General features: G+C 54.9%; 51 protein-coding genes, 4 tRNA genes, 2 rRNA genes and 1 pseudogene (1 of these 58 cut by a window edge). 57 read left to right on the top strand and 1 reads right to left on the bottom strand.

The genetic code is table 11. From position 1 onward, the window contains the following. The first annotated feature begins 220 nt into the window (after positions 1–220). The 52 genes and pseudogenes from ACLH0J_RS06245 to ACLH0J_RS05990 all read left to right on the top strand — a co-directional run bounded on the left by ACLH0J_RS06245 (position 221) and on the right by ACLH0J_RS05990 (position 40311). Positions 221–3112, top strand: a 23S ribosomal RNA gene (locus tag ACLH0J_RS06245). Positions 3113–3263: 151 nt separating this feature from the next. Beyond that, positions 3264–3379: ribosomal RNA gene (gene rrf, locus ACLH0J_RS06240) — 5S ribosomal RNA — on the top strand. Positions 3380–3547: 168 nt separating this feature from the next. Further along, positions 3548–4507 (top strand): bifunctional biotin--[acetyl-CoA-carboxylase] ligase/biotin operon repressor BirA, encoded by a 960-nt coding sequence (gene birA, locus ACLH0J_RS06235; RefSeq protein WP_411391257.1) that lies wholly within the window; start codon positions 3548–3550, stop codon positions 4505–4507. After that, a complete protein-coding gene (locus tag ACLH0J_RS06230) occupies positions 4497–5246 on the top strand; it encodes a pantothenate kinase (RefSeq protein WP_411391256.1) in 750 nt (249 codons plus the stop codon). The genes birA and ACLH0J_RS06230 overlap by 11 nt, the downstream gene beginning before the upstream one ends. Before the next feature lie 7 nt (positions 5247–5253). Beyond that, a complete protein-coding gene (locus ACLH0J_RS06225) occupies positions 5254–5700 on the top strand; it encodes a hypothetical protein (RefSeq protein WP_411391255.1) in 447 nt (148 codons plus the stop codon). A gap of 142 nt (positions 5701–5842) precedes the next feature. Beyond that, positions 5843–5927: transfer RNA gene (locus tag ACLH0J_RS06220), tRNA-Tyr, on the top strand. Positions 5928–5951: 24 nt separating this feature from the next. Continuing rightward, a tRNA-Gly gene (locus tag ACLH0J_RS06215) sits at positions 5952–6025 on the top strand. Positions 6026–6051: 26 nt separating this feature from the next. Further along, positions 6052–6127, top strand: a tRNA-Thr gene (locus ACLH0J_RS06210). Between the two features lie 161 nt (positions 6128–6288). After that, a tRNA-Trp gene (locus ACLH0J_RS06205) sits at positions 6289–6364 on the top strand. 45 nt (positions 6365–6409) lie between these two features. Beyond that, positions 6410–6778 carry a preprotein translocase subunit SecE gene (gene secE / locus ACLH0J_RS06200; RefSeq protein ID WP_003194658.1) on the top strand — a complete coding sequence of 123 codons (369 nt, stop codon included), beginning with the start codon at positions 6410–6412 and terminating at the stop codon, positions 6776–6778. A gap of 9 nt (positions 6779–6787) precedes the next feature. Then, complete coding sequence (gene nusG / locus ACLH0J_RS06195; protein WP_003176436.1) at positions 6788–7321, top strand: transcription termination/antitermination protein NusG; 534 nt, start codon at positions 6788–6790, stop codon at positions 7319–7321. Positions 7322–7437: 116 nt separating this feature from the next. Beyond that, complete coding sequence (rplK, locus tag ACLH0J_RS06190; RefSeq protein WP_003176435.1) at positions 7438–7869, top strand: 50S ribosomal protein L11; 432 nt, start codon at positions 7438–7440, stop codon at positions 7867–7869. Next, entirely contained in the window at positions 7869–8564 is a 696-nt protein-coding gene (gene rplA / locus ACLH0J_RS06185; RefSeq protein WP_032884532.1) for a 50S ribosomal protein L1, read from the top strand. The genes rplK and rplA overlap by 1 nt, the downstream gene beginning before the upstream one ends. Positions 8565–8763: 199 nt before the next feature. Beyond that, on the top strand, positions 8764–9264 hold the full coding sequence (gene rplJ, locus ACLH0J_RS06180; RefSeq protein WP_010174464.1) for a 50S ribosomal protein L10: 501 nt from the start codon (positions 8764–8766) through the stop codon (positions 9262–9264). A gap of 78 nt (positions 9265–9342) precedes the next feature. After that, on the top strand, positions 9343–9708 hold the full coding sequence (rplL, locus tag ACLH0J_RS06175; RefSeq protein WP_010566858.1) for a 50S ribosomal protein L7/L12: 366 nt from the start codon (positions 9343–9345) through the stop codon (positions 9706–9708). Positions 9709–9927: 219 nt separating this feature from the next. Next, positions 9928–14001: a DNA-directed RNA polymerase subunit beta gene (rpoB, locus tag ACLH0J_RS06170; protein WP_017848798.1), complete on the top strand. Its 4074-nt coding sequence runs from the start codon at positions 9928–9930 to the stop codon at positions 13999–14001. 64 nt (positions 14002–14065) lie between these two features. Beyond that, positions 14066–18265: a DNA-directed RNA polymerase subunit beta' gene (gene rpoC / locus ACLH0J_RS06165; protein ID WP_017848799.1), complete on the top strand. Its 4200-nt coding sequence runs from the start codon at positions 14066–14068 to the stop codon at positions 18263–18265. Between the two features lie 217 nt (positions 18266–18482). Further along, a complete protein-coding gene (gene rpsL / locus ACLH0J_RS06160; protein WP_002555494.1) occupies positions 18483–18854 on the top strand; it encodes a 30S ribosomal protein S12 in 372 nt (123 codons plus the stop codon). Positions 18855–18972: 118 nt separating this feature from the next. Then, positions 18973–19443, top strand: a complete 471-nt coding sequence (rpsG, locus tag ACLH0J_RS06155) for a 30S ribosomal protein S7 (protein ID WP_002555493.1) — start codon at positions 18973–18975, stop codon at positions 19441–19443. A gap of 30 nt (positions 19444–19473) precedes the next feature. Continuing rightward, positions 19474–21579, top strand: coding sequence for an elongation factor G (gene fusA, locus ACLH0J_RS06150; RefSeq protein WP_411391254.1), 2106 nt, complete (start codon positions 19474–19476; stop codon positions 21577–21579). 30 nt (positions 21580–21609) lie between these two features. Beyond that, positions 21610–22803, top strand: coding sequence for an elongation factor Tu (tuf, locus tag ACLH0J_RS06145; protein WP_411391253.1), 1194 nt, complete (start codon positions 21610–21612; stop codon positions 22801–22803). A 157-nt stretch (positions 22804–22960) separates the two neighbouring features. Continuing rightward, complete coding sequence (gene rpsJ / locus ACLH0J_RS06140; protein ID WP_003186070.1) at positions 22961–23272, top strand: 30S ribosomal protein S10; 312 nt, start codon at positions 22961–22963, stop codon at positions 23270–23272. Between the two features lie 81 nt (positions 23273–23353). Further along, a complete protein-coding gene (gene rplC, locus ACLH0J_RS06135) occupies positions 23354–23989 on the top strand; it encodes a 50S ribosomal protein L3 (protein ID WP_007253310.1) in 636 nt (211 codons plus the stop codon). A gap of 12 nt (positions 23990–24001) precedes the next feature. After that, positions 24002–24604, top strand: coding sequence for a 50S ribosomal protein L4 (gene rplD, locus ACLH0J_RS06130; RefSeq protein WP_411391252.1), 603 nt, complete (start codon positions 24002–24004; stop codon positions 24602–24604). Beyond that, the gene (rplW, locus tag ACLH0J_RS06125; protein ID WP_002555488.1) at positions 24601–24900 is read left to right on the top strand and encodes a 50S ribosomal protein L23; all 300 of its coding nucleotides are present in this window, start codon (positions 24601–24603) and stop codon (positions 24898–24900) included. Before rplD ends, rplW begins: the two co-directional genes overlap by 4 nt. Positions 24901–24914: 14 nt before the next feature. Beyond that, positions 24915–25739 (top strand): 50S ribosomal protein L2, encoded by an 825-nt coding sequence (gene rplB, locus ACLH0J_RS06120; RefSeq protein WP_003210080.1) that lies wholly within the window; start codon positions 24915–24917, stop codon positions 25737–25739. A 16-nt stretch (positions 25740–25755) separates the two neighbouring features. Beyond that, positions 25756–26031, top strand: a complete 276-nt coding sequence (rpsS, locus tag ACLH0J_RS06115) for a 30S ribosomal protein S19 (protein WP_002555486.1) — start codon at positions 25756–25758, stop codon at positions 26029–26031. A gap of 11 nt (positions 26032–26042) precedes the next feature. After that, positions 26043–26375, top strand: coding sequence for a 50S ribosomal protein L22 (rplV, locus tag ACLH0J_RS06110; protein WP_003103908.1), 333 nt, complete (start codon positions 26043–26045; stop codon positions 26373–26375). 13 nt (positions 26376–26388) lie between these two features. Then, on the top strand, positions 26389–27075 hold the full coding sequence (rpsC, locus tag ACLH0J_RS06105) for a 30S ribosomal protein S3 (RefSeq protein ID WP_003176422.1): 687 nt from the start codon (positions 26389–26391) through the stop codon (positions 27073–27075). Positions 27076–27087: 12 nt separating this feature from the next. After that, complete coding sequence (gene rplP / locus ACLH0J_RS06100; RefSeq protein ID WP_003232424.1) at positions 27088–27501, top strand: 50S ribosomal protein L16; 414 nt, start codon at positions 27088–27090, stop codon at positions 27499–27501. Then, positions 27501–27692 carry a 50S ribosomal protein L29 gene (gene rpmC / locus ACLH0J_RS06095; protein ID WP_002555481.1) on the top strand — a complete coding sequence of 64 codons (192 nt, stop codon included), beginning with the start codon at positions 27501–27503 and terminating at the stop codon, positions 27690–27692. Before rplP ends, rpmC begins: the two co-directional genes overlap by 1 nt. Positions 27693–27694: 2 nt before the next feature. Continuing rightward, positions 27695–27961, top strand: a complete 267-nt coding sequence (rpsQ, locus tag ACLH0J_RS06090) for a 30S ribosomal protein S17 (RefSeq protein ID WP_003176419.1) — start codon at positions 27695–27697, stop codon at positions 27959–27961. Positions 27962–27984: 23 nt separating this feature from the next. Continuing rightward, on the top strand, positions 27985–28353 hold the full coding sequence (gene rplN / locus ACLH0J_RS06085) for a 50S ribosomal protein L14 (RefSeq protein ID WP_002555479.1): 369 nt from the start codon (positions 27985–27987) through the stop codon (positions 28351–28353). An 11-nt stretch (positions 28354–28364) separates the two neighbouring features. Next, positions 28365–28679 carry a 50S ribosomal protein L24 gene (gene rplX, locus ACLH0J_RS06080; RefSeq protein ID WP_007896770.1) on the top strand — a complete coding sequence of 105 codons (315 nt, stop codon included), beginning with the start codon at positions 28365–28367 and terminating at the stop codon, positions 28677–28679. Positions 28680–28701: 22 nt separating this feature from the next. Then, positions 28702–29241, top strand: coding sequence for a 50S ribosomal protein L5 (gene rplE / locus ACLH0J_RS06075; RefSeq protein WP_003194642.1), 540 nt, complete (start codon positions 28702–28704; stop codon positions 29239–29241). 13 nt (positions 29242–29254) lie between these two features. Next, positions 29255–29560: a 30S ribosomal protein S14 gene (gene rpsN / locus ACLH0J_RS06070; RefSeq protein ID WP_003176414.1), complete on the top strand. Its 306-nt coding sequence runs from the start codon at positions 29255–29257 to the stop codon at positions 29558–29560. A gap of 207 nt (positions 29561–29767) precedes the next feature. Beyond that, positions 29768–30160, top strand: a complete 393-nt coding sequence (rpsH, locus tag ACLH0J_RS06065) for a 30S ribosomal protein S8 (protein ID WP_010566853.1) — start codon at positions 29768–29770, stop codon at positions 30158–30160. 12 nt (positions 30161–30172) lie between these two features. Then, positions 30173–30706, top strand: a complete 534-nt coding sequence (gene rplF, locus ACLH0J_RS06060; RefSeq protein ID WP_003176412.1) for a 50S ribosomal protein L6 — start codon at positions 30173–30175, stop codon at positions 30704–30706. A gap of 10 nt (positions 30707–30716) precedes the next feature. Then, on the top strand, positions 30717–31067 hold the full coding sequence (gene rplR / locus ACLH0J_RS06055; RefSeq protein ID WP_003186037.1) for a 50S ribosomal protein L18: 351 nt from the start codon (positions 30717–30719) through the stop codon (positions 31065–31067). Between the two features lie 3 nt (positions 31068–31070). Beyond that, entirely contained in the window at positions 31071–31571 is a 501-nt protein-coding gene (gene rpsE / locus ACLH0J_RS06050) for a 30S ribosomal protein S5 (protein ID WP_003186035.1), read from the top strand. 2 nt (positions 31572–31573) lie between these two features. Beyond that, positions 31574–31750, top strand: a complete 177-nt coding sequence (gene rpmD / locus ACLH0J_RS06045; protein ID WP_003176408.1) for a 50S ribosomal protein L30 — start codon at positions 31574–31576, stop codon at positions 31748–31750. A 3-nt stretch (positions 31751–31753) separates the two neighbouring features. Further along, positions 31754–32191 carry a 50S ribosomal protein L15 gene (rplO, locus tag ACLH0J_RS06040; RefSeq protein ID WP_003176407.1) on the top strand — a complete coding sequence of 146 codons (438 nt, stop codon included), beginning with the start codon at positions 31754–31756 and terminating at the stop codon, positions 32189–32191. Then, positions 32192–33520, top strand: coding sequence for a preprotein translocase subunit SecY (gene secY, locus ACLH0J_RS06035; RefSeq protein WP_003194637.1), 1329 nt, complete (start codon positions 32192–32194; stop codon positions 33518–33520). A gap of 27 nt (positions 33521–33547) precedes the next feature. Then, positions 33548–33664: a 50S ribosomal protein L36 gene (gene rpmJ / locus ACLH0J_RS06030; RefSeq protein ID WP_002555468.1), complete on the top strand. Its 117-nt coding sequence runs from the start codon at positions 33548–33550 to the stop codon at positions 33662–33664. A gap of 129 nt (positions 33665–33793) precedes the next feature. Next, complete coding sequence (rpsM, locus tag ACLH0J_RS06025; protein WP_003194635.1) at positions 33794–34150, top strand: 30S ribosomal protein S13; 357 nt, start codon at positions 33794–33796, stop codon at positions 34148–34150. A gap of 30 nt (positions 34151–34180) precedes the next feature. Continuing rightward, positions 34181–34570 carry a 30S ribosomal protein S11 gene (rpsK, locus tag ACLH0J_RS06020; RefSeq protein WP_002555466.1) on the top strand — a complete coding sequence of 130 codons (390 nt, stop codon included), beginning with the start codon at positions 34181–34183 and terminating at the stop codon, positions 34568–34570. An 18-nt stretch (positions 34571–34588) separates the two neighbouring features. Next, on the top strand, positions 34589–35209 hold the full coding sequence (rpsD, locus tag ACLH0J_RS06015) for a 30S ribosomal protein S4 (protein WP_003176404.1): 621 nt from the start codon (positions 34589–34591) through the stop codon (positions 35207–35209). 22 nt (positions 35210–35231) lie between these two features. Beyond that, positions 35232–36233 (top strand): DNA-directed RNA polymerase subunit alpha, encoded by a 1002-nt coding sequence (locus ACLH0J_RS06010; RefSeq protein ID WP_003176403.1) that lies wholly within the window; start codon positions 35232–35234, stop codon positions 36231–36233. A gap of 41 nt (positions 36234–36274) precedes the next feature. After that, positions 36275–36661 carry a 50S ribosomal protein L17 gene (rplQ, locus tag ACLH0J_RS06005; RefSeq protein ID WP_003176402.1) on the top strand — a complete coding sequence of 129 codons (387 nt, stop codon included), beginning with the start codon at positions 36275–36277 and terminating at the stop codon, positions 36659–36661. A 245-nt stretch (positions 36662–36906) separates the two neighbouring features. Then, positions 36907–38355 (top strand): catalase, encoded by a 1449-nt coding sequence (locus ACLH0J_RS06000; RefSeq protein WP_411391251.1) that lies wholly within the window; start codon positions 36907–36909, stop codon positions 38353–38355. Positions 38356–38510: 155 nt separating this feature from the next. Further along, entirely contained in the window at positions 38511–38975 is a 465-nt protein-coding gene (gene bfr / locus ACLH0J_RS05995; RefSeq protein WP_017848805.1) for a bacterioferritin, read from the top strand. 150 nt (positions 38976–39125) lie between these two features. Continuing rightward, positions 39126–40311 (top strand): annotated as a pseudogene (locus ACLH0J_RS05990) (ISL3 family transposase). A gap of 26 nt (positions 40312–40337) precedes the next feature. Here the strand turns inward: ACLH0J_RS05990 and uvrA are convergent. After that, the gene (gene uvrA, locus ACLH0J_RS05985) at positions 40338–43172 is read right to left on the bottom strand and encodes an excinuclease ABC subunit UvrA (RefSeq protein ID WP_411391250.1); all 2835 of its coding nucleotides are present in this window, start codon (positions 43170–43172) and stop codon (positions 40338–40340) included. 178 nt (positions 43173–43350) lie between these two features. Here uvrA and ACLH0J_RS05980 point away from each other — a divergent pair, with 178 nt between their 5' ends. From ACLH0J_RS05980 to ACLH0J_RS05960, 5 genes are all read left to right on the top strand, one after another. After that, on the top strand, positions 43351–44745 hold the full coding sequence (locus ACLH0J_RS05980; protein ID WP_411391249.1) for an MFS transporter: 1395 nt from the start codon (positions 43351–43353) through the stop codon (positions 44743–44745). Between the two features lie 9 nt (positions 44746–44754). Beyond that, entirely contained in the window at positions 44755–45270 is a 516-nt protein-coding gene (locus tag ACLH0J_RS05975) for a single-stranded DNA-binding protein (protein WP_078835309.1), read from the top strand. 141 nt (positions 45271–45411) lie between these two features. Beyond that, positions 45412–46626: a site-specific integrase gene (locus ACLH0J_RS05970; RefSeq protein ID WP_169866329.1), complete on the top strand. Its 1215-nt coding sequence runs from the start codon at positions 45412–45414 to the stop codon at positions 46624–46626. Then, the gene (locus ACLH0J_RS05965) at positions 46616–48133 is read left to right on the top strand and encodes a site-specific integrase (RefSeq protein WP_254989507.1); all 1518 of its coding nucleotides are present in this window, start codon (positions 46616–46618) and stop codon (positions 48131–48133) included. The genes ACLH0J_RS05970 and ACLH0J_RS05965 overlap by 11 nt, the downstream gene beginning before the upstream one ends. After that, positions 48126–49182: the 5' portion of an integrase gene (locus ACLH0J_RS05960; RefSeq protein ID WP_254989506.1), read on the top strand. It continues 947 nt past the right edge of the window; only the first 1057 of its 2004 coding nucleotides appear in the window; its start codon is at positions 48126–48128; the stop codon falls past the right edge of the window. The genes ACLH0J_RS05965 and ACLH0J_RS05960 overlap by 8 nt, the downstream gene beginning before the upstream one ends.

Genomic DNA, 49182 nt, shown 5'->3' with positions numbered 1-49182 from the left:
GAAATGAGCATTCCATCGTGATGATGGTGAATGTTGATTTCTAGTCTTTGATTAGATCGTTCTTTAAAAATTTGGGTATGTGATAGAAAGATAGACTGAACGTTACTTTCACTGGTAACGGATCAGGCTAAGGTAAAATTTGTGAGTTCTCTTAATTGAGAGTATCGAATTTTCGGCGAATGTCGTCTTCACAGTATAACCAGATTGCTTGGGGTTATATGGTCAAGTGAAGAAGCGCATACGGTGGATGCCTTGGCAGTCAGAGGCGATGAAAGACGTGGTAGCCTGCGAAAAGCTTCGGGGAGTCGGCAAACAGACTTTGATCCGGAGATGTCTGAATGGGGGAACCCAGCCATCATAAGATGGTTACCTTACACTGAATACATAGGTGTAAGGGGCGAACCAGGGGAACTGAAACATCTAAGTACCCTGAGGAAAAGAAATCAACCGAGATTCCCTTAGTAGTGGCGAGCGAACGGGGACTAGCCCTTAACTGGCTTTGAGATTAGCGGAACGCTCTGGAAAGTGCGGCCATAGTGGGTGATAGCCCTGTACGCGAAAATCTCTTAGTCATGAAATCGAGTAGGACGGAGCACGAGAAACTTTGTCTGAATATGGGGGGACCATCCTCCAAGGCTAAATACTACTGACTGACCGATAGTGAACTAGTACCGTGAGGGAAAGGCGAAAAGAACCCCGGAGAGGGGAGTGAAATAGATCCTGAAACCGTATGCGTACAAGCAGTGGGAGCAGACTTTGTTCTGTGACTGCGTACCTTTTGTATAATGGGTCAGCGACTTATTTTCAGTGGCGAGCTTAACCGAATAGGGGAGGCGTAGCGAAAGCGAGTCTTAATAGGGCGTCTAGTCGCTGGGAATAGACCCGAAACCGGGCGATCTATCCATGGGCAGGTTGAAGGTTGGGTAACACTAACTGGAGGACCGAACCGACTACCGTTGAAAAGTTAGCGGATGACCTGTGGATCGGAGTGAAAGGCTAATCAAGCTCGGAGATAGCTGGTTCTCCTCGAAAGCTATTTAGGTAGCGCCTCATGTATCACTGTAGGGGGTAGAGCACTGTTTCGGCTAGGGGGTCATCCCGACTTACCAAACCGATGCAAACTCCGAATACCTACAAGTGCCGAGCATGGGAGACACACGGCGGGTGCTAACGTCCGTCGTGAAAAGGGAAACAACCCAGACCGTCAGCTAAGGTCCCAAAGTTATGGTTAAGTGGGAAACGATGTGGGAAGGCTTAGACAGCTAGGAGGTTGGCTTAGAAGCAGCCACCCTTTAAAGAAAGCGTAATAGCTCACTAGTCGAGTCGGCCTGCGCGGAAGATGTAACGGGGCTCAAACCATACACCGAAGCTACGGGTATCACTTAGGTGATGCGGTAGAGGAGCGTTCTGTAAGCCTGTGAAGGTGAGTTGAGAAGCTTGCTGGAGGTATCAGAAGTGCGAATGCTGACATGAGTAACGATAATGGGTGTGAAAAACACCCACGCCGAAAGACCAAGGTTTCCTGCGCAACGTTAATCGACGCAGGGTTAGTCGGTCCCTAAGGCGAGGCTGAAAAGCGTAGTCGATGGAAAACAGGTTAATATTCCTGTACTTCTGGTTATTGCGATGGAGGGACGGAGAAGGCTAGGCCAGCTTGGCGTTGGTTGTCCAAGTTTAAGGTGGTAGGCTGAGATCTTAGGTAAATCCGGGATCTTAAGGCCGAGAGCTGATGACGAGTTATCTTTTAGATGACGAAGTGGTTGATGCCATGCTTCCAAGAAAAGCTTCTAAGCTTCAGGTAACCAGGAACCGTACCCCAAACCGACACAGGTGGTTGGGTAGAGAATACCAAGGCGCTTGAGAGAACTCGGGTGAAGGAACTAGGCAAAATGGCACCGTAACTTCGGGAGAAGGTGCGCCGGTGAGGGTGAAGGACTTGCTCCGTAAGCCCATGCCGGTCGAAGATACCAGGCCGCTGCGACTGTTTATTAAAAACACAGCACTCTGCAAACACGAAAGTGGACGTATAGGGTGTGACGCCTGCCCGGTGCCGGAAGGTTAATTGATGGGGTTAGCTAACGCGAAGCTCTTGATCGAAGCCCCGGTAAACGGCGGCCGTAACTATAACGGTCCTAAGGTAGCGAAATTCCTTGTCGGGTAAGTTCCGACCTGCACGAATGGCGTAACGATGGCGGCGCTGTCTCCACCCGAGACTCAGTGAAATTGAAATCGCTGTGAAGATGCAGTGTATCCGCGGCTAGACGGAAAGACCCCGTGAACCTTTACTATAGCTTTGCACTGGACTTTGAATTTGCTTGTGTAGGATAGGTGGGAGGCTTTGAAGCGTGGACGCCAGTTCGCGTGGAGCCAACCTTGAAATACCACCCTGGCAACTTTGAGGTTCTAACTCAGGTCCGTTATCCGGATCGAGGACAGTGTATGGTGGGTAGTTTGACTGGGGCGGTCTCCTCCTAAAGAGTAACGGAGGAGTACGAAGGTGCGCTCAGACCGGTCGGAAATCGGTCGTAGAGTATAAAGGCAAAAGCGCGCTTGACTGCGAGACAGACACGTCGAGCAGGTACGAAAGTAGGTCTTAGTGATCCGGTGGTTCTGTATGGAAGGGCCATCGCTCAACGGATAAAAGGTACTCCGGGGATAACAGGCTGATACCGCCCAAGAGTTCATATCGACGGCGGTGTTTGGCACCTCGATGTCGGCTCATCACATCCTGGGGCTGAAGCCGGTCCCAAGGGTATGGCTGTTCGCCATTTAAAGTGGTACGCGAGCTGGGTTTAGAACGTCGTGAGACAGTTCGGTCCCTATCTGCCGTGGACGTTTGAGATTTGAGAGGGGCTGCTCCTAGTACGAGAGGACCGGAGTGGACGAACCTCTGGTGTTCCGGTTGTCACGCCAGTGGCATTGCCGGGTAGCTATGTTCGGAATAGATAACCGCTGAAAGCATCTAAGCGGGAAACTAGCCTCAAGATGAGATCTCACTGGGACCTTGAGTCCCCTGAAGGGCCGTCGAAGACTACGACGTTGATAGGTTGGGTGTGTAAGCGCTGTGAGGCGTTGAGCTAACCAATACTAATTGCCCGTGAGGCTTGACCATATAACACCCAAGCAATTTGCGTCGAAAGGCCAGATTGCGGTGTGTGAAGACGAAATGAACCGAAAGTTCGAATCTCACAAAACACCGATTGCTATCACGTACCCAATTTGCTGAAGCGAGGCCATCAGGTCACGAGTCAGTACCCGAATTTCTTGACGACCATAGAGCATTGGAACCACCTGATCCCATCCCGAACTCAGTAGTGAAACGATGCATCGCCGATGGTAGTGTGGGGTTTCCCCATGTGAGAGTAGGTCATTGTCAAGATTAAATTCCGAAACCCCTGTTTGCTTACGCAGACAGGGGTTTTGTTTTGGGCGTTCGGAAAGTACGAAGAGGCTCATCGCGGCGGCCTTCAGTGCTAAGGCCCGGCCTTTCTATGCAATGACCCTTCGCATGGCTATCATGCGTGCCTCATTGTGAGGCGATGCTTGCATGCTGACGTTGTTAAAACTTCTGAAAGATGGTCGATTCCACTCTGGGGAAGCGCTAGGCGCCGCCCTGGGCGTCAGTCGCAGTGCTGTATGGAAGCAGCTTCAGCACCTTGAGGCTGAGTTAAACCTGCCCATCCACAAAGTGCGTGGCAGGGGGTACCAGTTGGCATCGCCGCTGGTGTTCTTAAATGCTGAAGACATTGCGCTGAAGGCGCCTTCTCTGGCATGGCCTGTTCACATATCTGATTCCATTGACTCCACCAATGCTGAAGCTTTGCGCCTTGTCGATGCGGGGGGGGCGGCACCATTCCTCGTGCTCGCCGAGCAACAGAGCGCCGGGAGAGGTCGACGGGGGCGCAAGTGGGTCAGTCCGTTCGCTCAGAATGTGTATTACAGTCTCGTGCTGCGCATCGAGGGTGGTCTGCGGCAGCTAGAGGGGCTGAGTCTGGTTGTGGGGCTTGCGGTCATGCAGGCCTTACGCGAGTCGGGTGTGCAGGGGGCTGCCTTGAAATGGCCAAATGACGTCCTGGTGGGACAGAAAAAAATTGCCGGTATCCTGCTGGAGTTGGTCGGCGATCCTGCTGATATCTGTCACGTTGTGCTCGGGATCGGCATCAACGTAAATATGCAGAAAGTCGCGGCAATCGATCAGCAGTGGACGTCAGTGCAGCTTGAAACGGGCTCTCCCGTAGATCGTAATCTAGTGGTGGCGCGCCTGGGGCTGCAGTTGCAACGTTACTTGGAGCGACACGCTGCCTCCGGCTTTGCGGCGCTTCAGGAGGAGTGGGAGCAGAATCACTTATGGCAGGGCAGGGCGGTGTCCCTCATTGCTGGAGTCAATCAGGTTGACGGGGTGGTTCTGGGTGTCGACCGCCAGGGTGCGTTGCGTTTGAGCGTCGATGGTGTTGAAAAAATATATAGCGGTGGTGAGCTAAGCCTGAGGTTGCGTGATGATTCTTGAGCTCGACTGTGGGAATAGCTTTATCAAGTGGCGCGTACTTGAGTCGGATCAGGCGAAAGCTTGCGCCGAAGGTGTTGTGGGTTCGGATCTCGCATTGATTGAAAGCCTGGCAGCGCTACCAGGCCTGTCGTTGGCACGTTGCCGGTTGGTGAGTGTTCGGGCTTCAGAGGAGACTAATAAGCTGGTCGAGGCTTTGCGTGGAGCTTTCGGTGTTACCGTCTCCTGTGCTGTCTCCGCGCGTGAGATGGCTGGAGTGCGCAATGGCTACGAAGACTTCGAGCGTCTTGGTCTTGATCGCTGGTTGGCGATGCTGGGTGGCTTCAAGCTGGCTTCGGGCGCGTGCCTGGTACTCGATTTTGGTACCGCGGCCACCGCCGATTTCATCGCGGCGGACGGCCAGCACTTGGGAGGCTTCATTTGCCCCGGCATGCCGTTGATGCGCAACCAGTTGCGAACGCATACTCGCAAGATACGCTATGACGACGCGGCGGCTGAGCGTGCCCTGGAGCGGCTCTCCCCCGGTCGCACGACCGCGGAGGCTGTCGAGCGTGGTTGTACACTGATGCTTAGGGGGTTCGTGTTGACCCAACTCGAGTTGGCCCGAAGCTTCTGGGGCGATGATTTCACCGTATTCCTCACGGGAGGGGATGCTGATCTGGTCTCGGATGGCGTGCCGCAGGCGCGGTTGGTCCCGGACCTGGTTTTCGTTGGTCTGGCCATGGCGTGTCCATTGTCCTGAGGTGTTTATGCGTTGGCTGTTTTTACTTTTACTCGTTCTCAATGCCTTCTATTACGTTTGGCATCAGCAAGAGGCGCCGTTGCGCGCCAAGGATGTCACGCCTCTGAGTCTGTATCGTGGCCCTCAGCAGGATATTCGGCTGCTAAGCGAGTCCTCGGATTCGGTCTCCCGGCGTGATCGAGCAAAAGCGTCCGAGGCTCAGAATACGTGCTTATACATCGGCGGATTTGCCGACCAGCGCCAGGCACAGTCGCTTGAGCAGCGCCTCACAAGCCTGGATATAAAGGTCAAGGTTCAACTGTTGAGCACACCTGAGGCGTCCGGTTACTGGCTTCGTGTGGCTCCTGAGAGTCGGCGCCTGGCTGAGGATCTGCCGTTTGAAAACCTTGCTAAGGAATTCAATGAGTTAAAACATAAAATAATGCTGTGCGAAGGCATTGCAACTCTCGAATAGTTTGCATAGAATGGCGCCCGCTTCGCAGTGAAGATCTTTAAGGTCTACAGTGTGAAACGAAGGTCAACGCAGCTAACCTCATATTTTTAATGAGAAAATGCTTGACAGAAGGTCGGCGTGATGTAGAATGCCGGCTCGCTTAGGAGGGGTTCCCGAGCGGCCAAAGGGATCAGACTGTAAATCTGACGTCTACGACTTCGAAGGTTCGAATCCTTCCCCCTCCACCATTTTTAGCGTGAGCTGCAAGCTCCGCGGGTATAGTTTAGTGGTAGAACCTCAGCCTTCCAAGCTGATGATGCGGGTTCGATTCCCGCTACCCGCTCCAAGTTTGCAGGTTGTGCAGTGTATTTTGCTCTTGTAGCTCAGTTGGTAGAGCACACCCTTGGTAAGGGTGAGGTCAGCGGTTCAAATCCGCTCAAGAGCTCCATATAACAAGGCAGATATGAAAATATCTGCCTTTGTTTTAACGGCTATCTCGGCTTGATTCTGTTGTGGCGGGCGTTTTCGCCGGTTGGTTTCAAGTCTCTAGGGGTTGGCTGTTGTAAAGTCTTTTTCAGGTCTGCATAATGGTCGGCCTGATTTTGTTTTAGGTCAGTAGCTCAATTGGCAGAGCGACGGTCTCCAAAACCGTAGGTTGGGGGTTCGATTCCCTCCTGACCTGCCAGATTCACGTGGTGTATCTGGCTTTCTTTTCACAGGATCTTCATAGATGACTCCTAAGGCTGAAGCTCAAAGCTCTCGTTTCGATCTGGTCAAGTGGCTCGCTGTAGTCGCATTGGTGGTCGTAGGCGTTGTTGGCAATCAGTACTATTCTGCTTCGCCGATCCTGTACCGCGTACTCGCTTTGCTCGCCCTCGCTGCTGTAGCTGCCTTTGTAGGTCTGCAGACTGCCAAAGGCAAGTCTTTCGCGGTTCTGGTAAAGGAAGCTCGCACCGAAATTCGTAAAGTCGTTTGGCCGACTCGCCAAGAAACCACGCAGACCACGTTGATTGTTGTGGCTGTTGTTCTGGTTATGGCGTTGCTGTTGTGGGGGCTTGATTCCCTGCTCGGCTGGCTTGTTTCCTTGATTGTTGGCTAAGGGTGTCCCGTGGCTAAGCGTTGGTACGTTGTGCATGCTTACTCGGGTTACGAGAAGCATGTTATGCGCTCTTTGCTGGAGCGCGTAAAGCTGGCAGGCATGGAAGATGGCTTCGGCGAAATTCTGGTTCCCACTGAAGAAGTGGTTGAAATGCGGAATGGGCAGAAGCGCAAGAGTGAACGCAAGTTCTTCCCAGGCTACGTGCTGGTTCAGATGGATATGAATGAAGGTACTTGGCACTTGGTCAAGGATACCCCTCGTGTCATGGGCTTCATTGGCGGTACTGCCGATAAGCCTGCTCCGATCACCGACAAAGAAGCAGAAGCGATTCTGCGTCGTGTTGCTGACGGTAGCGACAAGCCTAAGCCGAAGACGTTGTTCGAGCCAGGTGAGGTTGTTCGTGTTACCGATGGTCCGTTTGCTGATTTCAACGGCACCGTCGAAGAAGTTAACTACGAAAAGAGTCGGATCCAAGTGGCAGTGCTCATTTTCGGACGCTCTACTCCGGTAGAGTTGGAGTTCAGTCAGGTCGAAAAGGTCTAGCTGAGCAAGCATCCCAACCCCGCAGCTTAGGCTGTGGGGTTTTGTCGTCACTGGGATAAACGCGCAAGTAACCGGGGAGCCTTTCGAGGCGTTCGAACCCGTAATTGGAGTGCCTCATGGCCAAGAAGATTACCGCTTACATCAAGCTGCAAGTGAAGGCCGCTCAGGCCAACCCTAGCCCACCCGTCGGTCCAGCTCTGGGTCAGCACGGCGTGAACATCATGGAATTCTGCAAGGCCTTCAACGCCCGTACTCAGGGTCTTGAGCCAGGTTTGCCGACTCCAGTGATCATCACTGTATACAGCGACCGTAGCTTCACCTTCGAAACCAAGTCGACCCCGGCTTCGGTTCTGTTGAAGAAAGCTGCTGGTCTGACTAGCGGTTCCGCTCGTCCTAACACCGTTAAGGTTGGCACCGTGACTCGTGCTCAGCTGGAAGAAATCGCGAAAACCAAAAACGCGGATCTGACTGCAGCTGATATGGATGCAGCCGTGCGTACCATCGCCGGTTCTGCTCGTAGCATGGGCCTTAACGTGGAGGGTGTGTAATGGCTAAGCTGACCAAGCGCCAAAAGGCTATCGCCGGCAAAATCGAAGCAGGCAAGGCCTACAGCTTTGTAGACGCTGCTGCCCTGCTGACCGAGCTGTCGACTGTCAAGTTCAGCGAGTCGGTTGACGTTGCTGTGAACCTGGGTGTTGACCCGCGTAAATCCGACCAGGTCGTTCGTAGCGCTACTGTGCTGCCACATGGTACTGGCAAGACTGTACGTGTTGCTGTCTTCACCCAAGGTCCAGCAGCTGAAGCTGCTCTGGCCGCCGGCGCTGATCGCGTTGGCATGGACGACCTAGCTGCCGAAATGAAAGGCGGCGACCTGAACTATGACGTGGTTATTGCTTCCCCGGATGCAATGCGCGTTGTAGGTCAGTTGGGTCAGATCCTTGGTCCACGTGGCCTGATGCCTAACCCAAAAGTCGGCACCGTAACTCCAGACGTCGCTACCGCGGTTAAAAACGCCAAGGCTGGTCAGGTTCGTTATCGCACCGATAAAAACGGCATCATTCACACTTCCGTTGGCAAAGTCGGCTTCGATGCCGTCAAGCTGAAGGAAAACGTTGAAGCCCTGATCGCTGATCTGAAGCGTATCAAACCAGCTTCCTCGAAAGGCATCTACGTCAAGCGCGTTACCCTGAGCACCACTATGGGCCCAGGTCTGGTCATCGACCAAGGCTCGCTGGACGTATAAGACACAAGTTGGCGCGAGCGATCGCGCCAATTGAAAAAATTGGGGTCCCTGCCTGGCGGGGGCTATCCAAGACCGTAGGCGACGCAAGTCTTAAACCTCAAGCCTACGCAGATGGTGCTCCCGGTTCCTTACCGAATCAGACACCAAAACGACATCCGGCTTCGGCCAGATGAAACGGTAACAAGCAGGAGTTAAACCCGTGGCAATTAATCTCGAAGACAAGAAGGCCATCGTCGCTGAAGTCAACGAGGCTGCCAAAGCTGCTCTGTCCGCTGTCGTGGCTGATGCCCGTGGTGTGACAGTAGGCGCTATGACCGGACTCCGTAAAGAGGCTCGTGAAGCTGGCGTATACGTACGTGTTGTACGTAACACCCTGCTCAAGCGCGCTGTTGCTGACACTGAATACAGTGTTCTCAACGACGTGTTCACCGGCCCGACTCTGATCGCGTTCTCCAAAGAGCATCCAGGCGCTGCTGCCCGTTTGTTCAAAGAATTCGCCAAGAGTCAGGATAAGTTCGAGATCAAGGCAGCTGCGTTCGAGGGCAAGTTCCTCGCAGCTAACCAAATCGACGTACTGGCAACACTGCCGACCCGTAACGAAGCTATTTCGCAGTTGATGAGCGTGATTCAAGGCGCCACCAGCAAGCTGGCTCGTACTCTGGCTGCAGTTCGCGAGCAAAAAGAAGCTGCCGCAGCCTAAGGCTGAGCATCTTCTCTCGCGTATTTTTGTTTATTTCGATGGCCGCGTAGGCCGTCCCCCAATTCAGGAAATACAGTAATGTCTATCTCCCAAGAAGATATCCTCAACGCCGTAGCTGAAATGTCGGTTCTGCAGGTTGTTGAGCTGATCAAAGCTTTCGAAGAAAAATTCGGCGTTTCTGCTGCCGCTGCTTCTGCTGGCCCAGCTGTTGCTGCTGTTGCTGCTGAAGAGCAAACCGAATTCAACGTCATGCTGCTGGAAGCTGGCGAGAAGAAAGTAAACGTGATCAAGGCAGTTCGTGAACTGACCGGTCTGGGCCTGAAAGAAGCCAAGGCTGTAGTTGACGGCGCTCCAGCCCAGGTTCTGGAAGCTGTGTCGAAAGACGCTGCTGACAAAGCCAAAGCTGTTCTGGAAGAAGCAGGCGCTAAAGTCGAGCTGAAGTAAGCATCGACCTTGCGTCTCCAGCCCAAGCGTTAAGCTGAAGGCTGATGGCTGGTGGCTCTTGCCACCGGCCTTTTTCCGTTCTTGGCTGCCGACTCGGTCGCCGCCATTAACGTGCTGTAGCCACCCGGTGCGGTGGTGCAAACCAAGGGGTTTGCAAGATTTTCTGGCTGCTCCCGTCGGGAGGGCCAAACAAGCAGGTGACCAAGCTGGGGAACGCTGATGGCTTACTCATATACTGAGAAAAAACGTATCCGCAAGGACTTTAGCAAGTTGCCGGACGTCATGGATGTCCCGTACCTTCTGGCTATCCAGCTGGATTCGTATCGTGAATTCTTGCAGGCGGGAGCGACCAAAGATCAGTTCCGCGACGTGGGCCTGCATGCGGCCTTCAAATCCGTTTTCCCGATCATCAGCTACTCTGGCAATGCTGCGCTGGAGTACGTCGGTTATCGCCTGGGCGAACCGGCATTTGATGTCAAAGAATGCGTGTTGCGCGGTGTTACGTACGCCGTACCTTTGCGGGTAAAAGTCCGTCTGATCATTTTCGACAAAGAATCGTCGAACAAAGCGATCAAGGACATCAAAGAGCAAGAAGTCTACATGGGCGAAATCCCATTGATGACTGAAAACGGTACCTTCGTTATCAACGGTACCGAGCGTGTTATCGTTTCCCAGCTGCACCGTTCCCCGGGCGTGTTCTTCGACCACGACCGCGGCAAGACGCACAGCTCCGGCAAGCTCCTGTACTCCGCGCGGATCATTCCGTACCGTGGTTCGTGGTTGGACTTCGAGTTCGACCCGAAAGACTGCGTGTTCGTGCGTATCGACCGTCGTCGCAAGCTGCCGGCCTCGGTACTGTTGCGCGCGCTCGGCTATACCACTGAGCAAGTGCTTGATGCTTTCTACACCACCAACGTGTTCAGCCTGAAGGATGAAACCCTCAGCCTGGAGCTTATTGCTTCGCGTCTGCGTGGTGAAATTGCTGTCCTGGATATCCAGGACGAAAATGGCAAGGTCATCGTTGAAGCCGGCCGCCGTATCACTGCGCGCCACATCAACCAGATCGAAAAAGCCGGTATCAAGTCGCTGGAAGTGCCTCTGGACTACGTCCTGGGCCGCACTACCGCCAAGGTCATCGTTCACCCGGCCACAGGCGAAATCCTGGCTGAGTGCAACACCGAGCTGAACACCGAGATCCTGGCAAAAATCGCCAAGGCTCAGGTTGTTCGCATCGAGACCTTGTACACCAACGATATCGACTGCGGTCCGTTCGTCTCCGACACCCTGAAGATCGACTCCACCAGCAACCAATTGGAAGCGCTGGTCGAGATCTATCGCATGATGCGTCCTGGCGAGCCACCGACCAAAGACGCTGCCGAAACCCTGTTCAACAACCTGTTCTTCAGCCCTGAGCGCTATGACCTGTCTGCGGTCGGCCGGATGAAGTTCAACCGTCGTATCGGTCGTACCGAGATCGAAGGCTCGGGCGTGCTGTGCAAGGAAGATATCGTTGCGGTCCTGAAGACTCTGGTCGACATCCGTAACGGCAAAGGCATCGTCGATGACATCGACCACCTGGGTAACCGTCGTGTTCGCTGCGTAGGCGAAATGGCCGAGAACCAGTTCCGCGTTGGCCTGGTACGTGTTGAGCGTGCGGTCAAAGAGCGTCTGTCGATGGCTGAAAGCGAAGGCCTGATGCCGCAAGACCTGATCAACGCCAAGCCAGTGGCTGCGGCGGTGAAAGAGTTCTTCGGTTCCAGCCAGCTTTCGCAGTTCATGGACCAGAACAACCCGCTCTCCGAGATCACCCACAAGCGCCGTGTATCTGCACTGGGCCCGGGCGGTCTGACTCGTGAGCGTGCTGGCTTCGAAGTCCGTGACGTACACCCGACGCACTACGGTCGTGTTTGCCCGATCGAAACGCCGGAAGGTCCGAACATCGGTCTGATCAACTCCCTGGCCGCCTATGCGCGCACCAACCAGTACGGCTTCCTTGAGAGCCCGTACCGTGTGGTGAAAGACGCTCTGGTCACCGACGAGATCGTATTCCTGTCCGCCATCGAAGAAGCCGATCACGTGATCGCTCAGGCTTCGGCCACGATGAACGAGAAGAAAGTCTTGGTCGACGAGCTGGTAGCTGTTCGTCACTTGAACGAGTTCACCGTCAAGGCGCCGGAAGACGTCACCTTGATGGACGTATCGCCGAAGCAGGTAGTTTCGGTCGCGGCGTCGCTGATCCCGTTCCTGGAACACGATGACGCCAACCGTGCGTTGATGGGTTCCAACATGCAGCGTCAAGCTGTACCGACCCTGCGTGCTGACAAGCCGCTGGTAGGTACCGGCATGGAGCGTAACGTAGCCCGTGACTCCGGCGTTTGCGTCGTGGCTCGTCGTGGCGGCGTGATCGACTCCGTTGATGCCAGCCGTATCGTGGTACGTGTTGCTGATGACGAAGTTGAAACTGGCGAAGCCGGTGTCGACATCTACAACCTGACCAAATACACCCGCTCGAACCAGAACACCTGCATCAACCAGCGTCCGCTGGTGCGTAAGGGTGATCGCGTTCAGCGCAGCGACATCATGGCTGACGGCCCGTCCACCGACATGGGTGAACTGGCGCTGGGCCAGAACATGCGTATCGCGTTCATGGCGTGGAACGGCTTCAACTTCGAAGACTCCATCTGCCTGTCCGAGCGTGTGGTTCAAGAAGACCGCTTCACCACGATCCACATCCAGGAACTGACCTGTGTGGCGCGTGATACCAAGCTTGGGCCAGAGGAAATCACTGCAGATATCCCGAACGTGGGTGAAGCTGCACTGAACAAGCTGGACGAAGCCGGTATCGTTTACGTAGGTGCTGAAGTTGGTGCAGGCGACATCCTGGTCGGTAAGGTCACTCCGAAAGGCGAGACCCAACTGACTCCGGAAGAGAAGCTGTTGCGTGCCATCTTCGGTGAAAAAGCCAGCGACGTTAAAGACACCTCCCTGCGCGTACCGACCGGTACCAAAGGCACTGTCATCGACGTACAGGTCTTCACCCGCGACGGCGTTGAGCGTGATGCTCGTGCACTGTCCATCGAGAAGACCCAGCTCGACGAGATCCGCAAGGACCTGAACGAAGAGTTCCGTATCGTTGAAGGCGCGACCTTCGAACGTCTGCGTTCCGCTCTGGTAGGCCACAAGGCCGAAGGCGGTGCGGGCCTGAAGAAAGGTCAGGACATCACCGACGAAGTACTCGACGGTCTTGAGCACGGCCAGTGGTTCAAACTGCGCATGGCTGAAGACGCTCTGAACGAGCAGCTCGAGAAGGCCCAGGCCTACATCGTCGATCGCCGCCGTCTGCTGGACGACAAGTTCGAAGACAAGAAGCGCAAACTGCAGCAGGGCGATGACCTGGCTCCAGGCGTGCTGAAAATCGTCAAGGTTTACCTGGCAATCCGTCGCCGCATCCAACCGGGCGACAAGATGGCTGGTCGTCACGGTAACAAGGGTGTGGTCTCCGTGATCATGCCGGTCGAAGACATGCCGCACGATGCCAATGGCACCCCGGTCGACGTCGTCCTCAACCCGTTGGGCGTACCTTCGCGTATGAACGTTGGTCAGATCCTCGAAACCCACCTGGGCCTCGCGGCCAAAGGTCTGGGTGAGAAGATCAACCGTATGATCGAAGAGCAGCGCAAGGTTGCTGACCTGCGCAAGTTCCTGCACGAGATCTACAACGAGATCGGCGGCCGCAAAGAAGAGCTGGATACCTTCTCCGACCAGGAAATCCTGGATCTGGCGAAGAACCTGCGCGGCGGCGTTCCAATGGCTACCCCGGTGTTCGACGGTGCCAAGGAAAGCGAAATCAAGGCCATGCTGAAACTGGCAGACCTGCCCGAAAGCGGCCAGATGCAGCTGTTCGACGGCCGCACCGGCAACAAGTTCGAGCGCCCGGTTACTGTTGGCTACATGTACATGCTGAAGCTGAACCACTTGGTAGACGACAAGATGCACGCTCGTTCTACCGGTTCGTACAGCCTGGTTACCCAGCAGCCGCTGGGTGGTAAGGCTCAGTTCGGTGGTCAGCGTTTCGGGGAGATGGAGGTCTGGGCACTGGAAGCATACGGTGCTGCTTACACTCTGCAAGAAATGCTCACAGTGAAGTCGGACGATGTGAACGGTCGGACCAAGATGTACAAAAACATCGTGGACGGCGATCACCGTATGGAGCCGGGCATGCCCGAGTCCTTCAACGTGTTGATCAAAGAAATTCGTTCCCTCGGCATCGATATCGATCTGGAAACCGAATAACACGTGACGCGAATCGAGAGCGGGGCTATTTGGCCCGCTCTCTGCTCCGCCAGGAGGAAAGGCCTTGAAAGACCTACTGAATTTGCTGAAAAACCAGGGTCAAGTCGAAGAGTTCGACGCCATCCGTATTGGACTGGCATCGCCTGAGATGATCCGTTCGTGGTCGTTCGGTGAAGTTAAAAAGCCGGAAACCATCAACTACCGTACGTTCAAACCCGAGCGTGACGGCCTGTTCTGCGCCAAGATCTTTGGCCCGGTAAAGGATTACGAGTGCCTGTGCGGTAAGTACAAGCGCTTGAAGCACCGTGGTGTGATCTGCGAGAAGTGCGGCGTTGAAGTTGCACTGGCCAAGGTTCGTCGTGAGCGCATGGCACACATCGAACTGGCTTCGCCGGTTGCTCACATCTGGTTCCTGAAATCGCTGCCGTCCCGTATCGGCTTGCTGATGGACATGACCCTGCGTGATATCGAGCGCGTTCTCTACTTCGAGAGCTATGTCGTTATCGATCCAGGCATGACCACCCTTGAAAAAGGTCAGCTGCTGAACGACGAACAGTACTTCGAAGCGCTGGAAGAGTTCGGCGACGATTTCGATGCCCGCATGGGTGCCGAAGCTGTCCGTGAACTGCTGCACGCTATCGACCTGGAACACGAGATTGGCCGTCTGCGTGAAGAAATTCCGCAAACCAACTCCGAAACCAAAATCAAGAAGCTGTCCAAGCGTCTGAAGTTGATGGAAGCCTTCCAGGGTTCCGGCAACTTGCCAGAGTGGATGGTGCTGACCGTTCTGCCGGTTCTGCCGCCAGACCTGCGTCCGCTGGTACCGTTGGACGGTGGTCGTTTCGCGACGTCCGACCTCAACGACCTGTACCGCCGCGTGATCAACCGTAACAACCGCTTGAAGCGCCTGCTCGATCTGTCCGCTCCGGACATCATCGTGCGCAACGAAAAGCGTATGTTGCAAGAAGCCGTCGATGCCCTGCTCGACAACGGTCGTCGTGGCCGCGCTATCACCGGTTCGAACAAGCGTCCTCTGAAATCCTTGGCTGACATGATCAAGGGTAAGCAAGGTCGTTTCCGTCAGAACTTGCTCGGTAAGCGTGTTGACTACTCCGGTCGTTCGGTAATTACCGTAGGCCCGACCCTGCGTCTGCACCAGTGCGGTCTGCCTAAGAAGATGGCCCTTGAGCTGTTCAAGCCGTTCATCTTCGGCAAGCTGGAAATGCGCGGTCTCGCGACCACGATCAAAGCGGCCAAGAAAATGGTCGAGCGCGAACTGCCAGAGGTTTGGGACGTTCTTGCTGAAGTGATCCGCGAACACCCGGTTCTCCTCAACCGTGCACCGACCCTTCACCGTCTGGGTATCCAGGCGTTTGAACCGGTACTGATCGAAGGTAAGGCTATCCAGCTACACCCTCTGGTCTGTGCTGCGTACAACGCCGACTTCGACGGCGACCAAATGGCCGTGCACGTACCGCTGACACTGGAAGCCCAGTTGGAAGCGCGTGCGTTGATGATGTCGACCAACAACATCCTGTCGCCAGCCAACGGTGAGCCAATCATCGTTCCGTCGCAGGACGTTGTATTGGGTCTGTACTACATGACCCGTGAAGCGATCAACGCCAAGGGCGAAGGTCGTGTGTTCGCTGACCTGCAGGAAGTTGACCGTGTGTTCCGTGCCGGCGAAGCCGCACTGCACGCCAAGGTCAAAGTGCGGATTCACGAAACCGTGAACGACCGTGACGGCGGCAGCGTGAGCAATGTCCGTATCGTCGACACCACTGTCGGCCGTGCGCTGTTGTATCAGGTTGTGCCAAAAGGTTTGTCTTACGACGTCGTCAACCTGCCGATGAAGAAAAAGGCGATCTCCAAGCTGATCAACCAGTGCTACCGCGTGGTTGGTCTGAAAGAGACCGTGATCTTCGCTGACCAGTTGATGTACACCGGTTTTGCCTATTCGACCATTTCCGGCGTTTCCATCGGTGTTAACGACTTCGTTATCCCGGATGAAAAAGCCCGCATCATCAGTGCTGCCACCGATGAAGTGAAAGAGATCGAAAGCCAGTACGCCTCCGGCCTTGTAACCCAGGGCGAGAAGTACAACAAGGTGATCGACCTTTGGTCCAAGGCCAACGACGAAGTGTCGAAGGCGATGATGGCTAACCTCTCGAAAGAGAAGGTTATCGACCGTCATGGCGTAGAAGTCGATCAAGAGTCTTTCAACTCGATGTACATGATGGCCGACTCGGGCGCACGGGGTTCTGCTGCGCAGATCCGTCAGCTCGCCGGTATGCGTGGCCTGATGGCCAAGCCGGACGGTTCCATCATCGAAACGCCGATTACTGCGAACTTCCGTGAAGGTTTGAGCGTACTTCAGTACTTCATCTCTACTCACGGTGCTCGTAAAGGTCTGGCGGATACCGCGTTGAAAACCGCCAACTCCGGTTACCTGACTCGTCGTCTGGTAGACGTTGCACAAGATCTGGTTGTAACCGAGATCGATTGCGGCACCGAGCACGGTCTGCTGATGACACCGCACATTGAAGGCGGTGACGTTGTAGAGCCGCTGGGTGAGCGCGTATTGGGCCGTGTTATTGCCCGTGACGTATTCAAGCCAGGTACCGAGGAAATTATCGTTCCTGCTGGCACCCTGGTTGACGAGAAGTGGGTCGAGTTCATCGAACTCAACAGCATCGACGAAGTGATCGTTCGTTCGCCGATCAGCTGCGAAACCCGCTTCGGCATTTGCGCCAAGTGCTATGGCCGTGACTTGGCTCGTGGTCACCAGGTGAACATCGGTGAAGCGGTCGGCGTTATCGCTGCCCAGTCCATCGGTGAGCCGGGTACCCAACTGACCATGCGTACATTCCACATCGGTGGTGCGGCAAGCCGGACCTCCGCAGCCGACAGTGTTCAGGTGAAGAATGGCGGTACCGTCCGCCTGCACAACCTGAAGCACGTTGAACGAGTGGATGGTTGCCTGGTTGCGGTGTCCCGCTCCGGTGAGCTCGCAATCGCTGATGACTACGGTCGTGAGCGTGAGCGCTACAAGCTGCCGTATGGTGCTGTGATTTCGGTTAAAGAAGGTGACAAGGTCGACGCTGGCGCAATCGTGGCCAAGTGGGATCCACACACTCACCCAATCGTTACCGAAATGAAAGGTACCGTGACCTACGTGGGCATGGAAGAAGGCATCACGATCAAGCGTCAGACTGACGAATTGACCGGTATGACCAACATTGAAGTCCTCGACGCGAAAGATCGTCCAGCTGCCGGTAAAGACATTCGTCCTGCCGTGAAGATGGTCGATGACAACGGCAAGGACCTGTTGCTGCCAGGCACTGACGTAATCGCTCAGTACTTCCTGCCAGCCAACGCCTTGGTCGGTGTAGCGGATGGTGCGAAGATCGCGATCGGTGACGTTATCGCGCGTATCCCGCAAGAGACTTCGAAGACACGTGACATCACCGGTGGTCTGCCGCGTGTTGCCGACTTGTTCGAAGCTCGTCGTCCGAAAGAAGCCTCGATCCTGGCTGAAGTCAGCGGCACCATCGCGTTCGGTAAAGAGACCAAGGGCAAGCGCCGCCTGGTCATTACCCCGAACGACGGTAGCGATCCGTATGAAGAGCTGATTCCGAAGTGGCGTCACCTGAACGTGTTCGAAGGCGAACAGGTAAACCGCGGCGAAGTTATCTCCGACGGTCCGAGCGATCCACACGACATCCTGCGTCTGCTGGGTGTGAGTGCGCTGGCCAAGTACATCGTTAACGAGATCCAGGACGTTTACCGTCTGCAAGGCGTGAAGATCAACGATAAGCACATCGAGACCATCCTGCGTCAGATGCTGCGTAAAGTCGAAATCGCTGAATCCGGCGATTCTAGTTTCATCAAGGGCGACCAGATGGAACTGACTCACGTACTGGTAGAAAACGAACGTCTGGCAGCCGACGAGAAATTTGTTTCCAAGTTCACTCGTGTACTGCTGGGTATCACCAAGGCGTCGTTGTCCACTGAGTCGTTCATCTCGGCGGCCTCCTTCCAGGAGACCACTCGCGTACTGACCGAAGCAGCGGTAACCGGTAAGCGCGATTATCTGCGCGGCCTGAAAGAAAACGTGGTTGTGGGTCGTCTGATCCCAGCCGGTACCGGTTTGGCTTACCACAGCGAGCGCAAGCGCCGCCGTGATGCTGACAAACCGTTGCGCGTAAGCGCCAGTGAAGTGGAAGCTGCACTGACCGAAGCGCTGAACTCAAGCGGTAACTGAGTTCTGCGATAAATAAGTCTGGGCCCTGGCAGCCCCCATTCGTCGGATCGAGGCAGTTTTGCCCCGGTTCGTTGAGAGGGGATGTCGGGGCCTTGCCTTGACTGGGGGCAAGATCCTCTTTAGACTCTTGTACCCCTAAATTTGGCGGGAATTCGTTCCTGCCATTTTGCTTTTCTTGCAAGACAATAGCGTCGCAAGACAACAGTGGAGCTAGTAGATGGCAACTATCAACCAGCTGGTACGTCAGCCGCGTAAGCGTATCGTCGAGAAATCCGACGTGCCTGCGCTGCAGAACTGCCCGCAACGTCGTGGCGTATGCACTCGCGTGTATACCACTACGCCGAAAAAACCTAACTCGGCACTGCGTAAAGTATGCCGTGTGCGTCTGACCAACGGTTTCGAGGTTTCCTCGTACATCGGCGGTGAAGGCCACAACCTGCAAGAGCACAGCGTGGTACTGATCCGCGGCGGTCGTGTAAAAGACTTGCCAGGTGTTCGTTATCACACCGTACGCGGCTCCTTGGATACTTCCGGTGTTAAAGGTCGGAACCAGGGTCGTTCGAAGTACGGTACCAAGAAGCCTAAGTAGTAGCGGCTTTTTGTAAAACTGAATCATCTTATTTTCTGAGTCGATAAGAGTAAGGTCGGAGGCGTCCCGAAAGGGCACCGATTCCGAGCGAACCTGAAGACCGTTTGAGGGCTTATCCATGCCAAGAAGACGCGTAGCAGCCAAGCGCGAAGTGCTTGACGATCCAAAATACGGAAGCCAAATCCTGGCCAAGTTCATGAACCACGTGATGGAAAGCGGCAAGAAAGCCGTTGCCGAGCGTATCGTTTATGGCGCGCTGGAAAAGGTTAAAGAACGCAAGAACAGCGACCCCCTGGAAATCTTCGAGAAAGCTCTCGACGCCATCGCTCCGCTGGTCGAAGTGAAGTCGCGCCGTGTAGGCGGTGCTACTTACCAGGTTCCGGTTGAAGTTCGTCCGTCCCGTCGTAACGCCCTGGCAATGCGCTGGTTGGTAGACTTCGCCCGTAAGCGTGGCGAGAAGTCTATGGCTCTGCGTTTGGCTGGCGAACTGTTGGACGCTGCTGAAGGTAAAGGCGCTGCTGTTAAGAAGCGTGAAGACGTGCACCGTATGGCTGAAGCTAACAAGGCTTTCTCGCACTACCGCTTCTAAATCCAGCGTCACTCAATTTGCGAGGGCTTTATGGCTCGTACTACACCGATTAATCGCTACCGTAACATTGGTATCGTTGCTCACGTGGATGCTGGTAAAACCACGACCACCGAGCGCGTCCTTTTTTACACCGGCAAAAGTCACAAGATGGGCGAGGTGCATGACGGCGCCGCGACCACAGACTGGATGGTTCAGGAGCAGGAGCGTGGTATTACCATTACTTCTGCTGCTATTACCGCCTTCTGGAAAGGTTCCGAGAAGCAGTACAAAGACGAGCACCGCTTCAACGTTATCGATACCCCAGGTCACGTAGACTTCACTATTGAAGTTGAGCGTTCCCTGCGCGTACTCGACGGCGCTGTCGTTGTGTTCTGCGGTACCTCGGGTGTTGAGCCTCAGTCGGAAACCGTATGGCGTCAAGCCAACAAATACGGCGTTCCACGTCTTGTTTACGTAAACAAGATGGACCGTGCTGGTGCCAACTTCCTGCGCGTGATCGGCCAGATCAAGCAGCGTCTGGGTCACACTCCGGTGCCAATTCAATTGGCAATCGGTTCCGAAGATAACTTCCAGGGCCAGATCGATCTGATCGCCATGGAAGCCGTCTACTGGAATGATGCCGACAAAGGTATGGTTCCTGTTCGTAAGCCTATCCCTGCTGAACTGCAGGAACTGGCTGACGAGTGGCGCAACAACATGGTTGAGGCTGCTGCCGAAGCCAGCGAAGAGCTGATGAACAAGTACCTCGAAGGTGAAGAGCTCACCAACGTGGAAATCAAGGCCGCTCTGCGTCAGCGTACTATCGCTGGTGAAATCGTCTTGGCTGTTTGTGGTTCTTCCTTCAAGAACAAGGGTGTTCCCCTGGTTCTCGACGCCGTTATCGACTACCTGCCTGCTCCAACCGACATTCCTGCTATCAAGGGTACCAACCCTGATAACGAGGAAGAAGAGATGGAGCGTCACGCCGATGATAGCGAGCCGTTCTCGGCTCTGGCGTTCAAGATCGCAACCGACCCATTCGTGGGTACCTTGACTTTTGTCCGTGTTTACTCGGGCGTGTTGGCTTCCGGTGACGGTGTGGTCAACTCGGTTAAGGGTAAGAAAGAGCGCGTGGGTCGTATGGTGCAAATGCACGCAAACGCCCGTGAAGAGATCAAGGAAGTGCGCGCTGGTGACATCGCGGCCCTGATCGGCATGAAGGACGTCACCACTGGTGAGACTTTGTGCGACGCTGCTAAGCCAATCATCCTGGTTCGCATGGACTTCCCGGAGCCGGTTATTTCGGTTGCCGTAGAGCCTAAGACCAAGGATGACCAGGAAAAAATGGGTATCGCTCTGGGCAAACTTGCCCAGGAAGATCCATCTTTCCGCGTCAAGACTGATGAAGAGACTGGTCAAACGATCATCTCCGGCATGGGCGAGTTGCACCTGGACATCCTGGTTGACCGGATGCGCCGTGAGTTCAACGTCGAAGCCAACATCGGTAAGCCTCAGGTTTCCTATCGTGAGCGCATCACGAAGAACTGTGAAATCGAAGGCAAGTTCGTTCGTCAGTCCGGCGGTCGTGGTCAGTTCGGTCACTGCTGGATCCGTTTTGCTCCTGCTGACGAAGGTCAGGAAGGTCTGCAATTCGTGAACGAAGTAGTAGGTGGTGTTGTTCCTAAGGAATACATCCCTGCTATCCAGAAGGGTATCGAAGAGCAGATGAAGAACGGTGTTGTCGCCGGCTATCCGCTGATCGGCCTGAAAGCAACCGTTTTTGACGGTTCTTACCACGACGTCGACTCCAACGAGATGGCGTTTAAGGTGGCTGCTTCCATGGCAACCAAGCAACTGGCCCAGAAGGGCGGTGGTGAGTTGCTTGAGCCAATCATGGCGGTAGAAGTTGTTACACCTGAAGACTATATGGGTGATGTCATGGGCGACCTTAACCGTCGTCGCGGCATGATCTTGGGTATGGAAGACACGGTTTCCGGCAAAGTGATTCGCGCCGAGGTTCCGTTGGGTGAGATGTTCGGTTATGCGACCGACGTTCGCTCCATGTCCCAGGGTCGCGCAAGCTACTCTATGGAATTCAAAAAATACAACACAGCTCCGGCGCACATCGCTGAAACTGTATCCAAAAAACAAGGCTGATTCAGTCCTTTAGGCAAGGAGTTAATTGTCGTGGCTAAAGAAAAATTTGATCGTTCCCTACCGCACGTCAACGTTGGCACCATCGGTCACGTTGACCACGGTAAAACCACTCTGACTGCTGCTCTGACTCGCGTTTGCTCCGAAGTATTCGGTTCTGCAATCGTTGATTTCGATAAAATCGACAGCGCGCCAGAAGAAAAAGCTCGTGGTATCACCATCAACACCGCGCACGTTGAGTACAACTCTTCGATCCGTCACTACGCTCACGTTGACTGCCCGGGTCACGCTGACTATGTGAAGAACATGATCACCGGTGCTGCCCAGATGGATGGCGCTATCCTGGTTTGCTCGGCCGCTGATGGTCCGATGCCACAAACCCGTGAGCACATCCTGCTGTCCCGTCAGGTTGGCGTTCCGTACATCGTGGTTTACCTGAACAAGGCTGACCTGGTAGACGACGCTGAGCTGCTGGAACTGGTTGAGATGGAAGTGCGCGATCTGCTGAGCACTTACGACTTCCCAGGCGACGACACTCCGATCATCATCGGTTCTGCTCGTATGGCTCTGGAAGGCAAAGACGACAACGAAATGGGCACCACGTCCGTTAAGAAACTGGTTGAGACTCTGGACAGCTACATCCCAGAACCGGTTCGCGTTATCGACAAGCCGTTCCTGATGCCAATCGAAGACGTGTTCTCGATCTCCGGTCGCGGTACTGTTGTTACTGGTCGTATCGAGCGCGGTATCGTTAAGGTTCAAGATCCACTGGAAATCGTTGGTCTGCGTGACACTACCGTCACCACCTGCACCGGTGTTGAAATGTTCCGTAAGCTGCTCGACGAAGGTCGTGCTGGCGAGAACTGCGGCGTTCTGCTGCGTGGTACCAAGCGTGACGACGTTGAGCGTGGTCAGGTTCTGGTTAAGCCAGGTTCGGTTAAGCCGCACACCAAGTTCGAAGCTGAAGTGTACGTGCTGAGCAAAGAAGAAGGCGGTCGTCACACTCCGTTTTTCAAAGGCTACCGTCCACAGTTCTACTTCCGTACTACTGACGTGACTGGTAACTGCGAACTGCCGGAAGGCGTTGAAATGGTAATGCCGGGCGACAACATCAAAATGGTTGTCACTCTGATCAAAACCATCGCAATGGAAGACGGTCTGCGCTTCGCTATCCGTGAAGGCGGCCGTACCGTTGGTGCTGGTGTTGTAGCTAAAATCATCGAGTAAGCTCTTTTTTGAGTTAGCTTCGAGGTTTTGAAAAAGCCCCCGCTCAGCGGGGGCTTTTTTATTGGGTTGACACCTATCTGGGGCGTCTATAGAATTGCGCCTCCTTTTAACGGGCGTATTGCGCTCGCTGGGAATAGCAGCCGGAGTCTGAAATCCAATGCAAAATCAGCAAATCCGTATCAGGTTGAAGGCTTTTGACCATCGCCTGATCGACCAATCCACCCAGGAAATCGTGGAAACCGCGAAACGTACTGGTGCTCAAGTGCGTGGTCCAATTCCACTGCCCACCCGTAAAGAACGGTTTACCGTTCTGGTCTCCCCGCACGTCAACAAAGACGCGCGTGACCAGTACGAAATCCGTACTCATAAGCGTGTACTGGACATCGTCCAGCCAACGGATAAAACCGTTGATGCACTTATGAAGCTTGATCTGGCGGCCGGTGTGGAAGTACAGATCAGCCTCGGCTAAGACTTGGGTCTTAGTCGTGTAACGCTCTGAAATGGGCGGCCATAGCGGGTGAAAGCCCCGTACACTCATGAGGTTTACAACATGACTATTGGTGTAGTCGGTCGTAAATGCGGTATGACCCGTATTTTCACCGAAGAAGGTGTCTCCATTCCGGTCACGGTCATTGAGATCGAACCGAATCGCGTCACCCAGTTCAAAACTGAAGAAACCGATGGCTATCGTGCAGTGCAAGTCACTGTCGGCGAGCGTCGTGCTTCGCGCGTGACTGCTGCTCAAGCAGGTCACTTCGCTAAAGCAAACGTTGCAGCTGGTCGCACTGTTATGGAGTTCCGTCTTGAAGAAGGCGACTACCAGGCTGGCGATCTGATCAACGCTGAAATCTTCGCCGCTGGTCAACTGGTTGATGTAACCGGTCAGTCCAAGGGTAAAGGCTTTCAGGGTACGATCAAGCGTTGGAATTTCCGTGGCCAAGACAACACTCACGGTAACTCCGTTTCCCACCGCGTCCCGGGCTCTATTGGCCAGTGCCAGACTCCTGGTCGTGTATTCAAGGGCAAAAAAATGTCCGGTCATATGGGCGCTGAGCGCGTGACCGTGCAGTCCCTCGAAGTAGTGCGCGTCGACGCTGAACGCAATCTGTTGTTGGTCAAGGGTGCTGTTCCTGGCGCTACTGGCGGCAACCTGGTTGTACGTCCAGCGGCCAAGGCTCGCGGTTAAGGGGAAGCTGACATGCAATTAAATGTAAATGACGCTCAAGCGATCGAAGTTTCCGAACTGACATTTGGCGGCGAATTCAACGAGACGCTCGTTCACCAAGCAGTCGTGGCCTACATGGCCGGCGGCCGTCAAGGTAGCAAGCAGCAAAAGACCCGTTCCGACGTTCGTGGTGGCGGTAAGCGCCCTTGGCGTCAGAAAGGTACTGGCCGTGCTCGTGCCGGTACTATCCGTAGCCCAATCTGGCGTGGCGGCGGTACCACTTTCGCAGCTCGTCCGCAGGATCACACTCAGAAGCTCAACAAGAAGATGTACCGCGCAGCACTGCGCTCCATCCTTGCTGAACTCGTGCGTACTGATCGTCTGGTCGTGGTTCAGGACTTCGCTGTTGAAGCACCGAAAACCAAAGATCTGCTGAACAAGCTGAACAGCATGGGCCTGACTGACGTCTTGATCGTGTCTGAAGCTGTTGATCAGAACCTGTACCTGGCTGCTCGTAACCTGCCACACGTTGATGTACGTGACGTGCAAGGTTCCGATCCAGTTAGTCTGATCGCATACGACAAGGTGTTGATCACCGTGTCGGCCGTGAAGAAATTCGAGGAGCTGCTGGGATGAACCAGGAACGCGTATTTAAAGTTCTGCTTGGCCCGCACGTTTCCGAAAAGGCTACGGTTCTGGCTGACAAGAAAGGCCAGTTCGTTTTCAAGGTTGCAACTGACGCAACCAAGCTGGAAATCAAGAAGGCCGTCGAAAGCCTGTTCAGCGTGAAAGTAGAGCGTGTTACTACCCTGAATGTTCTGGGTAAGAGCAAGCGCACTGCTCGCGGTCTGGGCAAGCGTAATGACTGGAAGAAGGCAGTTATCTCCCTTCAGCCAGGCCAAGATCTCGATTTCAGCAGCAGTGCTGAGTAAGGAAGGGGTGCATCATGGCAATCGTTAAATGCAAACCGACTTCCCCTGGCCGCCGTTTTGTGGTCAAGGTGGTCAATCAGGAGCTGCATAAAGGCGCTCCTCACGCACCGCTGCTCGAGAAGAAATCGAAGACCGGTGGTCGTAACAACAATGGTCGCATTACCACTCGTCATATCGGTGGTGGCCATAAACAGCATTATCGTCTGGTCGACTTCCGTCGCAACGACAAAGATGGCATCGCTGCCACTGTCGAGCGTATCGAATACGATCCAAACCGTACTGCTCACATCGCTCTGCTGCTGTACGCAGATGGCGAGCGTCGCTACATCATTGCCCCTAAAGGCGTGAGTGCTGGTGACCAGCTGATCGCCGGTGCTCTGGCACCGATCAAGCCGGGCAACGCTCTGCAACTGCGTAACATTCCAGTTGGTAGCACCGTACACGGCATCGAATTGAAGCCAGGTAAAGGCGCGCAAATCGCTCGTTCCGCTGGTGCTTCGGCTCAGCTGATCGCTCGTGAAGGTGTCTACGTGACCCTGCGTCTGCGTTCTGGTGAGATGCGTAAAGTGCTGGCTGAATGCCGCGCGACCCTGGGTGAAGTCTCGAACTCCGAGCACAGCCTGCGTTCGCTGGGTAAAGCCGGTGCCAAACGCTGGCGTGGCGTTCGCCCAACCGTTCGTGGTGTTGCCATGAACCCGGTTGACCACCCACACGGTGGTGGTGAAGGTCGTACCTCTGGTGGTCGTCATCCGGTATCGCCATGGGGCTTCCCGACTAAGGGCGCGAAGACTCGTGGTAATAAGCGTACCGACAAAATGATCGTCCGTCGTCGCAAGTAAATAGAGGGATACGACAGTGCCACGTTCTCTGAAAAAAGGTCCTTTTATTGATCTTCACCTACTGAAGAAGATCGAAGTGGCGGCGGAAAAGAACGATCGCAAACCAGTTAAGACCTGGTCGCGTCGTTCGATGATCCTGCCACAAATGGTCGGTCTGACCATCGCAGTACACAACGGTCGTCAACACGTCCCAGTTCTCGTTAACGAAGACATGGTCGGCCACAAACTAGGCGAGTTTGCCGGTACCCGCACTTATCGTGGGCACGTGGCAGACAAGAAAGCCAAGCGTTAAGGGGTAAGGAAATGGAAGTAGCCGCTAAGTTGTCGGGCGCTCGAATCTCCGCCCAGAAAGCCCGCTTGGTCGCCGACCAGATCCGCGGGAAGAAGGTGGGCGAAGCGCTCAACCTGTTGGCTTTCAGCAGTAAGAAAGCCGCCGAGATCATGAAGAAAGTGCTGGAGTCGGCCGTAGCCAACGCCGAGCATAACGAAGGCGCAGACGTTGATGACCTGAAGGTCAGCACCGTTTTCGTCAACGAAGGGCGTTCGCTGAAGCGTATCATGCCGCGTGCCAAAGGCCGTGCTGATCGCATCGTCAAGCGGTCTTGCCATATCACTGTCAAGGTTGCTGACAAGTAACGGAGTCGAAGAGATGGGTCAGAAAGTACATCCCATTGGCATTCGCCTGGGAATCGTCAAGGAGCACACCTCCGTCTGGTACGCAGACGGTCGGACTTATGCGGACTATTTGTTCGCTGATCTGAAGGTGCGTGAGTATCTCCAAGACAAACTAAAAAGCGCGTCCGTAAGCCGTATCGATATTCATCGTCCGGCACAAACTGCACGTATCACCATCCACACCGCTCGTCCAGGTATCGTTATCGGGAAGAAAGGTGAAGATGTTGAGAAACTGCGTCAGGACCTGACCAAGCAAATGGGTGTGCCTGTGCACATCAATATCGAAGAGATCCGCAAGCCGGAGCTCGACGGTATGCTGGTTGCGCAGAGCGTAGCTCAGCAGCTGGAGCGTCGCGTCATGTTCCGTCGCGCTATGAAGCGCGCCGTACAGAACGCCATGCGTATTGGTGCCAAAGGCATCAAAATCCAAGTGAGCGGTCGTCTCGGCGGTGCTGAAATCGCACGTACTGAATGGTATCGCGAAGGTCGTGTGCCACTGCACACCCTGCGTGCCGACATCGACTATGCCAACTACGAAGCTCACACCACTTATGGTGTGATCGGTGTAAAGGTTTGGATCTTCAAAGGCGAAGTAATTGGTGGTCGCCAAGAAGAACTGAAACCACAAGCACCAGCGCCTCGTAAAAAAGCTGCTAAGTAAGGGGTACGCCAAATGTTGCAACCAAAGCGTACGAAGTTCCGCAAGCAGATGACAGGCCACAACCGTGGTCTGGCTCAGCGCGGTAGCAAAGTCAGCTTCGGCGAATTCGCGCTGAAGTCTGTAGCTCGTGGTCGTCTCACCGCTCGTCAGATCGAGTCAGCGCGTCGTGCTCTGACCCGTCACGTAAAACGTGGCGGCAAGATCTGGATCCGTGTATTCCCGGACAAGCCGATCTCCAAAAAGCCCCTCGAAGTTCGGATGGGTAAAGGTAAGGGTAACGTGGAATACTGGGTAGCCCAGATTCAGCCAGGTAAAGTCCTGTATGAAATCGAGGGTGTAACTGAAGAGCTGGCGCGTGAGGCTTTTGCCCTGGCTGCTGCAAAGCTGCCGCTCGCCACCGCCTTTGTTAAACGGACGGTGATGTGATGAAAGCGAATGAACTTCGTGAAAAATCCGCACAGCAGCTGAACGAGCAACTGCTCGGCCTGCTGCGCGACCAGTTCAATCTGCGCATGCAGAAAGCAACTGGCCAGTTGGGGCAGTCTCATCTGCTCTCGCAAGTTAAGCGTGACATCGCTCGCGTGAAGACTGTGCTCAACCAGCAGGCAGGTAAGTGATCATGGCTGAAGCCGAAAAGACTGTCCGTACGCTGACTGGCCGTGTTGTCAGCGACAAGATGGACAAAACCATCACCGTTTTGATCGAGCGTCGCGTTAAGCACCCGATCTACGGTAAATATGTTAAGCGTTCGACTAAGCTGCACGCGCACGACGAAACCAACCAGTGCCACATCGGCGACAAAGTCACTATTCGTGAAACTCGTCCGCTGGCCAAGACCAAGTCTTGGGCACTGGTTGATGTTCTCGAACGCGCTGTGGAAGTCTAAGGACTAGGGGTCGGAGAAATTATATGATTCAGACTCAATCCATGCTCGATGTGGCCGATAACAGTGGCGCTCGCCGTGTTATGTGCATCAAGGTGCTGGGTGGCTCCCATCGTCGTTACGCTGGTATCGGTGACATCATCAAAGTTACCGTGAAGGAAGCAATTCCTCGCGGTAAGGTGAAAAAAGGCCAAGTGATGACTGCTGTCGTAGTCCGCACTCGTCACGGCGTTCGCCGTGCAGATGGCTCCATTATCCGCTTTGATGGCAACGCTGCTGTTCTTCTGAACAACAAGCAAGAGCCGATCGGCACCCGTATCTTTGGGCCAGTGACCCGTGAACTTCGTACTGAGAAGTTCATGAAGATCGTCTCGCTCGCCCCAGAAGTGCTGTAAGGAGATCCGACATGCAAAAGATTCGTCGTGACGACGAGATCATCGTGATCGCCGGCAAAGACAAAGGTAAGCGCGGTAAGGTGCTGAAGGTTCTCGCTGACGACCGTCTGGTCGTGGGTGGTCTGAACCTGGTCAAGCGTCATACCAAGCCTAACCCTATGTCGGGCGTACAAGGCGGTATCGTCGAGAAAGAAGCGCCACTGCACGCTTCTAACGTCGCCATCTTCAACGGCGAAACCAACAAGGCTGACCGCGTTGGTTTCAAAGTAGAAGACGGTAAGAAAATTCGTGTCTTCAAGTCGACCCAAAAAGCGGTTGATGCTTGAACACTGCTAGGTAGATAAGACCATGGCACGACTACAAGAGATTTACCGGAAGGAAATCGCCCCCAAGCTTAAGGAAGAACTTAAGCTCGGGAACGTGATGGAAGTTCCGCGCGTTACCAAAATCACTCTGAACATGGGTCTGGGCGAAGCGATCGGCGACAAAAAAGTCATCGAGCACGCTGTTGCTGACCTGGAAAAGATCACCGGTCAAAAAGTCGTTGTGACTTACGCTCGGAAATCCATCGCTGGCTTTAAAGTCCGTGAAGGTTGGCCGATCGGCGTCAAAGTGACTCTGCGCCGTGAGCGTATGTACGAATTCCTGGATCGTCTGCTGTCGATCTCCCTGCCTCGGGTCCGCGACTTCCGCGGCCTGAATGCCAAGTCCTTCGATGGTCGTGGTAACTACAGCATGGGCGTGAAAGAGCAGATCATCTTCCCGGAAATCGACTACGACAAGATCGATGCTCTCCGCGGTCTGGACATCACCCTGACCACCACTGCCAAGAACGATGATGAAGGTCGCGCCCTGTTGCGTGCTTTCAAATTCCCGTTCCGCAACTGATTGGAGTAGGACCATGGCCAAGATGAGCATGAAAAACCGCGAGCTGAAGCGTCAGCTCACGGTTGCCAAGTACGCCAAGAAGCGTGCAGCACTGAAAGCAATCATCGTTGATCTGAACGCAAGTCCAGAAGCGCGTTGGGAAGCCACAGTAGCTCTGCAGAAGCAGCCACGTGACGCAAGCGCCTCGCGCATGCGTAACCGCTGCCGCCTGACCGGTCGTCCACACGGCGTTTACCGCAAGTTCGGCCTCGGCCGTAACAAACTGCGTGAAGCGGCAATGCGTGGTGACGTACCAGGTCTGGTTAAAGCTAGCTGGTAAGTACTTTCAAAGTCCGGGCGGTCTGAATCGCAAGATACTGACCGTCGGTACCTTGAATCTGGAACAAGCCCCTTTTGGGGCTTGTTTCATTTCCGGAGTGTGTCTAGAATACCCGGCTCGCCTGAGCCCGTGTTTTCTACGCTCGGAGATTCTCGGCGACATATGTAGCCGCAAGGCTAATTTTTTTGTATTAGGAGCGTCTAGCCCATGAGTATGCAGGACCCGTTAGCGGACATGCTAACTCGTATCCGTAATGCCCAGATGGCTGAAAAGTCCGTCGTAAGCATGCCATCTTCCAAGTTGAAGGTAGCTGTTGCCAAAGTCCTGAAAGACGAAGGCTACATTGCGGGTTATCAGATCAGCAGCGAAACCAAACCACTGCTGTCCATCGAGCTGAAGTACTTCGAAGGCCGTTCGGTCATCGAGGAAGTGAAGCGCGTTAGCCGTCCAGGCCTGCGTCAGTACAAGTCCGCTGAAGATCTGCCGAAAGTTCGTGGCGGTCTTGGCGTGTCTATCGTCTCCACCAACAAAGGTGTGATGACGGATCGTGCTGCGCGCGCTGCCGGTGTCGGCGGCGAAGTTCTTTGCACTGTGTTCTAAGGGGGGATAAGCATGTCTCGCGTCGCTAAGAACCCCGTTAAGCTGCCAGCCGGTGTCGAAGTAAAATTCGCAGGCCAGCAGCTTTCGGTGAAGGGTGCCAAGGGTACTCTTGAACTGAACATCCATTCGTCCGTTGAGATCGTTGAAGAAGCTGGTGAGCTGCGTTTCGCTGCTCGCAATGGCGATCAACAAACTCGCGCAATGGCCGGTACCACGCGTGCGTTGGTAAACAACATGGTCCAAGGCGTAAGCCAAGGCTTCGAGCGTAAGCTCCAGCTGGTCGGTGTTGGTTACAAAGCGCAAGCAAAAGGCACGGTTTTGAACCTTGCCCTTGGCTTCTCGCACCCAGTGGATTACGAACTGCCGGAAGGCATCACCGCTGAGACTCCTAGCCAGACCGATATCCTGATCAAGGGCATCGATAAGCAACTGGTAGGTCAAGTGGCTGCTGAGATCCGCGACTTCCGTCCACCAGAGCCGTACAAAGGCAAAGGTGTGCGCTACGCGGACGAAGTCGTCCGTCGTAAAGAAGCCAAGAAGAAGTAGGGCATAGCAAATGACCGACAAAAAAGTTACTCGACTGCGTCGCGCTCGCAAAGCACGCCTGAAAATGCACGAACTCGAAGTCGTGCGTCTCTGTGTGTTCCGCTCGTCGCAGCACATCTACGCCCAGGTCATCTCGGCCGACGGCAACAAAGTCCTGGCAAGCGCCTCGACTTTGGATAAAGAACTGCGTGATGGTGCCACTGGCAACATCGACGCGGCCACTAAGGTTGGCCAGCTGGTCGCTACGCGTGCAAAAGCCGCTGGCGTCTCGCAGGTGGCTTTCGACCGCTCTGGCTTCAAGTATCACGGTCGCGTCAAGGCGCTGGCTGATGCTGCTCGTGAAGCTGGGCTGGAGTTCTAAGTTATGTCAAATAACGACCAAAAGCGCGACGAAGGCTACATTGAGAAGTTGGTTCAAGTTAACCGCGTAGCCAAAACCGTTAAAGGCGGCCGTATCTTCACTTTCACCGCGTTGACCGTGGTTGGTGATGGTAAAGGGCGCGTTGGCTTCGGCCGTGGCAAGTCACGTGAAGTGCCTGCTGCGATCCAGAAGGCAATGGAAGCTGCTCGTCGCAACATGATCCAAGTTGATCTGAACGGCACCACTCTGCAGTACGCAATGAAGTCCGCCCATGGCGCTTCGAAGGTGTACATGCAGCCTGCTTCTGAAGGTACCGGTATCATCGCTGGCGGCGCTATGCGTGCTGTCCTCGAAGTTGCTGGCGTTCAGAACGTTCTGGCCAAATGCTACGGCTCGACTAACCCAGTAAACGTGGTTCACGCCACTTTCAAGGGTTTGAAAGCAATGCAGTCTCCTGAATCCATTGCCGCTAAGCGTGGCAAAAGCGTCAAGGAGATCTTCTGATCATGGCTACCGTTAAAGTAACGCTGATCAAAAGCATGACCGGCCGGATCCCTAACCACAAATTGTGTGTTAAGGGTTTGGGTCTGCGTCGCATCGGTCACACTGTAGAAGTCCAGGATACTCCCGAGAATCGCGGGATGATCAACAAGGCTTACTACATGCTGCGTGTCGAGGGTTAATCGATGAAACTCAATGATCTGAGTCCAGCGCCGGGTTCCCGTCGCGAAAAGCATCGTCCGGGCCGTGGTATCGGTAGCGGTTTGGGTAAGACTGGTGGCCGTGGCCACAAAGGTCAAACCTCCCGCTCCGGTGGCACCATCGCTCCAGGCTTTGAAGGCGGTCAACAGCCGCTGCATCGTCGCCTGCCTAAGTTCGGTTTCGTATCCCTGAAAGCCATGGATCGCGCAGAAGTGCGTCTGTCCGAGCTGGCTAAAGTGGAAGGCGACATCGTTACTGTGCAGACCCTGAAAGATGCCAACGTGATCAACGTCAACGTACAGCGTGTGAAAATCATGCTGTCCGGTGAAGTGACTCGCGCTGTCACTATCGGCAAGGGAATCGGCGCCACCAAAGGTGCGCGTTCGGCTATCGAAGCAGCTGGCGGCAAGTTCGAGGAATAAATGGCTAAGCAAGGTGCTCTCTCAGCGCTCGGCAAAGGCGGTATGTCTGAACTTTGGGCTCGTCTGCGTTTTCTGTTCCTGGCGATTATCGTCTACCGAATAGGCGCACACATCCCGGTTCCAGGTATCAACCCGGACCGACTCGCAGACCTGTTTCGACAGAATGAGGGGACCATTCTTAGCTTGTTCAACATGTTTTCCGGCGGCGCGCTGGAACGGATGAGCATCTTTGCACTGGGGATCATGCCGTATATCTCGGCTTCGATCATCATGCAACTGATGACCGCCGTCAGCCCGCAGCTGGAGCAGTTGAAGAAGGAAGGTGAAGCTGGCCGTCGCAAGATTAGCCAGTACACCCGCTACGGCACTGTCGTCCTCGCCCTGGTTCAGGCTATCGGCATGTCCGTTGGCCTGGCAGGGCAGGGTGTTGCGTTCACTGGTGACTTTGGCTTCCATTTCGTCGCGGTATCCACATTTGTGGCTGGTGCGATGTTCATGATGTGGCTGGGTGAGCAGATTACTGAACGTGGTGTTGGTAACGGTATCTCGATGTTGATTTTCGCAGGTATCGTCGCCGGTCTTCCGAGAGCGATCGGGCAGTCTTTCGAGTCTGCACGTCAGGGTGATATCAATATTTTCGCCTTGGTTGCCATCGGTTTGCTGGCAGTAGCGATTATCGGCTTTGTGGTGTTCATTGAGCGTGGTCAGCGTCGTATTGCTGTTCACTACGCCAAGCGTCAGCAGGGCCGCAAGGTTTTTGCCGCGCAGACCAGCCACTTGCCGCTGAAAGTGAATATGGCCGGTGTTATTCCGGCGATCTTCGCGAGCAGCATCTTGCTGTTTCCGGCTTCGTTGGGTACCTGGTTTGGTCAGTCTGAAAATATGGGCTGGCTGCAGGACCTCTCTCAGTCGATCGCTCCTGGTCAGCCGTTGAATATTCTGCTGTTTAGTGCAGGGATTATTTTCTTCTGCTTCTTCTATACGGCGTTGATGTTCAATCCGAAAGACGTAGCGGAAAACCTGAAGAAGTCCGGTGCCTTTATTCCGGGTATCCGTCCAGGTGAGCAGTCTGCACGCTACATTGATGGCGTTCTGACTCGTTTGACCCTGTTCGGTGCTCTATATATGACGGCCGTGTGCTTGTTGCCCCAGTTCCTGGTGGTTGCAGCAAACGTTCCGTTCTACCTTGGCGGGACCTCGTTGCTGATCGTGGTCGTGGTTGTGATGGACTTCATGTCCCAAGTACAATCGCACCTCGTTTCGCACCAGTACGAATCCCTGATGAAGAAAGCCAACCTGAAGGGTTACGGCAGCGGCATGTTGCGCTGAGTACCCATAGGGTTCGAGGAGTTGGTGATGAAAGTTCGTGCATCGGTGAAAAAGCTGTGCCGTAACTGCAAGATTATTCGCCGCGAAGGTGTTGTTCGAGTAATTTGCAGCGCGGAACCGCGTCACAAACAGCGCCAAGGCTGAGTGTGATCCGCTTGAAGCCCGGCAGCTAGTGCGCTGCCGGGTTGATTATTTGTTATTACAGCGATATTATCTCGCGCCCTATTTCTTGGCTTCCGGGGCGTAGGTAGCTGTCAATTGGAGTCCCACTGAATGGCCCGTATTGCAGGCGTTAACATTCCAGATAACAAGCACACTGTTATCTCGCTGACCTACATCTATGGTGTTGGTCGCACTACCGCGCAGAAAATTTGCGCGGTCGCTGGGGTAAACCCAGCCGCTAAGATCAAAGATCTGAGCGACGAGCAGATTGAACAGCTGCGTGGCGAAGTGGCGAAGTTCACCACTGAAGGTGACCTGCGTCGCGAAATCAACATGAAAATCAAGCGTTTGATGGACCTCGGTTGCTATCGCGGTCTGCGTCATCGTCGTGGTCTTCCAGTACGCGGTCAGCGTACCAAGACTAACGCGCGTACCCGTAAAGGTCCGCGTAAGCCGATCCGCAAGTAATCGCCCCCGCGAATCGACAGGAAAATTATCATGGCAAAACCTGCTGCTCGTCCTCGTAAAAAAGTTAAAAAGACAGTGGTTGATGGCATCGCCCACATCCATGCTTCTTTTAACAACACCATCGTGACCATCACCGACCGTCAAGGTAATGCGCTTTCTTGGGCTACCTCCGGTGGTTCGGGTTTCCGCGGTTCCCGCAAGTCCACCCCGTTTGCTGCTCAAGTAGCTGCTGAACGTGCTGGTCAAGCTGCGCTGGAATACGGCCTGAAAAACCTCGACGTTAACGTCAAAGGTCCAGGTCCAGGTCGTGAGTCTGCTGTCCGTGCTTTGAACGGCTGTGGCTATAAGATCGCCAGCATCACCGACGTGACGCCAATCCCGCACAACGGGTGCCGTCCGCCGAAGAAGCGCCGCGTGTAATCCAGGAGATTGTAAAGAATGGCTCGTTACATTGGTCCAAAATGCAAACTCGCTCGTCGCGAAGGCACCGATCTCTTCCTGAAGAGCGGCGTGCGCGCGATCGAATCGAAGTGCAACATCGAAGCTGCACCTGGTATCCACGGCCAACGCCGCGGTCGCCAGTCCGATTACGGCACCCAACTGCGTGAAAAGCAGAAAGTCCGTCGTATCTACGGCGTTCTCGAGCGTCAGTTCAGCGGCTACTACAAAGAAGCTGCTGGCAAGAAAGGTGCAACCGGTGAAAACCTGCTGCAACTGCTCGAATGCCGTCTGGACAACGTTGTATACCGTATGGGCTTTGGTTCGACTCGTGCCGAATCCCGTCAGCTGGTATCGCACAAGTCGATCAGCGTTAACGGCCAGACCGTAAACGTTCCGTCCTACCAGGTTCGTGCTGGTGACGTGGTCGCTGTTCGCGAGAAAGCAAAAAACCAACTTCGCATTGTCCAAGCTCTCGATCTGTGTGCCCAACGTGGCCGCGTAGAATGGGTAGAAGTAGACACTGAGAAGAAGTCGGGCGTTTTCAAGAACGTTCCAGCTCGCAGTGATCTGTCCGCCGACATCAACGAAAGCCTGATTGTCGAGCTCTACTCCAAGTAAGGGCTAGAAAATAGGTGCATCCATGCAGATTTCGGTAAATGAGTTCCTGACACCCCGCCACATTGATGTGCAGGTTGTCAGTCCAACCCGCGCCAAGATCACTCTCGAGCCTCTCGAGCGTGGTTTTGGCCACACCCTGGGCAACGCGCTGCGCCGCATCCTGTTGTCCTCAATGCCCGGCTGTGCAGTAGTCGAGGCCGAGATTGACGGTGTGCTCCACGAGTACAGCGCCATCGAAGGTGTACAGGAAGACGTAATTGAAATCCTGTTGAACCTTAAAGGTCTGGCTATCAAGCTGCACGGCCGTGACGAAGTTACGCTGACCTTGTCGAAGAAGGGTTCGGGGGTGGTTACCGCTGCCGATATTCAGCTGGATCATGATGTCGAGATCGTTAACCCCGATCACGTAATCGCTAACCTGGCGTCTAACGGCGCCCTGAACATGAAGCTCACCGTAGCTCGTGGTCGTGGTTATGAACCGGCCGACTCGCGTCAGAGCGATGAAGACGAAAGCCGCAGCATTGGTCGCTTGCAGCTTGACTCTTCGTTCAGCCCGGTTCGCCGTATCGCATACGTGGTGGAAAACGCCCGTGTCGAGCAGCGTACTAACCTGGACAAGCTGGTTATTGATCTGGAAACCAACGGTACTCTGGACCCTGAAGAGGCTATCCGTCGCGCTGCAACCATTCTGCAACAGCAGTTGGCTGCGTTCGTGGATCTCAAAGGTGACAGCGAACCAGTGGTAATCGAGCAGGAAGACGAGATCGATCCGATCCTGCTTCGCCCGGTTGACGATCTGGAACTGACTGTACGTTCGGCTAACTGCCTTAAGGCGGAAAACATTTACTACATCGGCGACCTGATTCAGCGTACCGAAGTAGAACTGTTGAAGACTCCGAACCTGGGCAAGAAATCCTTGACCGAAATCAAGGACGTTCTGGCCTCCCGCGGTCTGTCCCTCGGCATGCGCCTCGACAACTGGCCGCCTGCAAGTCTTAAGAAGGACGACAAGGCGACTGCCTGATCGTCGTAATCACCGAACGTGAGTTTGGTAAGGAATGAACCATGCGTCATCGTAAAAGTGGACGTCACCTGAGCCGTACCAGCTCGCACCGTAAGGCCATGTTCCAAAACATGGCGGTGTCGCTGTTCGAGCACGAGCTGATCAAAACTACACTGCCGAAAGCTAAAGAACTGCGTCGCGTTGCTGAGCCGCTGATCACTTTGGCTAAGACAGACAGCCTGGCTAACCGCCGTCTGGCTTTCGACCGTACTCGTTCGAAAGCTATCGTTGGTAAGCTCTTCAACGACCTGGGCAAGCGTTATGCTACCCGTGAGGGTGGCTACCTGCGCATCCTCAAGTGCGGTTTCCGCGCTGGCGACAACGCCCCTATGGCGTACGTCGAGTTGGTTGATCGTGCTACTGCTGGCGAAGCTGTAAGCGCCGAGTAAGACGACAGTCTGTAACGAAGAACCGGGCCTAGTGCCCGGTTTTTTGTATGCGCAATAAAATTGCCTATATTCATTGAGTCGCTGCCGCGGCCAGGATGTTTTCAGCATGTATGCGTTCTGATGGGCAGTTAGTTATTTTCTATCAAAGACCATGAGTTAATGAATTTGATGGTGTCACCTTGATGGTCAATACTCCCTCAAAGCCGATTAGCCGGCAGCTCCAGGACTGACTGAGGAATATGAGTATGAGCCAGAACAAAATCCTTACCACCGCCAGCGGCGCTCCAGTCGCTGACAATCAGAACTCCCGTTCCGCCGGCCCACGTGGCCCGTTGCTGCTCGACGATTTTCACCTGATCGAGAAGCTCGCTCACTTCAACCGGGAAAACATTCCCGAGCGTCGCGTGCACGCTAAAGGTTCGGGTGCTTACGGTACCTTCACCGTCACTAAAGATATCACCCACTACACCAGCGCGAAGCTGTTTGAGTCGGTTGGTAAGCAGACTCCGACCTTCCTACGCTTCTCCACTGTGGGCGGTGAGCGTGGCTCGGCCGACACTGAGCGCGACCCACGGGGCTTCGCCTTGAAGTTCTACACCGAAGAGGGCAACTGGGATATCGTCGGTAATAACACGCCGGTGTTCTTCATTCGTGACCCTCTGAAATTTCCGGATTTTATTCACACCCAGAAGCGTCTGCCGCAGAGCAATCTGAAAAGCGCACAGATGATGTGGGACTTCTGGTCGCACTCTCCAGAAGCGCTGCACCAGGTCACTATCCTGTTTTCGGATCGTGGTATTCCTGACGGCTACCGTCACATGCACGGTTTTGGCAGCCACACCTACAGTCTGATCAACGCCAAGGGCGAGCGTCACTGGGTGAAGTGGCACTACAAGACCAAGCAAGGTATCAAGAACCTGGCGCCCGCAGAGGCTGCGCGACTGGCTGGTACTGACCCTGACTACGCCCAGCGCGACCTGTTTGGTGCAATCGAGCGCGGTGACTTTCCGAAGTGGCGCGTCTGTATCCAGGTCATGACCGAGGCCCAAGCGAACGCTCATTACGAGAACCCCTTTGACGTGACTAAAACCTGGTCGCAGAAGGAATTCCCATTGATCGAAGTGGGAGAGCTGGAGCTCAACCGCAACCCGCAGAACTACTTCGCTGAAGTCGAGCAAGCTGCATTCGGTCCGAGCAATATGGTTCCAGGCGTTGGTCTGTCGCCCGATCGCATGCTGCAAGGTCGCGTTTTCGCTTATGCAGACGCTCACCGCTACCGCGTTGGTACCAACCACCAGCAACTGCCGGTGAATGCGCCACGTAGCCCGGTGAACAGCTACCAGCGTGACGGCTCGATGGCATTTGGCAGCAACGGCGGTGGTACTCCGAACTACGAGCCAAACAGCTATGCCGATGCGCCGAAGCAGGCGCCACAGTACGGTGAACCAGCGTTGGCTCTCAGTGGTGCGGCTGATCGTTACGATCACCGTGAGGACACTGATTACTATAGCCACGCCGGTGCCTTGTTCCGCCTGATGAGCGATGAACAGAAAGCGCTGCTCACCAATAACATCGCCGGTGCATTGGCTGGGGTTTCGAGTGATGTGGTACAGCGTCAATTGCAGCACTTCTATAAGGCAGATACTGCTTATGGAGAAGCAATCGCAAAGGCATTGGGTGTACCGCTTAACTGAGTCTAAACGATAAGCAGAACCGCCCTCATTTGGGCGGTTTTTGCGTTATTTCCGCTAATTTTCTCTGGAAATATCCACTTTTCTGCCGTTAGTCCCGTGACCTGTGAGTCATGATGGTTCAAACTACAGACTTTCAAGCAGGGAGATGTAGGGCGATGCAAGGTCACCCCGACGTAATCGATTACCTCAACACGTTGCTGACGGGCGAACTCGCGGCTCGTGACCAATATTTCATTCATTCGCGTATGTACGAAGATTGGGGCTTTACCGAGCTCTATGAGCGTATCAACCACGAGATGGAAGAAGAGACCCAGCACGCCGACGCGCTGATGCGCCGTATCCTGATGCTCGAAGGCACGCCACGCATGCGTCCCGACGACTTGGACGTAGGCACAACGGTGCCTGAGATGCTCGCCGCCGACCTTCGCCTCGAGAACAAGGTCCGTGCCGCGCTGTGCAAGGGCATCGAGCTGTGCGAGCAGCATAACGATTATGTCACCCGTGAAATTCTGCGCGTGCAGTTGGCCGACACCGAAGAAGATCACACCTACTGGCTGGAAAAGCAGTTGGGCCTGATCAAGCTGGTCGGCCTGGAGAATTACCTGCAATCGCAGTTCTGATTCCCGGCTGTAAAAAAGCCCCTGTCACCGTTGAAGTGACAGGGGCTTTTTATTGGTTCTTCACGGAATCCCGGGAAACACAGAAACAAGAACGCCGATTTGATTGATGATGTTCGTGCGAGCAAACACATCTAACAAACCGGCGTTCTTATGCGCGATATTAATACTTTCCTTCCTTTTTGGGAGGGCTTTTCTGTCGTCACGATCAAGCCTGATGGTGACGCCCTCCAGATCGATCTGACACCCCACGCCACCCGATTCCCTTCCTGTGGCGGGTGCCAAAAACCCTGTTCAACCACGCATGAGTATTGCGAGCGAGTCATTCGTGATTTGCCCATTCTCGGTCGTGCGGTGCGCCTGAGCGTTTTGCTCCGACGCGTTGGTTGCCGCGACTGCGGTAAACGCATGGAGGCCGTCAGTTGGCTGGATCGCTATGCCCGTATGACGCGGCGTCTGGCAGAGGCGGTCATTCAAGCCTGTGAACGCCTTCCCACGCTGCATGTGGCGCAGATGTTTGGGCTGCATTGGGACACCGTTCGGTTGCTGGAGCGTCGTGCCTTGCAAGCGGCATTGAGCGATCTGCCGAAGGCGCAACCACGGCGTCTGGTGATGGACGAGTTCGCCCTGTTCAAGGGCCATCGTTACGCCAGTGTGGTGCTGGATGCGGATACACGACGAGTGCTGTGGGGCGGCGGTCAGGCCGTTTTTCGAAGAGCTGGGGCCAGAGGGATGCGCCCGAATCGAAGCGGTGGCAATGGACATGAACACTGCTTTTGACCTGGAGGTTCGTCAGCACTGTCCCAACGCGCGAGTGGTCTACGACCTCTTCCATGTGGTGGCCAAGTATGGCCGAGAGGTGATTGATCGGGTTCGCGTCGACGAAGCCAATCGACTGCGTCATGACAAGCCGGCCCGACAGGTCATCAAGCAGGCGCGTTGGCTGCTCCTGCGCAACCCGCAGAACCTGAAAACACCGGAGCAACAGGTCCGCTTGGAGGATCTGCTGGCGGCCAACCACGCGTTGATGAAGGTCTATTTGATGAAGACTGAACTCAAAACGCTTTGGACGCCGAGCACCGCTTGGGGTTGGCGATCGGCCTGGAAGCAATGGCTGCGCCATGCGCATGAAAGCGAAATACCGGCACTGATCCAGTTCGCCAAACGGCTAAAGAGTTACTGGCGGGGCATCGTCAGCCGGGTTCGCTGGCCGATGCACACCGGTCAGTTGGAAGGAATAAATAATCGAATAAAGGTCATCAAACGGATGGCGTACGGTTACCGGGATAGCGAATTCTTTTTCATGAAAATCAAGAGCGTCTTTCCCGGTAATCCGTGAAGAACCTTTTTATTGGGCCCGATAAGTCAGGCCCGGTCGCGCGCCAACAACGGTTTCAAGTAATAACCAGTGTGGGACTGCGGCATCTCGGAGACTTGCTCCGGTGTGCCCACCGCAATGATCTGACCTCCCTTGGAACCGCCTTCCGGCCCGAGATCGACCAGCCAGTCGGCGGTCTTGATTACATCGAGATTGTGCTCGATCACCACCACGGTGTTGCCGTGGTCGCGCAGGCGATGCAACACATCCAGCAATTGCTGAATATCCGCGAAGTGCAGGCCCGTGGTCGGTTCGTCGAGGATATACAGGGTTTTGCCCGTATCCCGTTTGGACAGCTCGCGAGACAGCTTCACCCGCTGCGCCTCACCACCGGACAGCGTAGTCGCCGATTGCCCCAGCTTGATGTAAGACAAACCTACATCCATCAGTGTCTGCAGCTTGCGCGCCAACGCCGGGACCGCGTCGAAGAATACCCGTGCTTCCTCGATCGTCATCTCAAGGGTTTCGTGGATGTTCTTGCCCTTGTATTTGATCTCAAGGGTTTCGCGGTTGTAGCGCTTGCTCTTGCACACATCGCACGGCACATAGATGTCCGGAAGGAAGTGCATCTCCACCTTGATCAAGCCATCGCCCTGACAAGCCTCGCAGCGCCCGCCCTTGACGTTGAACGAGAACCGACCCGGCCCGTAGCCCCGTGAACGGGATTCCGGCACACCGGCGAACAGCTCGCGAATCGGTGTGAACAGCCCGGTATAGGTCGCCGGGTTGGAGCGTGGCGTACGGCCAATCGGGCTCTGGTCGATATCGACCACTTTGTCCAGGAGTTCAAGGCCCTTGATGCTGTCATGCGCAGCCGCTTCCAGAGTGGTCGCGCCGTTCAGGGCGGTGGCGCTCAATGGGAACAGCGTGTTGTTGATCAGTGTCGACTTACCCGAGCCGGATACACCGGTTACGCAGGTCAGCAAGCCCAGCGGAATTTCCAGGTCGACATTGCGCAGGTTGTTGCCGCGCGCGCCCTTGAGGTGCAACGCCATCTTCTTGTTGCGTGGCGTGCGCTTGGACGGCACTTCAATCTTCACGCGGCCGGACAGGTACTTGCCGGTCAGTGAGTCTGGATGGGCCATCACCTCGGCAGGCGTACCTTGGGCGACGATATGTCCCCCATGTACGCCGGCACCCGGGCCGATATCGACCACGTAGTCCGCCAGGCGGATCGCGTCTTCATCATGCTCGACCACAATCACGGTGTTGCCGATATCCCGCAGGTGTTTCAGCGTACCCAGCAGGCGATCGTTGTCTCGCTGGTGCAAGCCAATCGACGGTTCATCGAGGATGTACAGCACGCCAACCAGGCCAGCACCGATCTGGCTGGCCAGGCGAATCCGCTGGGCCTCGCCGCCGGACAAGGTATCCGCACTCCGGTCAAGCGACAGGTAATCCAGGCCCACGTTGACCAGGAACTGCAGGCGCTCGCGAATTTCCTTGAGAATCTTGTCGGCAATTTCCCCACGGCGACCAGTCAGCTTGAGCTCGCCGAAGTATTCGCAGGCATCGCCGATCGGCAGGTTGGTCACCGCCGGCAGGGTCTTTTCGCCCACCCATACGTGGCGTGCCTCACGGCGCAGGCGAGTGCCACGGCAATCCGGGCACGGTTGGGTACTGAGGAATTTCGCCAGCTCTTCACGTACGCTCGCCGACTCGGTCTCGCGGTAGCGACGTTCCAGGTTCGGCACGATGCCTTCGAACGGGTGGGAGCGTTTGACGATGTCGCCGCGGTCATTCAGGTACTTGAAGTCGACGTTCTGCGAGCCGCTGCCGTTGAGAATGACCTTCTGTTGATCCGCCGGCAGCTGGTTGAACGGCACTTCCAGGCTGAATTTGTAGTGAGATGCCAACGACCCCAGCATCTGGAAGTAGTAGACGTTACGCCTGTCCCAGCCGCGTATCGCCCCCTCCGCCAGTGTCAGCTCGCCATTGACCAGGCGCTTGATGTCGAAGAACTGCTTCACGCCCAGGCCATCGCAGGTCGGGCACGCGCCGGCCGGGTTGTTGAAGGAAAACAGCTTGGGTTCCAGTTCGCTGATGGCGTGGCCACAGATCGGGCAGGCAAAGCGTGCGGAGAAGATGATTTCTTCGCCCGGCTCGTCATCCATTGGCGCGACCAGCGCAATACCATCCGCCAGTTTCAGCGCTGTCTCGAACGATTCCGCCAGCCGCTGCTGCAGGTCCGCGCGGACCTTGAAACGGTCGACCACGACATCGATGGAGTGCTTCTTCTGTTTGTCGAGCTTCGGCGCTTCGTCCAGCTCATAGAGCTTGCCGTTGATGCGGGCCCGCACAAAACCCTGGGCGCGCAATTCTTCGAATACCGAAAGATGTTCACCCTTGCGTTCGCGAATCACCGGGGCCAACAGCATCAGCTTGGCGCCTTCCGGCTGGGCTAACACCAGGTCGACCATCTGGCTGACGGTCTGGGCTTCCAGCGGAATGTCGTGGTCCGGGCAGCGGGGAATGCCTACGCGAGCATAAAGAAGGCGCAGGTAGTCGTAGATTTCGGTGATGGTGCCCACGGTGGAGCGGGGGTTATGGGAAGTCGACTTCTGTTCGATGGAAATCGCCGGCGACAGGCCTTCAATGGTGTCGACGTCTGGCTTTTCCATCATTGACAGGAACTGGCGGGCGTAGGCCGACAGGGATTCCACATAGCGACGCTGGCCTTCGGCATACAGCGTGTCGAACGCCAGGGACGATTTGCCGGAGCCGGACAAGCCGGTGATGACGATCAGTTTGTCCCGGGGCAGGGTCAGGTCGATGTTCTTCAGGTTGTGGGTTCTAGCCCCACGAATCAGGATCTTGTCCAAGATGGCCTCGCACGGCGGGCATAAATAATGCCGGAGTATACGGCTAAAGACTGGATGAATATACACTGTCAAAAGGCCGCTTGCAGCCTTACATGAAAGCTGCGCGGCAAACCGCCGCATATACCCTCTCAAACGATGGGACTGGTAGAATCGCCGCCGGTTCACACGAGGTTTTTCCATGCACGATCCCCACAGCGAACGCATGAGTAGCGGCGAGACCCGAGCGGCAAGCGGTCTGGCGTTGGTGTTCGCCTTCCGTATGCTTGGCATGTTCATGGTGTTGCCGGTGCTGGCGACCTATGGGATGGATCTCGCAGGTGCGACTCCCGCGTTGATCGGCCTGGCGATTGGCGCCTATGGGCTGACCCAGGCAATTTTTCAGATTCCGTTCGGGATCATTTCCGACCGCATTGGCCGGCGCCCGGTGATCTACCTTGGACTGATCGTATTTGCGCTCGGCAGTGTGCTCGCGGCTCAGTCGGATTCGATCTGGGGCGTGATCGCCGGACGTGTCCTGCAGGGTGCCGGGGCCATTTCCGCGGCGGTCATGGCCTTGCTGTCGGACCTGACCCGCGAACAACACCGCACCAAGGCCATGGCCATGATCGGCATGACCATCGGTCTGTCATTCGCCGTCGCGATGGTGGTCGGCCCGTTGCTGACCCGCGCCTTCGGTTTGCACGGACTGTTCCTGGCCACCGGCGGCATGGCGTTGTTCGGTATCGTGATCGTGGCCTTCATGGTGCCGCGCTCTACCGGCACCTTGCAGCACCGTGAGTCCGGCGTCGCGCGCCAGGCGTTGCTGCCGACCCTCAAGCACCCGGATCTGCTGCGCCTGGATTTAGGTATCTTCGTGTTGCACGCGATGCTGATGTGCAGCTTCGTGGCCTTGCCCCTGGCCCTGGTGCAAAAAGCCGGGCTGCCCAAGGAACAACACTGGTGGGTCTACCTGACCGCGCTGCTGATTTCATTCTTCGCCATGATCCCGTTCATCATCTATGGCGAGAAGAAACGCAAAATGAAACGAGTTTTGCTCGGCGCCGTCGTGACGCTGATGCTCACTGAACTATTCTTCTGGCAGTTCGGCGATAGTCTGCGGGCTCTGGTGATCGGTACGGTGGTGTTCTTCACCGCGTTCAACCTGCTGGAGGCTTCGCTGCCTTCGCTGATCAGTAAAGTTTCACCGGCCGGCGGCAAGGGCACGGCGATGGGGGTGTATTCCACCAGCCAGTTCCTGGGCTCTGCACTGGGCGGCATCATGGGTGGCTGGATGTTCCAGCATGGCGGTTTGTCGGTTGTGTTCCTGGGATGCGCGGGGCTGGCTGCACTTTGGCTGGCCTTTGCTGTTACCATGCGCGAACCTCCCTACGTCACAAGTCTGCGTTTGCCGCTATCGCCTGAGGCGATCCGCGAAAGCGGTCTGGCAGAGCGCCTGAAGGCCGTCGTAGGGGTAACAGATGCAGTCGTCGTTGCTGAAGAGGCGGCCATTTACATCAAATTGGACAGCGAATTATTGGATCGCGCGACGCTCGAGCAACTGGTCAACCCAGTGCCGACAGCGCGCCCAGCTTAGGAGAACGTTATGGCCCGTGGGGTTAACAAAGTCATATTGGTCGGTACATGCGGCCAGGATCCCGAAGTTCGCTACTTGCCTAACGGTAACGCCGTGACCAACCTGAGTCTGGCGACCAGCGAACAGTGGACCGACAAGCAGACCGGCCAGAAGGTCGAAAAAACCGAATGGCACCGTGTGTCGATGTTCGGCAAGGTCGCGGAGATCGCTGGCGAATACCTGCGTAAAGGTTCGCAGGTCTACATCGAAGGCAAACTGCAGACCCGCGAGTGGGAAAAAGACGGCATCAAGCGTTACACCACTGAAATCGTGGTCGACATGCAAGGCACCATGCAACTGCTGGGTGGCCGTCCACAGGGCGACCAACAGGGCCAGGGCGGCATGTCCAACTCGGCACCGCGTCCACAGCAGTCCCGTCCACAGCCAACCCAGCAGCCACAGCGTGAGTCGCGTCCAGCGCCACAGCAGGCCGCTCCGCAACCGGCTCCGGATTTCGACAGCTTTGATGACGATATTCCGTTTTGACTTACACCTGAGAACAAACTGTAAAGTATTGTCCTGAGACCCCCGCCCTGCGGGGGTTTTTCATTTTCGTATAATGTAAAAGCTGATTGTTCGCCATCGACAAGTTTCCTACCATGCAAAAAAGTTAAGAATGGAGGCTTTATGACGCTGTCGGTCAGAAGGTTTACAGGAAGTGATGGGGAACGCCACGCGATGTTGATGGACGAGGCGGGTATGCCTCTCTTCTATCCCGCACTCTGGGTAACCGTGATCCTCCGCGGAGGGGCACGGGCCGTCAACACGATCCATAACGCACTGAGTGCGATCAAATGCCTCTACGCCTGGCAGGATGTCTACGCTTTAGATGTCGAGGAGAGATTTTTCACAGGCGCACTTTTGAACGCTAACGAGGTCCATTCTCTTCGAGATTTCCTGCAAGAGTCTCGGCGGCAGAAGGCAGGCGGGAAGATTGCTCCGTTCTCGCATAAGCGAAAGGCAGTAAGTTCTAGCAGCCAGTATGCCCGGATGACGGTAGCTGCAGAGTATTTTGAGTTTCTTGCTAGACGACTCAGTCCATCATCAGAAGCCGCCGAGAAGCAAATCGCCGCGATGGTGGCCCAGATAAAGGCCAATCGTCCTAATCAAACGACAAAGACGATGGGCGGTGAACGAGACGAAAAACATTTAGAAGATTCGGTTCTGGATGACTTAGAGGCGAAGCTGAAGCCTGGTGCGGAAGATAATCCGTTCAAAGACTATTCCGTCCAATTTCGAAATGCCCTCATGTTCGCCATTCTTCGTACGACCGGGATACGACGCGGAGAACTGCTCAACCTAAAGGTTGACGATATCGATTTTTCGGTGAACATCCTGAGGATCGTTAGACGACCCGATTCACCGCAAGATATACGCCGTTACCAGCCGGTAGCAAAGACACGCGAACGCCAATTTCCTATTGATGCAGAGCTCTCGAACCGCATCCATGAATATGTCGCGCGACACCGCGGCCGGCTCAATGCTGCTAAGAGGCACGGGTATCTTTTTGTTGTTCACAAGGAGGGCCCTTATCAGGGAGCGCCTATGTCTAACTCTGCCTTCAGTAAGTTTATTGAGGGCCTGAAGGCGGTAGTTGGGAATATTCACGCTCACAAACTTCGGCATCATTGGAACTATTCATTTTCAAGCCTGAGCACCGAGAAAGGTTTGTCAGTTGAAAGAGAGGAAAAACTAAGGTCGTACCTGATGGGGTGGGAACCCACGTCTGGTACAGCTGCAATATATAACCGCAGGTATATAAAGAAAGAAGCGGGCGAATCTATGCTGGCGCTTCAACGCAAGATGCTGGCCAAGAAATTGGATAGCACAAATGAACAATAATCCGTTGGAGCTACACACCTTAGCTGCTAAGCGATTTTTTGCGCGGGATGGCTATCAAGTCGAATTCAATGCGTCAAGCTGGAAGCTAAGCAAAGACGTTAGCTTTCCTGTCTCAAATGCTTCTCAATATCTGACATGCCAGATATTCGAGTCGTACAGAGATGTGTTGGCTTTCTTCGCAAAAGGAAATTCTCCGAAGTACGTTGAATCTCTGCACTATCGGGCTGTGCATTATTTTTCTGCGATGAGCGCACTGCCGCTATTCAGCGTTGAGTCAATCATCTCTTATCGTGCCTTGCTTGGACGGAAAGGCGAACCTGCCTTAGCTGTGCTTCGAGCATTCATCAGAAAATGGGCTTCGCTTGGGTATGAAGGTATCCCGCCTGAGACCATCCGTCTTCTATCCAAGTGGCGGCTTTCCAGTGGGGATAAGGGAAACCCCGTGCGCTCGATGTGCCCTGAGCGGGGGCCTCTGACAGATATCGAAATGGAGGCGGTTCTCACGGGCGCTATTAAATCATATGAGGCAGGCCAACTGTCGCTTTCGGATATGTCGCTTGCAATGACCGTGATGATGACGGGGCGTCGACCGAGTCAAATCACGGCGCTCAAAGTTGGCGACTTACACAGCCTCTACGAAAAGTACTACTTGAATGTTCCGCGGGCGAAACAACGTAATGATGGTGGGTGGCGGAAGACGTTCAAGCAAGTGCCAATCGTGGAGGATCTTTGGCTGCAACTGCAGCGGCAGGCTGACCTGGTGTGTCGAGAGTTTGAGATTCTGGAACCGGTAGCTTCCGAACATCGAGATAAGTTGCCTTTGTTTCCAAATTATGCGGCCTTCAATAAATCTGAAGAGTTTGTCGCGCAGCTCGACAGCGACAGACTGCATATGCGAGTTGAAACTCTGCAGAAAACGATGGTCAAAATTGCAGAAAAGATATCGGTAAACAGTGAGCGAACAGGTGCGCCAATTCTGATTAATGCTTACCGCTTTCGCTACACCCTAGGCACTAATCTCGGGCGCGAAGGTAAGGGCGAGTATGTTATCGCAGAGGCGCTTGATCATACAGACACACAGCACACAGGTGTCTATGTCAAAAACTTGCCAGAGATCGTCGAACGAATCGATAAAGCTGTTGCATATCAGCTTGCCCCGATCGCGCAAGCATTTCAGGGGGTTGTAATCAAGACCGAAGATGAGGCGCGACGTGGCGGCGACCTTAGCAGCCGCATTTCGAACGGCACCGAGAACCTGGGAAACTGCGGAAGCTATGGGTTTTGTGGTGCGCTGGCTCCTATCGCCTGCTACACCTGCAGCCACTTCCAGCCTTGGCTCGATGGTCCGCACGAAGGTGTGCTCGACCATCTGCTGCAAGAGCGCGCCAGAATCCTAGATTTAACCAGCGACCGTAAGATTGCTTCGGTCAATGACCGCTTGATTCTTGCCGTCACCGATGTTGCTGTCCGCTGCAAGAAAATGAAAGAGGAGGCAGCTCGTGGCTGAATTACTGCTTTTCACACCGAAACACGAGCGCGACTGCCGTAAGAATCTCGCGGAATTCGTAGAGATGTGCCGCTACCGGCTGACGGTGTTCGGCGAAGACCTGGACTGGGACGCGGACAATTGGCCTGGCGTAGCGAACTTCACCGTAATTGGTGCCAATTCGCGGGGTTTTAAGCCCGAGCATCTTCTGGATAACGAGATAATGCCATTTGCCAAAGCCTATCTTAGATACCAACAAGGGCATAACCCGACAAAACTGAAAAATGAATTAAAGGCACTTCGCTGTATCGAAAAAGCTCTGCTCCAATCGTGCGGCCGTGCTGATATTACATTGGTTAGTGCTCGCGTATTGGACGTTGCGGCGTGTGTTGCCCGGGAATACAAGGCTACCTCGTATCAAGCTGGGATACAGCTCGTTAGGCTGGTTGGGTTCCTCAATGAGTCGAACATCATCCATAAGAACGTTACATGGAGAAATCCGTTTCCGAAGCCCAAGGAGTTGGATAGGACTGACACAGAAGGAAAGCGAAAGAGAGCTGCGAAGATTCCATCACATCAGTGCCTAGAATACATGGCGGAGATTTTTGCGAACGATCCGCAGGATCCTCGGGACCGTTTTACTTCTTCAATCTTTGGTCTTCTGATGTGCGCGCCGTCGCGGATCGCCGAAGCCCAATATTTACCAGTCAATTGCTTGCATCATGAGGAGGATAGCCAAGGCGTCAAGCGAATGGGGCTTCGATGGTGGGCGGGCAAAGGATTCGGATGTGACATCAAATGGATACCTACCATATTCAAGGATGTAGCCCAAGAGGCGGTCAGGCGATTGACAGTTCTCTCCGAATCAGGCCGGCAGTTGGCGCGATACTACGAGGGGAGTCCGGACAAATTCTACCGGCATCAATGTTGCCCTGACGTTGATGAAAATGAACCACTTACTCTACGGAAGATTGAGGAGGCGCTAGGGCTGAAACCGAACGAAGGTAATTCAATCACGCAGTTCTTCAAAAACTATGAGCCGTACCGTGCGCTTCGCAACGCCGGAGGAC

The sequence above is a fragment of the Pseudomonas sp. MPB23 genome (assembly GCF_046605395.1).
Lineage (GTDB): Bacteria > Pseudomonadota > Gammaproteobacteria > Pseudomonadales > Pseudomonadaceae > Aquipseudomonas.
The sequence above is the reverse complement of the archived record's forward strand: the minus strand, read 5'-3'. Positions and strand labels throughout refer to the sequence as shown.

Excerpts from the sequence above, each read along its gene's own strand:
- rpsG (WP_002555493.1), top strand. The coding sequence starts at position 18,973 with ATGCCAAGAAGACGCGTAGCAGCCAAGCGCGAAGTGCTTGACGATCCA.
- rplV (WP_003103908.1), top strand. The coding sequence starts at position 26,043 with ATGGAAGTAGCCGCTAAGTTGTCGGGCGCTCGAATCTCCGCCCAGAAA.
- rpsQ (WP_003176419.1), top strand. The coding sequence starts at position 27,695 with ATGGCTGAAGCCGAAAAGACTGTCCGTACGCTGACTGGCCGTGTTGTC.
- rplL (WP_010566858.1), top strand. The coding sequence starts at position 9,343 with ATGTCTATCTCCCAAGAAGATATCCTCAACGCCGTAGCTGAAATGTCG.
- ACLH0J_RS06230 (WP_411391256.1), top strand. The coding sequence starts at position 4,497 with ATGATTCTTGAGCTCGACTGTGGGAATAGCTTTATCAAGTGGCGCGTA.
- rplB (WP_003210080.1), top strand. The coding sequence starts at position 24,915 with ATGGCAATCGTTAAATGCAAACCGACTTCCCCTGGCCGCCGTTTTGTG.
- bfr (WP_017848805.1), top strand. The coding sequence starts at position 38,511 with ATGCAAGGTCACCCCGACGTAATCGATTACCTCAACACGTTGCTGACG.
- rpsK (WP_002555466.1), top strand. The coding sequence starts at position 34,181 with ATGGCAAAACCTGCTGCTCGTCCTCGTAAAAAAGTTAAAAAGACAGTG.
- rpsD (WP_003176404.1), top strand. The coding sequence starts at position 34,589 with ATGGCTCGTTACATTGGTCCAAAATGCAAACTCGCTCGTCGCGAAGGC.
- ACLH0J_RS06225 (WP_411391255.1), top strand. The coding sequence starts at position 5,254 with ATGCGTTGGCTGTTTTTACTTTTACTCGTTCTCAATGCCTTCTATTAC.
- ACLH0J_RS05975 (WP_078835309.1), top strand. The coding sequence starts at position 44,755 with ATGGCCCGTGGGGTTAACAAAGTCATATTGGTCGGTACATGCGGCCAG.
- fusA (WP_411391254.1), top strand. The coding sequence starts at position 19,474 with ATGGCTCGTACTACACCGATTAATCGCTACCGTAACATTGGTATCGTT.
- rpsM (WP_003194635.1), top strand. The coding sequence starts at position 33,794 with ATGGCCCGTATTGCAGGCGTTAACATTCCAGATAACAAGCACACTGTT.
- rpmD (WP_003176408.1), top strand. The coding sequence starts at position 31,574 with ATGGCTACCGTTAAAGTAACGCTGATCAAAAGCATGACCGGCCGGATC.
- secY (WP_003194637.1), top strand. The coding sequence starts at position 32,192 with ATGGCTAAGCAAGGTGCTCTCTCAGCGCTCGGCAAAGGCGGTATGTCT.
- rplN (WP_002555479.1), top strand. The coding sequence starts at position 27,985 with ATGATTCAGACTCAATCCATGCTCGATGTGGCCGATAACAGTGGCGCT.
- rpsC (WP_003176422.1), top strand. The coding sequence starts at position 26,389 with ATGGGTCAGAAAGTACATCCCATTGGCATTCGCCTGGGAATCGTCAAG.
- rplP (WP_003232424.1), top strand. The coding sequence starts at position 27,088 with ATGTTGCAACCAAAGCGTACGAAGTTCCGCAAGCAGATGACAGGCCAC.
- ACLH0J_RS05965 (WP_254989507.1), top strand. The coding sequence starts at position 46,616 with ATGAACAATAATCCGTTGGAGCTACACACCTTAGCTGCTAAGCGATTT.
- rpsL (WP_002555494.1), top strand. The coding sequence starts at position 18,483 with ATGGCAACTATCAACCAGCTGGTACGTCAGCCGCGTAAGCGTATCGTC.
- ACLH0J_RS05980 (WP_411391249.1), top strand. The coding sequence starts at position 43,351 with ATGCACGATCCCCACAGCGAACGCATGAGTAGCGGCGAGACCCGAGCG.
- rplA (WP_032884532.1), top strand. The coding sequence starts at position 7,869 with ATGGCTAAGCTGACCAAGCGCCAAAAGGCTATCGCCGGCAAAATCGAA.
- rplK (WP_003176435.1), top strand. The coding sequence starts at position 7,438 with ATGGCCAAGAAGATTACCGCTTACATCAAGCTGCAAGTGAAGGCCGCT.
- rplC (WP_007253310.1), top strand. The coding sequence starts at position 23,354 with ATGACTATTGGTGTAGTCGGTCGTAAATGCGGTATGACCCGTATTTTC.
- rplO (WP_003176407.1), top strand. The coding sequence starts at position 31,754 with ATGAAACTCAATGATCTGAGTCCAGCGCCGGGTTCCCGTCGCGAAAAG.
- rpsE (WP_003186035.1), top strand. The coding sequence starts at position 31,071 with ATGTCAAATAACGACCAAAAGCGCGACGAAGGCTACATTGAGAAGTTG.
- ACLH0J_RS06010 (WP_003176403.1), top strand. The coding sequence starts at position 35,232 with ATGCAGATTTCGGTAAATGAGTTCCTGACACCCCGCCACATTGATGTG.
- rplX (WP_007896770.1), top strand. The coding sequence starts at position 28,365 with ATGCAAAAGATTCGTCGTGACGACGAGATCATCGTGATCGCCGGCAAA.
- rpmC (WP_002555481.1), top strand. The coding sequence starts at position 27,501 with ATGAAAGCGAATGAACTTCGTGAAAAATCCGCACAGCAGCTGAACGAG.
- rpoB (WP_017848798.1), top strand. The coding sequence starts at position 9,928 with ATGGCTTACTCATATACTGAGAAAAAACGTATCCGCAAGGACTTTAGC.
- rplD (WP_411391252.1), top strand. The coding sequence starts at position 24,002 with ATGCAATTAAATGTAAATGACGCTCAAGCGATCGAAGTTTCCGAACTG.
- rpsJ (WP_003186070.1), top strand. The coding sequence starts at position 22,961 with ATGCAAAATCAGCAAATCCGTATCAGGTTGAAGGCTTTTGACCATCGC.
- ACLH0J_RS06000 (WP_411391251.1), top strand. The coding sequence starts at position 36,907 with ATGAGCCAGAACAAAATCCTTACCACCGCCAGCGGCGCTCCAGTCGCT.
- rplF (WP_003176412.1), top strand. The coding sequence starts at position 30,173 with ATGTCTCGCGTCGCTAAGAACCCCGTTAAGCTGCCAGCCGGTGTCGAA.
- ACLH0J_RS05970 (WP_169866329.1), top strand. The coding sequence starts at position 45,412 with ATGACGCTGTCGGTCAGAAGGTTTACAGGAAGTGATGGGGAACGCCAC.
- rpsN (WP_003176414.1), top strand. The coding sequence starts at position 29,255 with ATGGCCAAGATGAGCATGAAAAACCGCGAGCTGAAGCGTCAGCTCACG.
- rplQ (WP_003176402.1), top strand. The coding sequence starts at position 36,275 with ATGCGTCATCGTAAAAGTGGACGTCACCTGAGCCGTACCAGCTCGCAC.
- rpsH (WP_010566853.1), top strand. The coding sequence starts at position 29,768 with ATGAGTATGCAGGACCCGTTAGCGGACATGCTAACTCGTATCCGTAAT.
- rplR (WP_003186037.1), top strand. The coding sequence starts at position 30,717 with ATGACCGACAAAAAAGTTACTCGACTGCGTCGCGCTCGCAAAGCACGC.
- birA (WP_411391257.1), top strand. The coding sequence starts at position 3,548 with ATGCTGACGTTGTTAAAACTTCTGAAAGATGGTCGATTCCACTCTGGG.
- secE (WP_003194658.1), top strand. The coding sequence starts at position 6,410 with ATGACTCCTAAGGCTGAAGCTCAAAGCTCTCGTTTCGATCTGGTCAAG.
- rpmJ (WP_002555468.1), top strand. The coding sequence starts at position 33,548 with ATGAAAGTTCGTGCATCGGTGAAAAAGCTGTGCCGTAACTGCAAGATT.
- rplW (WP_002555488.1), top strand. The coding sequence starts at position 24,601 with ATGAACCAGGAACGCGTATTTAAAGTTCTGCTTGGCCCGCACGTTTCC.
- rplE (WP_003194642.1), top strand. The coding sequence starts at position 28,702 with ATGGCACGACTACAAGAGATTTACCGGAAGGAAATCGCCCCCAAGCTT.